The sequence below is a fragment of the Sphingobacterium endophyticum genome, assembly GCF_009733535.1.
Lineage (GTDB): Bacteria > Bacteroidota > Bacteroidia > Sphingobacteriales > Sphingobacteriaceae > Sphingobacterium > Sphingobacterium endophyticum.
In genome coordinates this window covers 1-57,671 of the sequence record NZ_ML771899.1, presented here as the reverse complement: position 1 = coordinate 57,671, position 57,671 = coordinate 1, and the positions used below count along the sequence as shown (strand labels likewise).

Annotated in this window: 55 protein-coding genes (1 of these 55 running past the window's edge); 21 read left to right on the top strand and 34 right to left on the bottom strand. The window is 40.4% G+C overall.

All coding sequences use genetic code 11. The annotated features are described in order from the left end of the window. The 21 genes from nuoL to E0Y80_RS00175 form a co-directional block, all read right to left on the bottom strand. Positions 1-1,302, bottom strand: partial view of an NADH-quinone oxidoreductase subunit L gene (nuoL, locus tag E0Y80_RS00270; RefSeq protein ID WP_156305330.1) — the 5' portion only. 621 nt of this gene lie to the left of the window's left edge; the window shows 1,302 of its 1,923 coding nt (coding positions 1-1,302); its start codon is at positions 1,300-1,302; its stop codon lies off the left edge, out of view. Between the two features lie 28 nt (positions 1,303-1,330). Further along, complete coding sequence (gene nuoK / locus E0Y80_RS00265; protein WP_156305329.1) at positions 1,331-1,660, bottom strand: NADH-quinone oxidoreductase subunit NuoK; 330 nt, start codon at positions 1,658-1,660, stop codon at positions 1,331-1,333. Next, a complete protein-coding gene (locus E0Y80_RS00260; protein WP_156305328.1) occupies positions 1,653-2,159 on the bottom strand; it encodes an NADH-quinone oxidoreductase subunit J family protein in 507 nt (168 codons plus the stop codon). The genes nuoK and E0Y80_RS00260 overlap by 8 nt, the downstream gene beginning before the upstream one ends. A 3-nt stretch (positions 2,160-2,162) precedes the next feature. Continuing rightward, entirely contained in the window at positions 2,163-2,687 is a 525-nt protein-coding gene (locus tag E0Y80_RS00255; protein ID WP_099370478.1) for a NuoI/complex I 23 kDa subunit family protein, read from the bottom strand. 11 nt (positions 2,688-2,698) lie between these two features. Further along, the gene (nuoH, locus tag E0Y80_RS00250) at positions 2,699-3,736 is read right to left on the bottom strand and encodes an NADH-quinone oxidoreductase subunit NuoH (protein ID WP_156305327.1); all 1,038 of its coding nucleotides are present in this window, start codon (positions 3,734-3,736) and stop codon (positions 2,699-2,701) included. Positions 3,737-3,745: 9 nt separating this feature from the next. Continuing rightward, on the bottom strand, positions 3,746-4,762 hold the full coding sequence (locus E0Y80_RS00245; protein ID WP_156305326.1) for an NADH-quinone oxidoreductase subunit G: 1,017 nt from the start codon (positions 4,760-4,762) through the stop codon (positions 3,746-3,748). 25 nt (positions 4,763-4,787) lie between these two features. Further along, complete coding sequence (gene nuoF, locus E0Y80_RS00240; RefSeq protein WP_156305325.1) at positions 4,788-6,143, bottom strand: NADH-quinone oxidoreductase subunit NuoF; 1,356 nt, start codon at positions 6,141-6,143, stop codon at positions 4,788-4,790. A gap of 4 nt (positions 6,144-6,147) precedes the next feature. Next, entirely contained in the window at positions 6,148-6,675 is a 528-nt protein-coding gene (locus E0Y80_RS00235; RefSeq protein WP_156305324.1) for an NADH-quinone oxidoreductase subunit NuoE family protein, read from the bottom strand. Further along, positions 6,668-7,903, bottom strand: a complete 1,236-nt coding sequence (locus E0Y80_RS00230; protein WP_197091419.1) for an NADH-quinone oxidoreductase subunit D — start codon at positions 7,901-7,903, stop codon at positions 6,668-6,670. The genes E0Y80_RS00235 and E0Y80_RS00230 overlap by 8 nt, the downstream gene beginning before the upstream one ends. Positions 7,904-7,914: 11 nt before the next feature. Beyond that, positions 7,915-8,418 carry an NADH-quinone oxidoreductase subunit C gene (locus E0Y80_RS00225; protein WP_156305323.1) on the bottom strand — a complete coding sequence of 168 codons (504 nt, stop codon included), beginning with the start codon at positions 8,416-8,418 and terminating at the stop codon, positions 7,915-7,917. Beyond that, positions 8,411-8,965, bottom strand: coding sequence for an NADH-quinone oxidoreductase subunit B (locus tag E0Y80_RS00220; RefSeq protein WP_156305322.1), 555 nt, complete (start codon positions 8,963-8,965; stop codon positions 8,411-8,413). Before E0Y80_RS00220 ends, E0Y80_RS00225 begins: the two co-directional genes overlap by 8 nt. Before the next feature lie 42 nt (positions 8,966-9,007). Beyond that, the gene (locus tag E0Y80_RS00215; protein ID WP_156305321.1) at positions 9,008-9,388 is read right to left on the bottom strand and encodes an NADH-quinone oxidoreductase subunit A; all 381 of its coding nucleotides are present in this window, start codon (positions 9,386-9,388) and stop codon (positions 9,008-9,010) included. Between the two features lie 573 nt (positions 9,389-9,961). After that, the gene (locus E0Y80_RS00210) at positions 9,962-11,713 is read right to left on the bottom strand and encodes a tetratricopeptide repeat protein (protein WP_156305320.1); all 1,752 of its coding nucleotides are present in this window, start codon (positions 11,711-11,713) and stop codon (positions 9,962-9,964) included. Positions 11,714-11,740: 27 nt separating this feature from the next. Beyond that, complete coding sequence (locus tag E0Y80_RS00205; protein WP_156305319.1) at positions 11,741-12,691, bottom strand: PstS family phosphate ABC transporter substrate-binding protein; 951 nt, start codon at positions 12,689-12,691, stop codon at positions 11,741-11,743. Positions 12,692-12,727: 36 nt separating this feature from the next. Next, a complete protein-coding gene (locus E0Y80_RS20540; protein ID WP_197091418.1) occupies positions 12,728-12,964 on the bottom strand; it encodes a hypothetical protein in 237 nt (78 codons plus the stop codon). A gap of 6 nt (positions 12,965-12,970) precedes the next feature. Next, positions 12,971-13,849, bottom strand: coding sequence for an energy transducer TonB (locus E0Y80_RS00200; protein ID WP_156305318.1), 879 nt, complete (start codon positions 13,847-13,849; stop codon positions 12,971-12,973). A gap of 21 nt (positions 13,850-13,870) precedes the next feature. Beyond that, positions 13,871-14,425: an ExbD/TolR family protein gene (locus E0Y80_RS00195; protein WP_156305317.1), complete on the bottom strand. Its 555-nt coding sequence runs from the start codon at positions 14,423-14,425 to the stop codon at positions 13,871-13,873. Between the two features lie 11 nt (positions 14,426-14,436). Beyond that, entirely contained in the window at positions 14,437-15,093 is a 657-nt protein-coding gene (locus E0Y80_RS00190) for an ExbD/TolR family protein (protein ID WP_156305316.1), read from the bottom strand. Positions 15,094-15,194: 101 nt separating this feature from the next. Next, the gene (locus E0Y80_RS00185) at positions 15,195-16,028 is read right to left on the bottom strand and encodes a MotA/TolQ/ExbB proton channel family protein (RefSeq protein WP_156305315.1); all 834 of its coding nucleotides are present in this window, start codon (positions 16,026-16,028) and stop codon (positions 15,195-15,197) included. Between the two features lie 416 nt (positions 16,029-16,444). Beyond that, complete coding sequence (locus E0Y80_RS00180) at positions 16,445-16,795, bottom strand: translation initiation factor (RefSeq protein WP_156305314.1); 351 nt, start codon at positions 16,793-16,795, stop codon at positions 16,445-16,447. Between the two features lie 2 nt (positions 16,796-16,797). Next, positions 16,798-17,673, bottom strand: coding sequence for a diacylglycerol/lipid kinase family protein (locus tag E0Y80_RS00175; protein ID WP_156305313.1), 876 nt, complete (start codon positions 17,671-17,673; stop codon positions 16,798-16,800). A gap of 225 nt (positions 17,674-17,898) precedes the next feature. On the opposite strand from E0Y80_RS00175, the gene metK reads away from it, so the two are divergent. After that, the gene (metK, locus tag E0Y80_RS00170) at positions 17,899-19,152 is read left to right on the top strand and encodes a methionine adenosyltransferase (protein ID WP_156305312.1); all 1,254 of its coding nucleotides are present in this window, start codon (positions 17,899-17,901) and stop codon (positions 19,150-19,152) included. Positions 19,153-19,433: 281 nt separating this feature from the next. Here metK and fabD read toward each other — a convergent pair whose 3' ends face one another. From fabD to E0Y80_RS00150, 4 genes are all read right to left on the bottom strand, one after another. Continuing rightward, the gene (fabD, locus tag E0Y80_RS00165) at positions 19,434-20,324 is read right to left on the bottom strand and encodes an ACP S-malonyltransferase (RefSeq protein WP_156305311.1); all 891 of its coding nucleotides are present in this window, start codon (positions 20,322-20,324) and stop codon (positions 19,434-19,436) included. A gap of 30 nt (positions 20,325-20,354) precedes the next feature. Beyond that, on the bottom strand, positions 20,355-21,584 hold the full coding sequence (locus E0Y80_RS00160; RefSeq protein WP_156305310.1) for a M16 family metallopeptidase: 1,230 nt from the start codon (positions 21,582-21,584) through the stop codon (positions 20,355-20,357). 135 nt (positions 21,585-21,719) lie between these two features. Then, on the bottom strand, positions 21,720-24,548 hold the full coding sequence (locus E0Y80_RS00155) for an outer membrane beta-barrel protein (RefSeq protein WP_156305309.1): 2,829 nt from the start codon (positions 24,546-24,548) through the stop codon (positions 21,720-21,722). Between the two features lie 18 nt (positions 24,549-24,566). Further along, complete coding sequence (locus E0Y80_RS00150) at positions 24,567-25,298, bottom strand: DOMON domain-containing protein (protein WP_156305308.1); 732 nt, start codon at positions 25,296-25,298, stop codon at positions 24,567-24,569. A 211-nt stretch (positions 25,299-25,509) separates the two neighbouring features. Between E0Y80_RS00150 and E0Y80_RS00145 the strand changes: the two genes are divergently transcribed. From E0Y80_RS00145 to E0Y80_RS00135, 3 genes are all read left to right on the top strand, one after another. Beyond that, on the top strand, positions 25,510-26,118 hold the full coding sequence (locus E0Y80_RS00145) for a ribonuclease HII (protein WP_156305307.1): 609 nt from the start codon (positions 25,510-25,512) through the stop codon (positions 26,116-26,118). Positions 26,119-26,281: 163 nt separating this feature from the next. Continuing rightward, the gene (locus E0Y80_RS00140) at positions 26,282-26,491 is read left to right on the top strand and encodes a hypothetical protein (protein WP_156305306.1); all 210 of its coding nucleotides are present in this window, start codon (positions 26,282-26,284) and stop codon (positions 26,489-26,491) included. A 74-nt stretch (positions 26,492-26,565) separates the two neighbouring features. After that, positions 26,566-27,339 (top strand): DUF4382 domain-containing protein, encoded by a 774-nt coding sequence (locus tag E0Y80_RS00135; protein WP_197091417.1) that lies wholly within the window; start codon positions 26,566-26,568, stop codon positions 27,337-27,339. A gap of 62 nt (positions 27,340-27,401) precedes the next feature. Here the strand turns inward: E0Y80_RS00135 and E0Y80_RS00130 are convergent, their stop codons facing one another. From E0Y80_RS00130 to rsgA, 5 genes are all read right to left on the bottom strand, one after another. Next, positions 27,402-29,891, bottom strand: coding sequence for a YfhO family protein (locus E0Y80_RS00130; RefSeq protein ID WP_156305304.1), 2,490 nt, complete (start codon positions 29,889-29,891; stop codon positions 27,402-27,404). A gap of 362 nt (positions 29,892-30,253) precedes the next feature. After that, positions 30,254-30,940 (bottom strand): potassium channel family protein, encoded by a 687-nt coding sequence (locus E0Y80_RS00125; protein WP_156305303.1) that lies wholly within the window; start codon positions 30,938-30,940, stop codon positions 30,254-30,256. Between the two features lie 3 nt (positions 30,941-30,943). Continuing rightward, positions 30,944-32,728 carry a TrkH family potassium uptake protein gene (locus tag E0Y80_RS00120; RefSeq protein ID WP_156305302.1) on the bottom strand — a complete coding sequence of 595 codons (1,785 nt, stop codon included), beginning with the start codon at positions 32,726-32,728 and terminating at the stop codon, positions 30,944-30,946. 137 nt (positions 32,729-32,865) lie between these two features. Then, on the bottom strand, positions 32,866-34,668 hold the full coding sequence (locus E0Y80_RS00115; RefSeq protein ID WP_156305301.1) for an AsmA family protein: 1,803 nt from the start codon (positions 34,666-34,668) through the stop codon (positions 32,866-32,868). 150 nt (positions 34,669-34,818) lie between these two features. Further along, on the bottom strand, positions 34,819-35,739 hold the full coding sequence (gene rsgA, locus E0Y80_RS00110) for a ribosome small subunit-dependent GTPase A (RefSeq protein ID WP_156305300.1): 921 nt from the start codon (positions 35,737-35,739) through the stop codon (positions 34,819-34,821). 119 nt (positions 35,740-35,858) lie between these two features. On the opposite strand from rsgA, the gene polA reads away from it, so the two are divergent. The 11 genes from polA to E0Y80_RS00055 all read left to right on the top strand — a co-directional run bounded on the left by polA (position 35,859) and on the right by E0Y80_RS00055 (position 49,211). Further along, entirely contained in the window at positions 35,859-38,666 is a 2,808-nt protein-coding gene (gene polA, locus E0Y80_RS00105; RefSeq protein WP_156305299.1) for a DNA polymerase I, read from the top strand. Between the two features lie 2 nt (positions 38,667-38,668). After that, positions 38,669-39,766: a toxin-antitoxin system YwqK family antitoxin gene (locus E0Y80_RS00100; protein WP_156305298.1), complete on the top strand. Its 1,098-nt coding sequence runs from the start codon at positions 38,669-38,671 to the stop codon at positions 39,764-39,766. A gap of 42 nt (positions 39,767-39,808) precedes the next feature. Continuing rightward, on the top strand, positions 39,809-40,462 hold the full coding sequence (locus tag E0Y80_RS00095) for a phosphatidylserine decarboxylase family protein (RefSeq protein WP_156305297.1): 654 nt from the start codon (positions 39,809-39,811) through the stop codon (positions 40,460-40,462). A gap of 39 nt (positions 40,463-40,501) precedes the next feature. Beyond that, positions 40,502-41,527: a sensor histidine kinase gene (locus E0Y80_RS00090; RefSeq protein WP_156305296.1), complete on the top strand. Its 1,026-nt coding sequence runs from the start codon at positions 40,502-40,504 to the stop codon at positions 41,525-41,527. A gap of 75 nt (positions 41,528-41,602) precedes the next feature. After that, the gene (locus tag E0Y80_RS00085) at positions 41,603-42,250 is read left to right on the top strand and encodes a DUF47 domain-containing protein (RefSeq protein WP_156305295.1); all 648 of its coding nucleotides are present in this window, start codon (positions 41,603-41,605) and stop codon (positions 42,248-42,250) included. A gap of 31 nt (positions 42,251-42,281) precedes the next feature. Next, complete coding sequence (locus tag E0Y80_RS00080; protein ID WP_156305294.1) at positions 42,282-43,295, top strand: inorganic phosphate transporter; 1,014 nt, start codon at positions 42,282-42,284, stop codon at positions 43,293-43,295. A 243-nt stretch (positions 43,296-43,538) separates the two neighbouring features. Beyond that, a complete protein-coding gene (locus E0Y80_RS00075) occupies positions 43,539-44,915 on the top strand; it encodes an OmpA family protein (protein WP_156305293.1) in 1,377 nt (458 codons plus the stop codon). 231 nt (positions 44,916-45,146) lie between these two features. Further along, positions 45,147-46,556: a tetratricopeptide repeat protein gene (locus tag E0Y80_RS00070; protein WP_156305292.1), complete on the top strand. Its 1,410-nt coding sequence runs from the start codon at positions 45,147-45,149 to the stop codon at positions 46,554-46,556. Continuing rightward, on the top strand, positions 46,553-47,296 hold the full coding sequence (locus tag E0Y80_RS00065) for a shikimate dehydrogenase family protein (RefSeq protein WP_156305291.1): 744 nt from the start codon (positions 46,553-46,555) through the stop codon (positions 47,294-47,296). Before E0Y80_RS00070 ends, E0Y80_RS00065 begins: the two co-directional genes overlap by 4 nt. Positions 47,297-47,336: 40 nt before the next feature. After that, the gene (locus tag E0Y80_RS00060; protein WP_156305290.1) at positions 47,337-47,978 is read left to right on the top strand and encodes an MBL fold metallo-hydrolase; all 642 of its coding nucleotides are present in this window, start codon (positions 47,337-47,339) and stop codon (positions 47,976-47,978) included. 3 nt (positions 47,979-47,981) lie between these two features. After that, entirely contained in the window at positions 47,982-49,211 is a 1,230-nt protein-coding gene (locus E0Y80_RS00055) for an ABC transporter permease (protein ID WP_156305289.1), read from the top strand. Here E0Y80_RS00055 and E0Y80_RS00050 read toward each other — a convergent pair. Both E0Y80_RS00050 and E0Y80_RS00045 read right to left on the bottom strand, forming a co-directional pair. Then, a complete protein-coding gene (locus E0Y80_RS00050; RefSeq protein ID WP_156305288.1) occupies positions 49,208-49,864 on the bottom strand; it encodes a peptidase associated/transthyretin-like domain-containing protein in 657 nt (218 codons plus the stop codon). The two genes, E0Y80_RS00055 and E0Y80_RS00050, sit on opposite strands and share 4 nt — an antisense overlap. Positions 49,865-49,928: 64 nt before the next feature. Then, positions 49,929-50,204 (bottom strand): NifU family protein, encoded by a 276-nt coding sequence (locus tag E0Y80_RS00045; RefSeq protein ID WP_156305287.1) that lies wholly within the window; start codon positions 50,202-50,204, stop codon positions 49,929-49,931. A 259-nt stretch (positions 50,205-50,463) separates the two neighbouring features. On the opposite strand from E0Y80_RS00045, the gene E0Y80_RS00040 reads away from it, so the two are divergent. The 3 genes from E0Y80_RS00040 to coaBC are packed head-to-tail and all read left to right on the top strand — an operon-like array spanning position 50,464 to position 52,964. Then, the gene (locus E0Y80_RS00040) at positions 50,464-51,387 is read left to right on the top strand and encodes an outer membrane protein assembly factor BamD (RefSeq protein ID WP_156305286.1); all 924 of its coding nucleotides are present in this window, start codon (positions 50,464-50,466) and stop codon (positions 51,385-51,387) included. A 29-nt stretch (positions 51,388-51,416) separates the two neighbouring features. Further along, the gene (locus E0Y80_RS00035) at positions 51,417-51,743 is read left to right on the top strand and encodes a DNA-directed RNA polymerase subunit omega (protein WP_156305285.1); all 327 of its coding nucleotides are present in this window, start codon (positions 51,417-51,419) and stop codon (positions 51,741-51,743) included. Positions 51,744-51,752: 9 nt separating this feature from the next. After that, positions 51,753-52,964: a bifunctional phosphopantothenoylcysteine decarboxylase/phosphopantothenate--cysteine ligase CoaBC gene (coaBC, locus tag E0Y80_RS00030; protein WP_156305284.1), complete on the top strand. Its 1,212-nt coding sequence runs from the start codon at positions 51,753-51,755 to the stop codon at positions 52,962-52,964. On the opposite strand, the gene E0Y80_RS00025 is transcribed toward coaBC, so the two are convergent. Then, positions 52,959-54,326, bottom strand: coding sequence for a methyltransferase RsmF C-terminal domain-like protein (locus E0Y80_RS00025; protein WP_156305283.1), 1,368 nt, complete (start codon positions 54,324-54,326; stop codon positions 52,959-52,961). The genes coaBC and E0Y80_RS00025 overlap by 6 nt on opposite strands. 59 nt (positions 54,327-54,385) lie before the next feature. On the opposite strand from E0Y80_RS00025, the gene E0Y80_RS00020 reads away from it, so the two are divergent. From E0Y80_RS00020 to E0Y80_RS00010, 3 genes are all read left to right on the top strand, one after another. Next, complete coding sequence (locus E0Y80_RS00020; RefSeq protein ID WP_156305282.1) at positions 54,386-54,772, top strand: SRPBCC domain-containing protein; 387 nt, start codon at positions 54,386-54,388, stop codon at positions 54,770-54,772. A 436-nt stretch (positions 54,773-55,208) separates the two neighbouring features. Beyond that, positions 55,209-55,490, top strand: coding sequence for a hypothetical protein (locus tag E0Y80_RS00015; RefSeq protein WP_156305281.1), 282 nt, complete (start codon positions 55,209-55,211; stop codon positions 55,488-55,490). Between the two features lie 41 nt (positions 55,491-55,531). Further along, positions 55,532-55,981, top strand: coding sequence for a tail fiber domain-containing protein (locus E0Y80_RS00010; protein WP_156305280.1), 450 nt, complete (start codon positions 55,532-55,534; stop codon positions 55,979-55,981). Positions 55,982-56,036: 55 nt separating this feature from the next. Here the strand turns inward: E0Y80_RS00010 and E0Y80_RS00005 are convergent, their stop codons facing one another. Continuing rightward, on the bottom strand, positions 56,037-57,074 hold the full coding sequence (locus E0Y80_RS00005) for an outer membrane beta-barrel protein (RefSeq protein WP_156305279.1): 1,038 nt from the start codon (positions 57,072-57,074) through the stop codon (positions 56,037-56,039). Positions 57,075-57,671: the final 597 nt, after the last annotated feature.

The following is a 57,671-nucleotide window of genomic DNA, read 5'->3' as shown; positions in this document are numbered from 1 at the left end:
TAACCTAAACATATAAAATGCGGTACATAATGCACCTAGAAAACCTAATCCCCAAAATAATGGACTTGCAACAAAGGCATGGGCTAAGATCTCATCCTTTGAAAAGAAACCCGAAAATGGCGGAATCCCAGCAATAGCAATCGTTCCGATCAACATCGTGATATAGGTAATTGGTAAATACTTTTTCAATCCACCCATCGAACGCATATCCTGCTCATCACTCATCGCATGGATAACCGAACCCGCCCCTAAGAATAATAATGCCTTGAAAAATGCATGCGTCAAAACATGGAAAAATGCTCCTGTAAATGCTCCAACACCTAAGCCTAAGAACATATACCCTAGTTGGGATACCGTAGAATAGGCCAATACCTTCTTGATATCATTCTGTGTAATAGCAATAAATGCTGCAATTAGTGCTGTTGCTACCCCAATGATGGCAATCAGCTGCATCGTTACAGGTGATAAAGTGAACATAATATTAGAACGTGCTATCATATAGATCCCTGCCGTTACCATCGTAGCAGCATGGATCAACGCCGAAACCGGGGTTGGTCCTGCCATCGCATCCGGAAGCCAGGTAAATAATGGAATCTGTGCCGATTTTCCTGTTGCCGCAACAAATAACAATAAGGTAATTACCAGTAAGGTTGAATCTCCCATAGCTAATTGACCCGCAGCAGGGAAAACCTCCTGGAATTCTAAAGATCCAAAGTTCACGAGGATGAAAAACATCGCAATTAGAAACCCCAAGTCCCCAATACGGTTCATAACAAAGGCCTTCTTCGCCGCCTTCGCATAATTGCTGTTCTTAAACCAAAATCCAATCAAAAGATACGAACATAAGCCGACACCTTCCCAGCCTATAAACATTACTAAATAATTCGACCCAAGGACCAATATCAACATAAAGAAGATAAATAGATTCAGATATGAAAAGTACTTTCCAAATCCCCCATCATGTGCCATATAGCCAACGGAATACAGGTGGATCAAAAAACCAACACCTGTAATAATCAATAACATAATGGAGCTTAATGGATCGACCAAAAAGCTGATATTGAAATTAAAGCTCCCAACTGTAAACCAGTTAAATACCTCCTGATAGATAATTCCTTCTCCCCCCGCCAGGCGAGCATCATATACTTCCTTAAATATTCCGCAGCTTAGTAAAAACGAAATCAAGATGGTTCCACAACCTATGATGGATATCAATGGCTTCGGACTGCTCTTGCGTACAAGTCCGATCATCAAAAATCCTAATAAAGGTATTAAGGGAAGCATCCAAATGAATTCTTTCATATTTAGTTCTCTCTTAAAATTCTAATTTTTACCACCTCAGTTTATTCAGGGATTCGATGTCCACTGATTTGGTATTTCTATAAACCATAATGATTATCGCAAGGCCAACCGCAACTTCTGCCGCGGCCAATGCCATAATAAAAAACACAAATACCTGCCCGCTTGGATCCCCAAGATAAGCCGAAAATGCAGCTAATAATAAGTTCACCGAATTCAACATCAATTCAATGGACATCATAATGATAATAACATTCCTACGGATCAATACCCCTATCACACCGATCACGAATATGATGCTGCAGAATATTAAATAATGGTTCAGGGGAATACCCTGCATATTTTCAAGTAAATTACCCATTTTGATTCGTTCGTGTTTCTTTCTTTGCCAATAATACTGCACCTACCATCGCCGTCAATAATAATATCGATGACAGCTCAAAAGGTAGTAGGAAATCCTTAAATAATACTTTTCCTAAATTCTTTACCAATCCAATATCCGCATGACCCTGTACAAATTCATTGTTCGTCTCCAAGACCCTAAAAGCTCCTAAAAAAGTTACCAAAAGGCACATTCCCGCTATCACTCCCATGAATTTGACCAAATGCGACTTCATCGGTTCGGTATCCTTATTGAGGTTCAGCAACATCAATACAAATAAAAACAGAACCATAATCGCTCCCATGTAAACAATAAAGTTTACAACCGCCAAAAACTGCGCATTCAATAAAATGTAATGAACCGTAAATGTAAAAAAGGTAATAACAAGGTAAAGCACACTATGTACCGGATTCTTTGTGAAGATGGTCATCAACGCAAAAAATATAGATAAAAAGGCTACAAAATAAAATATAGTCATAGGTTATGCTTGCTGGTTTTGTGATAATTTGGTGATATCAAATTTTGGTTCCAACAATTTGTCTTTCCCATAAATAAAATCCTTACGTAAATAATCTGCTGTTACATGCTTACCATCTAAATAAATGGCTTCCTTAGGACATGCTTCTTCACATAGCCCACAAAATATGCATCGCAGCATATTAATTTCATAAACAACGGCGTATTTTTCTTCCCTATATAAATTCTCCTCCCCCTTCTTACGCTCCGCTGCGGTCATCGTAATGGCTTCCGCCGGACAGGACAGCGCACATAGGCCACAGGCCGTACAACGCTCCCTACCCTGCTCATCGCGCTTTAAGGAATGCTGACCCCTAAAATTCTTAGAATATGGTCTAATCTCCTCCGGATACTTAACCGTAGGAATCTTCTTAAAGAAGTGCTTTATGGTAATCGATAAACCCTTCGCTATGGCAGGTAAATAGATACGCTCCCAAAAGCTCATCGGTTTCTGCTCTAATACTTTCTTTCTATTTGATAACGACTGCATTTCCCTCCCTATTAAAAGTAAGTGTCCTTAACTATGGTAATAATTCCTGTTAACACAATATTTGCAATGGCCAATGGAATTAACATCTTCCAACCCAAATTCATCAATTGATCATACCTAAATCTTGGCAACGTCCATCTTACCCACATAAAGAAAAAGATAAAGCCAAAAATCTTCAAAAAGAAGGCAATCACACCAAGGATGGTAATCCAATTCTCGGAAAGTCCGAGATCATACATAAATGGGAAATTATAACCCCCAAAATATAGTGCGGCCATCAACGATGAGGACACAAACATGTTTATATATTCCGAGAACATATACAATCCCAATTTCATCGATGAATATTCGGTATGATATCCCCCAACTAATTCGGTCTCACATTCAGGTAAGTCAAAGGGAACACGGTTACATTCCGCAAAGGCACAGGTCATAAAAATCAGGAAGCCTAAGGGTTGAACCCAGATATTCCAATTTACAAATCCCGATTGCTGGGCAACGATCTCTCCGATCGATAAGGTACCGGTTACCATTAATAATGCTATCAGGGATAATCCCATCGCAATCTCGTAACTGATACTCTGAGAAGCCGCACGGATTGCTCCCATTAATGAAAACTTATTGTTGGATGCCCAACCACCCAGCATAATTCCATACACGCCTAGGGCAATTACACCAAAAATGTAGAGAACACCAATATTCACATCCGCAACCTGCAGTTTAATCGCTTGATCGCCGATGGTCAGGGTCTGACCCCATGGAATTACCGCCGAACTGATACAGGCCGTAATAATGGCAATCGTTGGTCCCAAAATAAATAAGGTCTTATGAGCTCCCGCCGGAATGATCTCCTCCTTGAAGAAGAACTTACCACCATCACATAATGGTTGTAGAAGTCCAAATAAACCCGCACGGTCAGGGCCGTAACGGTCCTGCATAAATCCCGCAATCTTCCGTTCCGCAAGGGTGGAATACATCGCAATTACCAACGTCACAACGAAGATAATCACCACTAAAATTAATTTCTCTAATATAAAGGCCGTTTCCATCTTCCCGCTTTATTTTAATTTTTCAGATCGTGCCAACTGTTCCACATTCGCCTCCTGTAATACCGGGTTGTCCTGAATCACATGTGGTGGATCAAATTGTAAATAATGATTCGAAGCAATCACCGATTGATCGCTGATCTTCGTAGGCTCCTCAAGCTTCCAGTCATCGGTACGCTTTGTCTCAAATCTACAGGTATCGCAGATGAAATCCTCAACCTCATTGTGCTCATCCTTACGACCCGTTACACGGATGACATCTGGCCCCTTGTACCATAAAGTCACTTTTCCTGTACATTTTGGACAGTCACGATGTGCATTTACAGGCTTTGTAAACCAAACCCGGTTCTTAAACCTAAAGGTCTTATCCGTTAAGGCCCCTACCGGACAAACATCAATCACGTTCCCAATGAAATCATGATCCAATGCCTCATGTATATAAGTCGAAATCTCCGCATGGTCCCCACGGAATAAAATACCATGTTCCCGTTTGTTGGTCAGCTGATTCGCAACATATACACAGCGATAGCATAGAATACAACGATTCATATGCAATTGAATCTTATCGCCGATATCGATACGCTCAAAGGTGCGTCGCTCAAATTCATACCTGGTTTTCTCAGCTCCATGCTCATAGCTCAGATCCTGTAACTTACATTCTCCCGCTTGATCACATACCGGACAGTCTAATGGATGGTTGATCAATAACATCTCAACAACCGCCTTGCGCGCATCGACAACCTCAGGGGAGGTAATATTCAGGACCTCCATGCCGTCCATAACCGTCGTACGGCACGAAGCCACTAACTTCGGCATCGGACGAGGATCCTTCTCTGAACCTTTGCTCACCTTAACTAAACACGTACGGCACTTACCGCCAGTGCCCTCCAACTTCGAATAATAACACATTGCAGGCGGAACAATCTCGCCCCCAATCTGTCTCGCAGCGTTTAATATCGTTGTTCCCGGAGCAACTTCTATCGTTATTCCGTCTATTGTAACTTTAAAATTTTGAACTTCTTCTGCCATTGTAGCTCTTTCTTAATTGCTCCACTTATTCCGTAACCGGTACCAATGGATCTGCATAATGTGCCAAACCGTAGTTTCCTTGTAATGACGCCTCTGGATTTAGGATATGCCATTCAAACTCATCCCTGAAATGGCGTATTGCCGCAGCAACAGGCCATGCCGCCGCATCTCCTAATGGACAGATCGTATTTCCCTCAATCTTTTGCTGAACCTGCCATAACAAGTCAATATCCGACATGTCCCCATGTCCATGCTCGATCTTGTAAAGAATCTTTTCCATCCAGCCTGTACCCTCACGGCATGGTGAACATTGTCCACAACTCTCATGCCTGTAAAAACGCGTATAATTATAGGTATTGCGAACAATACACTGATCTTCATCAAACACAATAAATCCGCCAGAACCCATTGCTGTACCACTCACAAAACCTCCATCTGCCAATGATTCATAGGTCATTAACCTAGGTTCGCCTTTCATTGTCTTTAATATCAGGTTAGCCGGCAATATCGGAACTGATGACCCTCCAGCGACTACAGCCTTCAACCGCTTCCCGTTCGCCATTCCTCCACAATATTCATCAGAGAAAATAAACTCCTCAACAGGTAAGCCCATCTCAATCTCATAAACTCCCGGCTTCGCAATATTTCCTGAAGCGGAGATCAATTTTGTACCTGTACTACGCTCAATACCAATCTTCGCATATTCTTCCCCTCCATCATTCACAATTGGAACCGTCGCCGCTATAGACTCAACATTGTTTACAACGGTCGGACAGCCATATAATCCAGCAACTGCTGGAAAAGGAGGTTTTATCCTCGGATTCCCGCGTTTTCCTTCTAAGGATTCTAGTAAGGCAGTCTCTTCTCCACAGATATACGCACCGCCTCCTGGCTGAACGTAGATCTCTAAATCATAGCCCGTACCTAATATATTCTTTCCTAAAAATCCCGCTGCTTTAGCTTCTTCAATGGCCTTCTCCATAATTCGGATCTGTGGCATCATCTCCCCACGGATATAGATATAGGAGGTATGTGCTCCAAGAGCATAGCTTGAAACAATCATTCCCTCAATCAAAGCATGTGGAATATAAGTCATTAAATAACGATCCTTAAAGGTTCCCGGCTCCGATTCATCCCCATTACATACCAAATAACGCGGAACACCTTCGGGCTTCGCCAAAAAACTCCACTTCATCCCCGTAGGAAATCCTGCCCCTCCTCTTCCTCGTAAACCAGACTTCTTAACCTCCTCAACAACATCTTCCGCAGTCATACTCTTCAATGCCTTCTCTACAGCACGGTAGCCCCCCTTCTCACGATAGACAGCAAATGTGTTGATACCCGGCACATTGATATGTTCTAATAATAACTTACGTCCCATATGATTAAGCCTCGCTTTTTGATTTTTCCTTTAAATCACTGATTAATTGATCCACACTTTCAGGAGTCAGCTGCTCATAAAACGTATAACTAGGTCCGATCTGTAATACAGGACCATAGCCACACGCTGCCAAACATTCTACCCCACGCCAGGAAAACAAACCATCATCGGTAACCTCGCCTTCCTTAACCCCTAGCTTATCTTCAATATGTGCCATAATCTTCTCTGCACCTACCAAACAACATGGGCCCGTACGGCATACCTCTAAAGTGTATTTACCATGGGGCTGTAAAAAGTACATGCTATAAAACGTCGCAACCTCAAAAACCTCAATTGGCTCTATACTTAAATAGGTCGCCACTTTCTCCATTGCATCTACACTTAACCATTCATACTCAGCTTGCACCAAATGCAAGATCGGCAATAAGGCTGACTTTTGCTTCCCTTCTGGATAGCGAGATACAACCTCTGAAAATTTATCCAAAAGTGTCGTCGAAAATTCGACAATCATATTTTCTTTAACACTAAGCATCTAATTCACCTGCTATTACGTTCAAACTACTCATATTAATAATCGCATCAGAAATCAACATGCCGCTGCTCATCGGTGCAAACATCTGATAATTGATAAACGATGGCCTTCTAAAGTGAAGTCGGTAAGGTGTCCTGCCTCCGTCACTGATTAAATAGAATCCCAACTCCCCATTTGCTCCCTCAACCGCATGATAAACCTCATTCTTCGGAGCATCCCATTCTCCCATAACAATCTTGAAATGGTAGATTAAGGCCTCCATACTCGTATATACCTGCTCCTTAGGTGGCAGATAGAAATCTGGAACATCCGCATGGAATATTCCCTTCGGTTCTTTATCTATTTTGTCCAATGCCTGCTCAATAATCCGCATCGACTGCCACATCTCCTCATTCCTGACCATGAAACGATCATAAACATCCCCATTCGTACCTACAGGAACCTCAAAATCAAACTCCTCGTAAGAACAATATGGTGAATGCGCACGAACATCATAATCTATACCCGTCGCCCGTAAAATCGGCCCTGACCAACTGTAGTCCAATGCTTCCTCTGGGGTTACCGCAGCAACATTCGAGGTACGCTCAATAAATATTCGGTTTCGGTCAAACAGCTCCTGGAATTCCTTCAATACCGGCGGGAAACGAACTAAAAACTCGCGAATCTTTGCAAAAGCAACATCATTAAAATCACGCTCAAATCCGCCAATACGACCAATATTCGTCGTTAATCTCGCACCACATATTTCCTCGTAAATCTCATAGATAAATTCCCGTTCTTGCATCACATACAAAAACCCAGAAAATGCTCCCGTATCAACTCCAAGAATACCGTTGCAGATAATATGGTCCGCAATACGGGCAAGCTCCATAACGATCACCCGCATATATTGAACCCGCTTGGGAATCTCAATATCCAATAATTTCTCAACCGTCATATGCCAACCCATATTGTTGATCGGCGATGAACAGTAATTCAGACGGTCTGTTAATGGCGTAATTTGATAAAATGGACGGTGTTCCGCAATTTTCTCAAATGCCCTATGGATATAACCTATCGTCGAAACACCACTTACAATGCGCTCCCCATCGATCTGAACAACGTTTTGAAAGACACCATGCGTCGCAGGATGCGTAGGACCTATGTTTAGGGTCACCAGGTCTTCCTGAGGATCATTATCCTCCAATACCGGTGCATTATGTGATATTCTTGTAATTGATTTACTCATGATTGCCTTTCTTATCGCCCAAAATAAAAATCCTTCTTGTCAACACGGTTAGGATCTTCCAATGGATATTCCTTACGCATCGGAAAAACACCCAATTCATCCATATTCAAGATCCTTCTCAAATCTGGGTGACCTTCGAAGATAATCCCAAAGAAATCGTAGGTTTCCCTTTCCATCCAGTTCGCTCCGTTCCATAAAACCGTGGCGCTCGCGATCGTTGGATTCTCCTTCTCTAAAAAAACTTTGATACGGATCCTTACATTATGAACCAAGCTATGCACATGGTAAACCACGGCATAAGGTTTTTCGCGCTCAGGATGATGAACTGCCGTAATATCCGTCAAATAGATAAACTGCATCGAATCATCTTCCTTAATGCTTCTCAGTACTTCTATAATATGATCCTTATGGGTTTCGACCGTAAGTAGTCCTTTAGGTTCTGATATATGGGTTATCCCATCGCCAAATTGTGACTTCAGCTTTTCGATAACCGTTTCATTTGTCAACTTATCCATTATCTGTAACGATTCCGTACTTTTCTAATAATGCTTTATATTCCGGCGTATTTCTCCGGTTCAGCGATTCGTTCTTTACAATATCCTGCAGCCTTAAAACGCCGTCTAAGATCGCTTCCGGGCGTGGCGGACATCCAGGAACATATACGTCTACCGGAATGATCTCATCGATTCCCTGTAGAACGGAATAGGTATCAAAAATACCACCGCTTGACGCACAGGCACCCACGGCGATCACCCAGCGTGGCTCTGCCATCTGCACATACACCTGCTTTAGTACTGGAGCCATCTTCTTAGCAATCGTGCCCATCACAAGCAGCATATCCGCTTGCCTAGGCGAAAAACTAGGCCTCTCAGCACCAAACCTCGCTAAATCATACGTCGATCCCATCGTAGCCATAAACTCAATCCCACAACAGGAAGTTGCAAATGGCAATGGCCATAACGAATTAGCTCGCGCTAATCCTATGGCTTTATCCAATGTTGTCGCAAAAAATCCCGCTCCTTCAACTCCTGGAGGCGCATCTGATAAGGTAATATTACTCATCTTCTAAAATTATTAGCCCCACTGAATCCATTAACCAAACGGTTAATCCCAATCCAATGCCTTCTTTTTAATGATATAAATAAACCCTAAAAGCAATAAGCCCATGAAAACGAACATCTCAAGCAATCCCTGTACACCAAATTCCCTGAAATTAACAGCCCATGGATACATAAAGATGACCTCGATATCGAAAATCACAAACAGGATAGCAACCAAAAAATATTTAATTGAAAACGGCTGTCGCGCATTACCAACAACCTCAATGCCTGACTCGAATGAGCCCAGCTTGTTCTCGGTTCGAACCTTCGGCCCAATCAAATGCGTACCAATAATCGTGGTAACACCAAAACCGACGGCCACAGCCAATTGAATTAATATAGGAATATAATCTATAGGCGCACTTTGCCCAGCTAATCCATCCATATCTCTAGTTTATTGCTATTAGTAGTCTAACAAAAATAACAATTTATGTGAATAAAAAAAGGAAGCTAGATTACTATCCCGCCCCTTTTTGTTATTTTGAATCATTTTAAATTAGGGAAGAGACAGGGAGACATAAGACATTAGACCTAAGAGCCGAGATAGTTTGATTGTAGAATATTGAGATAAGGGTTGGGAGAGTTTAACGTAGAATATTGAAATTGTCTTAAGATATAATAGTGTATGACAAAATCCCATTGGGATGGCGTATCTATAGCCAGATCTTTATGGTCTGGATAAATGATAATTACAAAAACAACTCCATAGGAGTGACATATTTCCCAATAATAACTCATTTACGATCCTAAAAATGGCTTCCTCGACAATCCTTCGGCCCTTCGACAGCCCTTCGACGGTTCGTCGGGACTTCGACAAGCTCAGTCACCGAAGGTGTAAACCCTTCACCAAATTTCACCAAAAAAAGGCTCTGGAAAAATTCCAGAGCCTCTATAAATTATAGACCTAATAAACTAAACAGACTCTAATGTCTAATGTCTATTGTCTAACGTCTATCCTCTACTTAACCGCTTCAATCATTTGCGTAGCAAACGGATCACCCGGTTTCAAGCTTAATGTTTTGTCAAACTCAGCTTTAGCTTTAGCATTGTCACCTTTCAAGTATGCATAGTAACCGATATAGTTATGTGCATCTGCAGCATAAGTTTTGTTTGCTTCATCATCAGCTTTTCCTGAAGCATCAATTGCAGCCAATAATTGCGTAAATGAATCTACGAAAATACCTTTTGCATTCTCAGGAGCATACATAATGTTGTCTAATGCTAATTCTGTCAATCCTTTGTAGTACAAAGCTGGAAGTTTATACTTGTCAACAACTTCTTTTTTCTCCGCAGCGGCAACAAGTCCTAAAGATTTAACAGCAGCTTCCAAATGAGGTTTAGCCTCGTTTAATTTCTCTGCAGCTTGCTCAGGAGTATATTCAGTACCTTCAGGTGCAGTAACGATTTTCGAACCGATACCATACTCAATCTGTCCTAAATAAAAGTTTGAGTCAAAGAAGTAATCGGAGCTATCATTGCTTGCTGGAACTGCGAAGATCTTAGACGCAATTTCGTTCTCTCCATTCTTGAAGTATTCAAATGCTGTTTCTGAGATTTCTTCATCGTAGTTCTCATCTTCAGTTTGTTTAGTTTCAGCTACTTTCAATAATTCAGCACCTTTTGCAGCATCACCTGCCACTAAGTTAGCTAAACCTGCATATAAGTAGTCACGACCAATTAAACGTGAAGTGTCAACCTTGCTGAATAACGTATTCATATATTCCAATGATTTCGCATAATCTTTATCCTGCAAGAATGCAATATAACCTAAGTAACGGTAAACTTTTGCGTCAACCCCTTCGATAGTCGATAATTGTTGAGCAACAGTCTTCAATTCATCATAGTTACCTGAATATACCAAGAAGTCAGCGTAACGAACTTTCGCATCTGTTGATGCATCTCCAGTTAAGGAAAGATATTTTTTATAGTTCTCAACTGCTTTTTGGTTGATCTCACGGTATTTATCTTCTGGTGCTTTGATTGATGACAGGTAATAGGTCTCAGCCAATTCACGGTAGATTGGTCCATAGTTAGGATTCTCTCCTGACAAGGTAGTCAATTGATCAATTACAGCATCATAAGCCTGTGCTCTTCTTGAAATAATTGCCTGTCCAATCTTTGGAGCCAATAAATCAGGATCGATACCCAATGCATCACGGTAGGCTACGAATGCAGGGCTACTTTCACGTAATCCAGCATATGCGTCCCCCAATGCCGTAGGAATCAAAGCGTCCTTAGCATTCATTTCCTTAGCTCTGGTCAAATACTCCACCGCTTTTTTGTAGTCAGGCTTTGGAGCATCGATGTATCCCCTACCGATATAATAAAGAACTTCGTACTCTTTCTTGCCCAATCCTTGGGTAGCTTCTGCAAATTTAGTCTCTGCTGCACTTACATTGCCTTTTTCAAGGTCTACAACACCTAAACCTACAGTATTCAATTTCTCCTTAGGAGCATTAGTAACACCTTCTTGAAAAACGACCTGTGCCGAATCGATCTTGTCGTTGATCAAGTGAATTTGTCCTAAATAAAAATAATTCTCACCATCTTTTGCCTTTTTCTGAACCAAATTCTGCAACATAGCTTTAGCTTTGTCATATTGTTCAGCTTGCATTGCAGCCTTTGCGTCTTTGATACTCTGAGCTTGTGCCGCTCCTGTAGCAACAGCGCCCGCAACTAAAAGGCTTAAAAATAATTTGCTGTTTGTCATAATCTGTTATTTACTCTTTGTTATAAACTAATTTATGTTGTCTTCTCTGATAATAATCTCTCTTCCCGGCATAGTTACCGGCAATAAACCGTATTTAAGAACAATCCGCTGGCCACGATCCCCCGTCATAAAGGCAGAAAATCCAATTCCCAATCCCATATTCGGTTGATAGTTTAGTACATGAAACTCTGTCTTCAACGCGTATTCATCGGTAGCAAAAGTTGTCTGCGACGGCTTAAAATAGCCTAAGCTCTTGCCGTCCTTCAAACTTTGAAGGCTTAAGATACGAATTTTATTTTCTTCTCCAAACTGCTTTACACAATCTAAATATTGCCCATAAGAAATCACTCCTATACTGTTGGCATCCTTCAGAACCTCCTCTAAAACCTCTTTTGAAGATTTCATCCCCCTTACCGATTGGCCCGACACCTTATCCAATTTCGCAAATTCCTTCACTTTACGGAAGGTGCTCGAGTTTACATTGTCGAAAACCAAACGCTTTCCGCCGGTCGAAGTGCCCTTCAATATTGAACTTAACGTATTTAAATCAATTGAAGTATCTGCAGCATTTAAATTACTAAAAAAAACGACCCCATCATAAAATGCTGGAAACGTTCTGGGCGTAATCTTTCTGCCACTAAAGCCAGCATTCTCTTCTTTACTCAACAATCTAGCCAAAACAGCAATATTCGCCTGACCCTGCATTAAGGCATTGATCGCCTCCCGCTCCGGTAGGGGAACCAATTTGATGTTCGCATTGACATACGATGTTTTGAATACATCAGCCTGCTCCAGCATAATGGGCAGTATCGCCTCATCCACGATCACCGTTAACTCTCCTGTTAGGATGTCATCCTTAGAACTGCCTGATCCACTTTTGCTACTATCGGAGCCATCCTGTCCTCTCCGCTGCGAACAAGAAACCCCAATACCCAAAATGAGAACCATAACAATTGTATTCCAAAGTGTACGCTTCATATTACTTATGAATAATAAAATACCGAAAAGGATTAATTAATTCCGAAAATTATTTTGCCATAGCCTGGCAAAACGCATAAATGAATAGATAATTAGGAATGCTCCAAAGATCTTTCTATAGGTAGGATCTATTTCAATCGGAAAACCGCTCCAAAAGATAATCAATAAACCCAATACAAAATAGAATAGGAACATGAATAGTCCTAAAATGGACAGAAATCGCTGTGTGGGCGATTTCTGTCTAAAATTATTTCTTGTTGAACGATCCGACATAGCGAATTACATTTGCGACAAGTCTAAGCGAATTGGCAATGAATAACGAACTGGAACCGGAACACCATTCTGGATAGCTGGTTGCCATTTCTTTGATTTCTTCAATGCAGTAATCGCTGCCTGTCCTGTACCGTATGAAACATCTCTCACCACTTTAATATCAGTAAGGGATCCTGTCTTGTCAATAACGAATGACAACTCAATTGTACCCTTCACACCAGCATCGATTGCTGCCTGTGGATATTGAAGCGTATTCTGAACAAAAGTACGGAACGCATTGATACCACCTGGGTATGATGCTGGAACCTCAACAGCCTCAAAGTCATAGATCTTGTTACTACCGTCTTCTACGCCTTTGGTACTACCTGTAATAGATCCTTCCACTTTCTTAGGTCCGAACTCTCCAGTTGGAACACCTGAAGCACCTGGGGTACCTTTCAAGGTAATACGTGCTGGAGTTGCGTTCTTCTCTTTAATCTCTTCTTGAGAAACAACCTCTTCCTTAACTTGTCTTGCATCTACAACCTTCGGCTCCGGGAAACGGATTAAGTCTTCCTTCGGTGGTTCCTCTGCAATACGTTGAGGTGGCTCTTCTTCTTGAGGAAGTGGTTCTTCTTCTTCTGGTGGCTCAGGAAGCTCTAAGTCTTCCAAAGTTACCGGAGTAACAATCTGCACATCTTCAACTGGTTTCTCAGGGAAAAGCTTTATATCAAAGGCCTTTACAGCCACGAAAGCTAAAACTACTGCCGAAACTGAGAATAAAGCGATATTGGTAGCTCTAGGCGCAAATTTACGCAGAGCATATGCCCCATATTCTTTATTTCTATTCTCAAAAACGACATCTAGCCATTCTTTCTTAAATAAATCTAATTTTGAACCAATCATTTTCTTTCGATTTAGCTAATATTATTCGTTATAGATTCCGTTAGTCTTCAAAACCTCAACTTCTTCAGGTTTGATCTTCGAAATCATAAAACGTTTAACATCAGTGATTTTCATTTCATCTAGTATGTCAACGAGGTTACGTTGTACAGACCTGTCACTTGGACGGATTACGACGATTAAGTCCTTACCTCCTGATACCTTAGGAACCTGCGCTTTTTTCTCTAAAACGATCTTTCTGATTCCTTCTTTGCTATAGTCTACCACAGCAGGTGGAGAGAGAGGGCTTGCCAATTGTCCGTAATACCAAGCAATTTTATTATCCGAACCTAACAATAAGGTGATTGAACGGTTATCCGCAATCTCAATGTCATCGACGATCGACTTATCCTTATTCTTGTCAGGCATGTTAACATCCATAGCTTGTGGCTTACTTAGCGACGTTGTAAGCATGAAGAACGTAATTAGTAGGAACGCTAGATCCACCATCGCGGTTAAATCTACCTTACCACCGTTTTTCTTCGACCTTACCTTACCGCCTTTTTTGCCGCCGCCGGAGTCTTGATTTAATTCTGCCATTTTATATCTTATTAATTCTCATGACGTAAACCTGTCACAAAACTAAATTTGTTCTGCTTTTGGTTACGCAATGTCTCGATAATCAAATTCATTACTGCGTACTTCTCTTCAGCATCTGCTTTGATAGCGACTTTCATCGCTCCCGGATCTTCCCAGCCCTTAACCTTACCTTCTTGGTCCCTATTGAATTCTACAGACGCTAAACGTGCCTGTTGAACCCAGTGGTATAGTTCGTTAGACAGCTCTTCCGTACTGTCAACAGGAATTCCTGGTTGGACGTCCATATTACGCTTATCCTTTTCTAAGGAAATCAATCCGCGCAATTGTTTGATTGGAACTCCAAAGTCATCCATCAGCTTGAACTTCTCATAGTCCTCGTTTGAAAAAGCGATGTTGTATTTTGCAGACATGTTCTTCAAGGTCATAACCCTAACATTTGGATTCTTAACACCGAAGAATATTTTCCCACCGTTACCTACAGTAATCACCGACAAGTTATCATCCGGCAATTTATCTAATGTAGTTGACTGTGGAGTGTCTACAGGCATCGTTTCTGGCTGACGTGCTGTCGCCGTCAAAACGAAGAATGTAAGAAGCAAGAAAGATACGTCGCACATCGCCGTCATATCGATCGACGTGCTGGCTCTTTTTACTTTTGCTTTTCCCATTTCTTTACTTCTTTAATGTGAACACTCTATTTCTTTTGTAATAATGATGCGAAACCGTTGAACATTGCATAAAATAATTCAACTTTTTTTTTCGAATCACCTTATTTGTGGTTTGCAGCGTATGTTTGTACGATTGAGAAACCAGCCTCGTCAATAGAATATGTTAATGTATCGATCTTAGAAGTTAAGATGTTGTAGAATACAATTGCAATTGTTGATGTCGCGATACCTGTTGCCGTGTTGATTAGGGCCTCAGAAATACCGTTCGCTAATTTTGCTTGATCTGGTGCACCACCTGTTGCTAAAGCCGAGAACGCTTTAATCATACCTGTTACTGTACCTAATAGACCTGTTAATGTACCGATAGATACTAATGTTGCAATAACTGTTAAGTTTTTCTCCAACATTGGCATCTCTAATGTAGTAGCTTCTTCAATCTCTTTTTGGATAGCCAATACAGATTTTTCTGTATCTAATCCTGGATGTGCTTCAACATCTTTATATTTTAATAATCCAGCTTTGATTACGTTAGCTACTGACCCTTTTTGTTTATCACATTCTTGGATAGCCGAATCAATGTTACCTGATCTTAATAAACCTTGTACTTTTCTTACAAAGTTTCCTACGTTTCCAGTTCCTGACGCTTTGCTAATTACGATGAAACGCTCGATTGAAAACACCCATACCATTAAGAATAATCCAATTAACACAGGAACGATCGCTCCAGCGTGGTAAACCATTCCTAAATAATTACCTGGTTTTGGTTGGTTCTCTGGATTCTCATCAATAAAGTTCGCCGGATCACCCATTACAAATTTGTAAACCAAGTAACCAATTACTAGACAAATGATAATTGCTAAACTTGCAAATAGATTACCCGCGTTGCCACTCTCTTGTTTAGCAGGGGCTGTTGTAGTTTTTGGTGCGTTTGCCATTTTTTACTAATTTTTAGATTTTTTACTGTTGTTTAATTATTAAGTTAAATTCAATTTAATGCAAGCTAAATGCCGTTATTTTACATTAATTCAAAACAAATATAGCATTTTCTGTTAAAAACAAAATTAATTTGAAGATATCTGATTATTTAACTTTTAGGCTGTGTTACCTACTCATTGACGTTCTTCAGCAGCTCTCAAATCAATGCTCCTTTTGTCGTATCACATAACGGTTGAATATTCCATATATTTTACAATGAAAACCATTTTTTTTATGAATTGCAAATTATCAAATCGTTAAATGTTAAAAATAAGTGAGTATTTACTTACAAAAGTAGTGCGCTACCAACTCCTTTTTCTCCCCCAAATAACCAGTATTTATTTGTTTTTTAAACGTTTACAAAACAATTCTTCAATTAACCCCCAAATGATTTTACCTGATACTTCTCAGAACTAAGATACTGTATAATTTTTTCCTTAAAATCTCCTTGTATCAATATTTCACCATCCTTGGAACTGCCTCCAACTCCACATTTTTGCTTCAAGGTCCGCGCTAAAGCGTCCAAATCAGCATGCGACCCCACAAAACCCGTCACAACCGTCACAACCTTCCCTTTCCGCTGCTTCTTGTCCAATCCTACCTTCAATTTTTGTTGCGCATTCGGAAGCGTCTCATCCGCATCTAATCCGTCCTCCATCGCATATTCAAAGTCATCCGATGTCGAATATACTATACCCTCAAATCGCTGTTTCTTCTGTTTCGCCATATCTAACAAATAATATTTAATGCATTTCCCTCTACCTTAATATTTATCTTATTCCCCAAGTCCATCGGCTCGCCATCTAAATGAACCGGAGCCTTTCCTTCCTGCTCAATACAGATTTTCTTGCCCGGAATAATCTCCACATATTCCGATTGATCTGCAGTCTTGTTGAAAAGATGGAAAATCATCATCGGTAAAGTATATAACGGAAATTTATGAACAATGCATACATCCAACAAACCATCATTTATCGAGGCGTTCGGAGCGATATAGGCATTGTTCCCATATTGTGGAGAATTGGCGACAGAAATCATGAAGGCTTCCCGTTCATAGATTTTGCCATCAATATTTAAGGTATATTTCTTGGGTTTATATTTACTTAATACATTGATTACGGTCCTTAGATAGCCAACTGGTCCCCGGAAAGTCTCAGAAGCAAATTTATCGCTTACCGAAGCATCAAAACCAATCCCGGCAATATTGAAAAAGCTACGGTCTCCAACCTTCCCGCAGTCTATCGAAACGCTCTCGAAACGATTGATCCTACGTAATGCGGCAGATTCGTTCATCGGAATCCCCAGATAAAGTGCCAAACCATTACCTGATCCCTCCGGAACAATCCCTAACGGAACATTGGAGCCAACCAATGCAGAACCAATTTCGTTGATCGTACCATCACCGCCAACTGCTATGACCGCATCATATCCCTCTTCAATGGCAGATTTAGCAAGCTCAAATCCATGATTAGCGTGATCGGTAACCTTAAAGGTGGGATCGAACCTGTTTAAATCGAGTACCTCTAGGACCTGCTTATTAAAAGTTGTCTTCTTCTTCCCCCCTGATACTGGATTGATTACAAACAGTATGCGCTTCTTTCTCATTTACGTCATTTAATTCCGCTAAAGATAATAATTTGAATGAAATACTTTTTAAATATTCCAAAGTATCGTAGATTTGTGCCACACAAAATGTGGACTGATTTGCATTTAGCATTATCATAATGTAAAATGGGAGATTGCAACCACAGTAAAAAAGTGCTAAAACCATTCGGGACAAATGATTTTTCACATACTGCCTGCTATTCCCTTCTAACGTTTATTATTTTTATGGCATATTTATTTACCTCCGAATCTGTTTCTGAAGGACACCCTGACAAAGTCGCAGACCAAATCTCGGACGCTTTAATCGACAACTTCCTCGCTTGGGATGAAGATGCCCGCGTAGCTATCGAAACACTAGTTACTACCGGTCAAGTGGTTTTAGCAGGTGAAGTGAAGTCCAAAATATACCTGGACGTGCAAAAAATCACTCGCCAAGTAATTGAAAAGATCGGGTACACCAAATCCGAGTATATGTTCGAGGCGAACTCCTGTGGAGTACTTTCCGCTATTCACGAACAGTCCGCCGACATCAACCAAGGGGTCGACAGAATCACCAAACAAGAACAGGGTGCCGGTGACCAGGGAATCATGTTTGGTTACGCGAATAACGAAACCGAAAACTTTATGCCCCTCGCTCTTGACCTTTCACATAGGTTATTATACGAACTCGCTGCGCTAAGACGTGAAAACGACCAGATCCCTTACCTACGCCCTGACGCAAAATCGCAGGTAACCTTGGAATACGACGATAACCACAAACCTATCCGTATTGATACCATCGTTATCTCTACCCAGCATGATGACTTCGCTTCTGAAAAAGAAATGCAGGAAAAAATTCAAGCTGATATCGTTAATATTTTGGTTCCTCGTGTAAAAGCACAGTTGAAGCCGGAACTTCAATCCCTATTTACGGATGAAATAAAATATCATATCAACCCAACGGGTAAATTCGTGATCGGAGGACCACATGGAGATACAGGATTAACAGGTAGGAAGATCATTGTTGACACCTATGGTGGTAAAGGTGCACATGGTGGTGGTGCGTTCTCGGGAAAAGACCCTTCAAAAGTTGACCGTTCTGCAGCCTATGCGACACGTCATATCGCTAAAAACTTAGTGGCTGCCGGAGTAGCAGATGAAATCTTGGTCCAAATATCATATGCTATCGGTGTTAAAGACCCTATGGGAATCTATGTCAATACATTCGGAACTAGCAAAGTCAACAAGACAGACGGCCAAATCGCATCCATCATTGCTGAGCTATTTGATATGACTCCGTATGGTATTGAGTCCCGCCTAGGCCTGCGCAACCCTATTTATGCTGAAACTGCTGCCTACGGACATATGGGCAGAACGCCTAAAACCGTAACCAAAACTTTTGAAAACTCAAATGGCGAAACTAAAACAGTCGAAGTGGACCTCTTTACCTGGGAAAAACTTGACTATGTTGACCAAGTAAAAAAAGAGTTTGGGATTTAAGATAGTATTACGTAATTAGTTTAGTATTTAGACTTGAAGGATGATGGAAGATACTAAATCCTTTAGCTGATGCTAATAAGATATAATATTTTTAGAAGCCGTTCCAAATCGTGGGACGGCTTTTTTGATCTCTTCTATTCTTGTTCCATTCTCGGTATATTCTTCTTCCTTATTAGTCCGCTTCAGCTTCGGGTGTAAAAGGAAGAAGAACTAAACGGGAAGGCTAAAAAAATAAAAGCTCCCCACATTGGAAGCTCTTTATGATTTTTGTTATATATTTTTTACGCTGTAACAGATGCCGATGATGTCGGAATTTGGCGATTTACTTTTTTCACCAACCCTTGAAGCACATTTCCTGGGCCAACTTCAACAAAACTTTCTGCAGCATCAGCCATCATTGTTTCAACAGATTGCGTCCAGCGAACAGCTCCTGTTAGCTGTGCAATCAAATTGTCTTTGATGGCCGTAGGATCCTGGTAAGGTAATGCATCATAATTCTGATAGATGGGGCAAACTGGAATTTGAATCTCCACATCCTCAATTGCAGCCTGCAACTCCTGTTTTGCAGCCTCCATCAAAGGCGAGTGAAATGCTCCGCCAACGTTAAGCTTTAATGCACGTTTAGCACCAGCTTCCAACAACTTCTCACAGGCTTTGTCCACTCCACTTACGGTCCCTGAAATCACCAGTTGCCCCGGACAATTGTAATTTGCCGCAACAACAATATCATCGACTTGCTCACACACCTCTTCTACGATAATATCGTCCAACCCTAAGATGGCAGCCATCGTGCCGGGTTCCACTTCTGTAGCCTTCTGCATTGCATTTGCTCGCTTTGCAACTAGACGAAGACCATTCTCAAATGAAAGAGCGCCTGCAGATACTAATGCTGAAAATTCACCTAAGGAATGACCAGCAACCATCGACGGTTGAAACTGCTCCCCTAGCGCTTTAGCCAATATCACAGAATGTAGAAAAATAGCAGGCTGCGTAACCTTAGTCTGTTTTAAATCCTCTTCTGTGCCATTGAACATGATATCAGTGATCCGAAATCCCAAAATCTCATTTGCCTTTTCAAACAATCCTTTGGTTTCTTCATTTAAATCGTATAAATCCTTGCCCATACCCACAAACTGGGCACCTTGACCTGGAAAAATGTATGCTGTTTTCATATGCTATTGTTTAGTTCAACAAAAATATACTTAATCTTCGGGTAGAAAAGAAAGTGATGAAAGATTTTCTTTACAAAAGACATCATTAGCTATCTCCCGTATTTCCTTTGAATTTACCTGATCGATCTTATCGAAGACCTCCTGTAGCCCAACCACACGGTCGTAATCCAAAATATTCTTTGCCTCAGCGATAATCAAGCTCATCCTATTCTCCTCTGCCAAAGCGATCTGCCCCTTAAATTTGTTTTTGCAACGTTCCAGAACTTGCGCACTCAACTCCTGTTCCATTAGTTTCTTAAGTTCCTTCCCAACTAATTTTAAGGTCTTATCAACCTTCTCATCGTCTGTTCCAAAATAGATACTGAACAAACCTGTATCTGAATAAAGGCTATAGTTGGATTCAATGGTATAAGCAATCCCATATTTTTCACGAATATTTAAGTTGAGGATATTGGACATACCATATCCACCCAATAAATTGTTCAGCAACAATAATCCTGTTTTTCTTGGGTCGTGAATTCCATAGGCTGGACCGCCAAGAACAACATGTGCCTGGTTGATTGGCTTTTCTCTTTCAACCAAGGATATCGGTCGCTTGATCAGTTCCTCAGCTACATGGGCCCAGTGAAAGGCATTGGAATCCCCAAAACATTTATTGGCAATGGAAAGCACTTTCTTTTCAGTATAATTCCCAGAGATCGCAATGACGATCTTCGAGGTATCATAATGCTGTTCGATAAATCTTTTTATATCTTTTTGGGAAATGGACTTGAGATCTTCTTCAAGGCCCAATATATTATGACCTAAACCCGAACCCTGGAAAACCAAATCCTCAAAATCATCCATGATGGATTCCTCAGGACTATCCAAATAAGAAGCCATTTCATCGAGGATAACCTCTTTCTCCTTGTCCATTTCATCCTCTGGGAAAATAGAGTGAAACAGAATGTCCTCAAATAAGTCCAATGCCCGACTTAAATATGGATTCAGGAAGGAGGCATGAACACAGGTATATTCCTTCGTCGTGTAGGCGTTTAAATCTCCCCCTACCGATTCAAGTCTATTTAAGATCTGATTGGTACTCCTACGCTCTGTTCGCTTGAAAAGCAGGTGCTCAATAAAATGTGCCGTCCCGAATTTCCCAATCTCTTCATGTCTGGAGCCCGCATCGACAATCAAGCAAACATGTGAAATCGTAGATGGATGGGGTTGAAATAATATCCGTAATCCATTCTCAAGTTGGAAAACCTTATGATCCATAATGAAATTTTGATTGACAAAGGTAAGGATTAAATCGAGATGTGTAATTATTGAATAATTAACTGTAAAAATGAAAGGTGACCACTTGGCCACCTTCCTTTAAAATAAATAGCTGATTTATTTTAGAAACTCTTATTACATGCGAGGCATTCTCATCCCTGGAGGCAAGCCATTGTCTATAGTTGGTGCCATGCCCGAGAACTTCTGCAACTTGAAGGTGAACGTAAGCATAAAATATCTACCCAAACGGTTCGTTCTTGTATCTGATATTAAATTATCCGAAAAAGTTCTATTAAGATTGACCTGTTCGTTTAATAAATCGAATGCCTGGAAGCGAAGGGTTCCCCTTTGATCCTTTAACAGCTTCTGCTCAATGTAAGTGTTAATAATAAAAGGATTGGCATTGGTTAAACTGCCGTATCCTCTATTGAAGGTCTTGGAAACATCAGCTCCAAAAATTGTGGTCGGCGTGAGATTGACCGAGCCGATAAAGGTTGGCGTTAGGCCCGATACAGCGGTATTATTCTGTGAAATTGAATTCTTGACCGTATTGTAGGAATATCTGATGCCTGGATTTAACTCCAGGTTCTCCGATGGATTGTAGCGGAACATTACTCCCTGCATAAACATCCAGTTATTGGCAATATTCTTCATCCCTTCTACTGCCGCCGCATCGGTGGAAGTATAGGCAACGTTTTTATTATAGGTTATCCCCCCCATTAACATCAAGTTATAGGTCTTCTCCTTCATCGATTTGCCAAAATGGTAAAAGGAATTAATCCCATAGACAGGCTCTTCTGTTTCATTGAGATAACGAGTCTCCGTGAGCACCCCAATTGTAGTGGGGACGCGTTTTACAAAGGATACAATTTTATCATTGGTCAAATTACCATTGACAAAGGCAAAGAATGTATTTCCTTTCTGAAAATCCCCTGCCCTAAACCTTAACATCATCTGATGCCTAAATTCTGGATTTAGATTCGGGTTCCCATAGGTCCTACGGAACTCATCCGTACTGACTTCATAGGGTAGAATTTGGTCTACCGTGGGTTCGGTAGTTGAACCTGAATAGTTGATGCTCAGATTTTTCTGACGTGAGAACTTATATTCAAACCTCGCTATCGGCATAATATTGAAGTTGCTTCGGTCAATTGGCGTGGTCTGATCGTCGTTTGCTGCTATACCTTTTAATAAGGAAGGTTGAACGGCAGCACCGATGGAATACTTAACCTTATCATTTTCAAAGGCATAGTTTGCTCCTATCCGATGGGTAGTAAACGAATAATCCTGATCATAATGAAAATTTACCGTACTCGTGTCTGTATTGGGAAAACTACTGCCGTCTTCATTAAATGCATCCTGATAGCGCCTGTTATCATAGCTGTTCTTGTTGAAATCATAGGTAAATTCTAGCTTTCCATTTTTTGAGATGGGTTCGATATATGATAAGCTTGTACCTGCATTCCAGCTCTTATTTTTAATTTCCTGTAATGTCTTTCTATATATTTCCTCATCCGTGGCAGTCGCATTGTTCGGATCTTCTGTTAACCTCCTTAAAATCCTATCGATATCACTATTTGTTGCGGCATTATCATAGTTGAAATTTAAAAACAGGTTCCTCCCTTTATCGTTTAATTTTCTATTGTACAACCCTGAAATACTATACCTTGGTGAATTGGAATTGGTTCCTTGGGTTTCATCCTCTGAGTTAAGAAACTGCTGGCCTATAAAAGATTCTGAAGATGTAACCGAGTTTATCCTATTGTCATTAAAGCCAAATTGCGGCGTTAGTTTAATATAGTCCCTATCGGTAATATTCCATTCGATATTGGCCTCCAATCTGTGCCTTGCCGTAATCGTGTTGACATCTGAATTTGATTTATCCTCTTGAACACCATCATCAAAAGTAAACTGATTGATCCGATCTGTTACCGTTGTATTATCATCCCTTCCGAAGGAGTAGTTCCCATATACTTTCAGCTTCTCGGAGAAATCATGGCGTACATTCAAACCGATCGATCCGACATTGGTCAGTCCGTCTCGATTCCCAGACATTCCGCCTCCACCCGGTCTACCTCCGCCGCCTTGACGTCTTCTTGCTCCTCCACCCATCGTATTGAAATCAAATAAAGGTGCATTGATATTATTGAGATTCCCTAAAACAGAAACCTGGGTTTTGTCGGTCATACCCATCCACATACCGGTAGCCTGATAGCGTTCATCTGAACCGTATCCAGCTCTTAAGGTCGTCATAAAACCCTTGTTATATTTTGGGTCGATCTGTATGTTGATGATTTTTTCAGAATCTCCGGACTTATTGCCGGTTACATTCGCCATGTCGCCATAATCGTCCACCACCTGAATCTTCTCGATAATATTTGCCGGAAGATTTTGTGTCGCAGTCTTTACGTCACCACCGAAAAAATCCTTCCCGTTGATGCGCACTTTCGTAACCGATTCTCCTTGTGCGGTCACATTCCCGTCCTTATCGACTTCCACTCCCTGCAGTTTCTTTAAGGCATCCTCCGCCACAGAGCCTTCGCGTAGCTTAAGGTCTTTTGTAGAATATTCTACCGTATCACCCTTTACCTGTACGGTCAACACGCCCTGAATGACCACTTCCTCAATTTGGTTATCATTAACCGCTAATTCAAAACTTGGAACCTGAATTTCCTTCTGCCCTTGGGGAAAATCAACTTCTTTTTCGTAGGGAGCGAAACCCAAGCTGCTCACACGAATCTTAAATTTTGTCGCACTGACATTTTCAAAGGTATAAAATCCGGCATTTGATGATCGGGTTGCCATCGTATCCGAATTCGTAACCAAATGAACCGTTGCTCCAGAAATCGGCCTTGACTCAGTATCCCGAAGCATCCCCGACACGACCCTGCCCGTCTGTCCGTAGACACTAATTCCAATTGCCAGCATGCATAAACATAGCAGGCCTCTCATAATTCTATCCATATATCGTTTAAACTAATTCTAGTTCAATGTTCCCAAAATCCAAACATCAAGCTTGGTTTTATAGGGACTCTTAACCGTCGGAGTATATCGTCCATACATTGACCCTCTTGGGTCTGGCCTGCTCTTGATAGTTTTCTGCAGTTGGGAAAACCTATTGTTAATCATGATTTGAATCGCTACGGGATCGTTGATTTTCTTGATCCCTATCGCCTGAATCGGAATTTTTGATTCATAAATCAAAACATCATTTTCTGCCAATTTTGCTACCGCTTTCACACCATAGGTGTTCTCAAAAGATAGCCTCCCATCAACAATATGAGCAAAACCCCTCACTCCATAACCCCTGCTTCGCTTGATCAACTCCTCTCGAACATTCATATTCGGTAAGTTATCGTCGTTTACCATCGCCCGAACAGATTCACTGTCAGGAATCGGAAAGACCAACTGTGCCCCGTCTTTCTTCTTTCCGTTGGGATTGATATTCACGATGATACCGTTACGCACAGCTTCCTGCTGAAGTGACAAATCCTTAATCTGAACCGCCGCATATAGAAACTTAGCGTCTTTGGTAAGAGCAAAACTCCAACTGGAATCTTCTCCTACCACCGATAGCTTTTCCCCCCACTCTTTCAAATCTCCATTTACCTCCACCTCGAAACTGGGTAAAAGAGCGAATCCTTCTTTTTTCTTCTGTGCCAATAAGCTTGAACTAGCTAATATGAGAATGGCAATAATGATATTCCTTTTCATATAAATTCTGTATTCTTCTTTTTGACAGCAGTATAAGAAAAATATTCTATTCCCGAATACATTACAAAGAAAAATACAAGAAGTGTAAATTAGTGTAAACGGATATTAATCATAGAAAAGTTACAGAAGTGGGTTTTGGTATTATGGCTATTAAAATTGTAAAATCTAAATACTTTATACTTCCTACTCTCCCAATTCTTACCTTTGTTACATGGAATCTATTTCATTATTATCTACCTATCAATATGATTTTATAGAAGCGGGATGTGATGAGGCGGGGCGCGGTTGCTTGGCGGGACCCGTATTCGCGGCAGCGGTAATCTTTCCTGCAGACTATTGCAACCCGATCCTGAATGATTCCAAGAAGTTGTCGGAGAAAAAGAGGATGGAGCTTAGGCCCATTATTGAAAAGGAAGCTTTGGCATTTGCTGTTGCCAGCGTCTCTGCGATGGAAATTGACAAGATCAATATCCATAAAGCATCATATTTAGCTATGCACAAAGCATTGGATAGCTTAGGAACTATCCCACAATTCCTGATTATTGATGGCAATAAGTTTATTCCATATCGTCAAACACCGCATGCTTGTATCGTTCAGGGCGACGGAAAATACCTTTCCATTGCTGCAGCCTCGATTCTTGCCAAAACCTACCGTGATGAGTATATGGAGGGTATTGCAGCTGATTTTCCGGAATACGACTGGCTTCAGAACAAGGGATATCCCACAATTAAGCATAGACAGGCGGTATTGAAGTTGGGACTGACACCTCACCACCGAAAGACCTTCAGGGTGACGGAGCCGCAATTGAAGTTATTTTAAAATATAAGCCTAGCAGAAAGAGACAGTCCACGTGAAGGGCACTGAAAAAGTCCTCATGATAAATTATAACTTCGAAAATGGTTGAAAACGGAGCGTTAAACCCTTGAAAATTGATTTGGGAAGTTAAGACGGAAGCTTTAATGTAGACAAAGAATATATGCTTATGAACATAAAATTTCATAAAGCCTTTTTCAATGGAAAGTTTTTCAATGCCCCCCTCCAAATGAGGACTGCCTCTTTTTATGAAGTAGTAAATGAAGATGATGGAAGTCAATGGGGGAATTTTCCGCAATCATACAGTCATGTAGGGTTAATGAATGGCGCATCTCGTATTGCTATTAAACTAGATAGGCCCATATCTCTAAATAATTAAGTTGACCTTAAATTTAACTTTGTTTAAAATGGTATATTATTTGTATGGTGAAACATCGAATAACGAGAATTACTATGAAAACATTACTTGGATTATCGGTAGTTGCGACTGCCTTGAGTCTGTCGAGTTGTAGTACAGATGACTCTAAGACCACTGATGGAAAGACACCTGTTACCATTCAGATAACAGATGCACCCGCTTATTATGATGGAATTTTCTTAGATATAGACCACATTGAGGTTATTACCGACGGTGGACGTGAGGTTATTGATGTGGATATCGATCCTTTTGATATTTTAGATTATCGCGAAGGTGAATATAAGTTTTTAGCAGAGCATGATGTTCCTTCTGGAAGATTACAAGAGGTAAGATTAGTTCTTGACGATGACAGCTACATTGTTGTAGACGGTGTCGAACATGGTTTAACCACCCCTAGTGGACAATCCTCAGGTGTTAAAATTAAAGTTCAGGACGATTTAATTCCTAACATTGCTTACACATTGGCATTAGATTTTGATGCTTCTAAATCAATTCACCAAACTGGAAACGGAAAATATATGTTGAAACCAGTTATTCGTGCTATTCCTGTTGCTGTTTCTGGAGCAATTACAGGTCTTATATCACCAATAACTGCAATGCCTCATGTGTTTGCTATTCAAGGGACCGATACTTTAGGCACTTTAGCTAGTCCTACTGGTAAATTCTATTTTCCTGGGGTTACTCAAGGAACTTATGATATCTTGATAGAGCCTACTGATGATGCTTACAAATCCTTAACTATTCAAGATGTAACGGTTACTACGGGTCAAACTAAAGATCTTGGAACTATTGAAGTTTTGACAAAATAGTCTTAAAAAATAATTTAAAAGGGGATACATGTGATGTGTCCCCTTTTTTTAATTGTTTAGACTTAATTTTTCCCCTCAATAGGTTTTTGCCTTTCATCTCTATGCTTGATAGATAACCAAATAGCAAATCCCAATCCTAATACCAATATAATTGACGCTATCAATGAGATCGTTTTGCTTACTTTCATTGACTCAGGTGCAAATATAAACTCAACTTTATGGTTTCCCCCTGGAAGGGAAAGACCCCTTAGCAGGTAATCCGTACGGATAATTGGATACTCCTCCCCATCCACATAAGCCTTCCAGCCCTTGTCATAGAATATCTCAGAGAATACGGCAAAAACATTGTTACCTGCCGAATACTCATATTTCAAGGTGTCAGGATGGTATGATACCAACTTAATTTCTGCATTATTCGGCTGTCCGATTGTCTTATCGCCTAATTGCCCCTTCAAACCCTCATTGATAATTGCCTCTTTTTTAGGGTCAAAATTACTTAAGGCACTCATTTCAGCCTGGTTGCCGTTTACAAATTTAATGTTATTGACAAACCATGCATTCCCCAGTGCCGAACTTCTACGCTGAATACGGTCCGAATTGTTGCTTTGATCCTTTGTGATGATATAACGAACATTCAACATATCCAAAACGTCCTCATTGATGTCGCCGTTGAACTGATTCTCCAATAGTTCCTGAAAACGCATCAATTTGGCAGCATGGTAGCCCCCGATACTTTTATGGAAATAAGAGGCACCAGCATCGTTGAAAGGACTTGTTGTCAAATCAAATACCCGATATGAAAGATCTTTGTCAAGGTGGATCAACTGATCGACCTCACGCTCAGGAATGGGTTTCTCATAAATGCTTTTATCCACAAATGATTCATTGTTCAGATAACGCTTGTCGACAGACCAAAGGTCAACCAAGGTGATCACCGCAATTGCTGCGATTAATACACCGGCAGATAATTTCTTCTTAATAAAGAACCAAACGAAAGCAAAGGTCAGTGCAACGATGAAAAATGATCTCCATGCATCTTTTGAAGCCATGTCTGAACGGTCAGCCAACAAGGAATTGACTAATTCGCTTGCTAAACTAGGATCCGGCATACTCTGCTGCACTGATGTTACGAAGTCCTGATGCGTAGAATTGCGTAGTGACAATAAACTTGGCATCAATGCAATCAATAGACAGATCGCAGCTAATGCTCCGCCCGTATAGAGTACTTTTTTATCTAAATCCTTAATTTCATTACCTCTGCTTATAATTTCATTCAGCCCCATAATTGCCAATAAAGGAATAAGGACAGAAGGAATAACCAAAATCGACTCCACTGCTCTGAACTTATTGTACATAGGGAAATAATCAAAGAATAGGTCGGAGATAAAAGGTAAGTGACGGCCAAATGCTAAGAAAAGGGTTAGAAGAGTAGCTGACAAGATCCACCATTTTAATCTATCCTTTACAACAAATAATGCCAGTACAAATAGGAAGATTACCCCCGCCCCAAAGTACCAAGGCCCTGAGGTAAAGGTCTTCTCTCCCCAATAGGTTGGAAACGCCCTATTGGCATATTGTAGGGCCTCACCTTGCGGCACCCCTAATTTTGTTAATGTTTTTACGGTATTGGACTCAGCATTGAAAGTTCCTCCGGTTTTTCCACCATAGGCATTGGGAATTAGAAATGTAATATTTTCACCAATTCCTTGGCTCCATGCATAGGCATATTCCTTATCTAATCCTGCGGCATCCTTACCGTCTTCCGTCGTCTTGGTCAGATTTGCTTTACCACGAATGGTCTCTTTGCTATATTCATAGGTAGGGAACAAAACCGAAGCATTGACCAGAACAGCAATCACAACACCAATTAATTGCAGGCCTGTAGCTTGCAGGAATTTATTTAATTTTTTATCTCGGATAGCATAGTACAGTTCAAAACCTACCAGGACCAATAGCGCAAGGAATAGATAATACGTCATTTGGATGTGGTTTGCCCTTAATTCCAAGGCCAGGAACAGCGCGAGCAGGCTCGGCCCCCAGAATTTGCTTCCTCTGTAACAAAGGATCACCGAACCGATAATTGGGGCCATATAGGCAATGGCATACGCTTTATTGATATGCCCTGCCTCGACATAGATCATATTGTAGGATGAAAACGCCAATGCAACGGCGCCGATTGCCGCTACCCAGGGCCGGATTTTAAGGACCGAAAACAGGAAATATCCACCTAATAGGAACAGTAGAAGGACATCCGAAGGCGGCGGAAATACCGCACGGATGGCAGGGCCGATATGTGTGGTAATATTACTGGCATGATCGTACCAGATTTGATAGGTTGGCATACCACCGAACATGGAATTTGTCCATAATGGCGTGTTCCCGTCTTTTTCTTTATAGTCAAAAATCTCTTTTTGGCTTCCACGAGCCTGCATAACATCACTCTGCAATAGGGTCTTCCCTTGCCAAACGGGCGTAAAATAAAACACCACTAAAAGCAAAAAGATGCCTATAATGATTAAGTGATTCTGATTTTCCTTAAACCAAGTTTTCATTTAGTATATGAATAGGATTATTAATGATATAGCCCCAAAAATATAGAATTGATGTGAGATTTGACATATGTGTATCAATAAATGTCATTATTTAGGAGTTTGAGGTTGTCCTTTTTGAGGGGAGAACGAACAATCCGGCTTTAATTACCTTAGATATTCCATCCCAGTTGAATTGGGAATTATGTCACGCCAATGGTGTTGAATTATTCGTAGTTCAATAAATTTCCATAGATTTCGTGTCGATGGGATTCATAGGGTAAATCATCCGGCCTTGGAGAGGTCTTGGGCGAACGAAAGTTCGAAGGCCAATTTCCATCGGTGACAGAACCTGTCCAAGCCCTGATGGAAATTGAAGGGATCAACTATCCTTTTTGAATCAGATCTTTGATATTTGATAGTTCTCCAAATAATACCAATAGATCATTCTCCATTAAAACCGTATCGGATTTAGCGATGCCAGAGGCTTGCTTGTTAATTTTGGTGTTCCCCTCTTTGGTCATTTCATTCTCTACATGAACGGTAGTCAGAACGATCACTTTATATCTATTGGTCAGATCAGCTTCCTTCAGCGTCATGCCAACGTATTTACTGGGAACCTTCGTTTCGATGATGCTATACCTGTCGGAAACCTTAAATGAATCTACGATATCGATATTGTCCAAACGCATCGCCAATCGTTCTGCCGCTTCCTCCTCCGGCATAATATGCTCATCAATATTCATCGCTTCAAGAACAGTTTTCTGGAGATCCGACACCACGCGGCCAATGATACGTTTTACCTTCAGCTGCTTTAACAGCGCTACGGTCAAAAGACTTGCTCCCTCCTCCTCTCCAATAGCAACTATCACAGCATGGCTTTCTCTTAAGGGCAGGGAGCTTACCGCATCCTTATCCGTAGTGTCCATACATACCGTATGGGTAATTCGATCCTTGGTCTGCTCCACGATGCTCATGTTCTTATCCGCAGCAATGACCTCATGCCCTAACTCTGTCAGATGGATGGCCAATGACCTTCCAAAATGCCCTAATCCTAATACGATATACTTCATACCTTAATACAATATCTTTTCAGTTGGATAAATATAACTCTTGTTCTTGGTGTTCTTAATAAATGCGACCAATAATGTCAACATACCAACACGTCCGACAAACATGGTAAACATCAAAATAATCTTGCTCGTTGCCGAAAGAGACGGCGTAATTCCCAGCGAAAGTCCACAGGTGGTATAGGCAGAGACCGCTTCAAATAGTAAAGGGATCATTTGTTGGTTGGGATCTGAAAAATTGAGCAGAATAAAACTTAGGGCAATCGTCAAAATCGAAAGCAGTATAATGGCAAAGGCTTTGTTTACAGACTCCGATGCGATGCGTCGCTTATAGATTTCAATAGATTCCTTGCCTTTGGCGAGTGCAACGATGTTCATCAGGGCAATTGCGACCGTCGTTACCTTAACACCGCCACCGGTCGATCCCGGGGATACCCCTACCCACATTAAGGTTACGAACATTATCACCGTGGGAATATTTACAAAATTCAGGTCCACGCTGTTAAAACCTGCAGACCTTGCTGAATTCGCCATAAAGATCGAGGTAACCCATTCTCCATAATTCGTTCTATCCGCCATCAAGCTGTGATTTTGCTCCAATGCAAAAAATGAGATCGTTGCCAGAACAATAAATATGCTGTTGCACAAAACAATAAACCTTGAATTAAACGAAAAAACTTGCGGTTTATGTCGATAATTCACTTTTTTCACCAATCTACATAGGATGGCGTTTATCTTTTCCCTAATCCAGGTATAGAAATTGAAAATGGTACCGAAGCCAAATCCACCCAATATAAACATGGAGGATACGGCCAATTGAAAATTATAGTTGAACCGATAATTATCGTTCATCACCCCATCTTTTATGATCGTAAATCCAGCATTACAAAATCCAGATATGGCATGAAAACAGGAAAAGAATATCATCTCTCCCACGGAGTCGAACAGCGTGGCATCCAATGAGGAAAAAATTAAAATCGCACCAATCAATTCAAAAAGCAGGGTGATAAAGATAATGGTCAACAAGGTCGATATTACGGAGTTTAATTTATTTTCACCCAGGATCTCTCCAAACATCAATTGATTTTTGAAAGAGAAGCCACCGGAGAAAAAATACCCAAAGAATCCGGTAAAGGTCATGATTCCCAGACCGCCGACTTGGATTAGCGCCATAATAACCGATTGTCCGAACAAGGAAAAATTGGTCGAGATATCGGTAGTGGAAAGCCCCGTGATACAGACTGCGCTGGTGGCCATAAAGAAAGCGTCCACAAAACTTAATGGTGCCTCTAGCGTAGTTCTTGGCAGCATCAGTAGAAATGACCCCAACAGAATCAAGCCCAAGAAACTTATCACAAATAAAATCGTGGGGTTAAAGTAGAAATTATCGAAAAACAAGCTGTTCTTTGATAATTCCGAAAGGAACATAATGGCTATTCCCAAGTAAAGCCATTCGTCTTTGGCAAATGCCGACAAAAACCCACCACTGACCCGGGATATGGTAATCAAAAGAAAATAGGCGCTGACCAGAACCCCGGTATAATGGGACATATTGATTCGCCGCGCCACCAAGATGGAAGCGGTTGTCCTGAAGATTTCGATTATGAAAAGGCCGTAATATAGCCCAATGACGATATCCTCGGTTAATCTAGCGACCTTTGGATCGGTAATATAGCCCACATGCATCACCATCACTGCTGCACTAATCAAACTGATATAGAACAGGACCTGATCTACTACTTTTCTCTTGTATCTAAAAATATATTTTAGGAAGCTATATACCGAATCCATCTAATTACAAACATAGTAATATCTATCTTAATGAAGGAAAAGGTAGGGACCTTAGCGAAGTTTTAGCACCGACCAATACCACAAGCCTTTGAAATTCAACCAAGTAATGGAAACTAAAAATAAACTTTCACGTGAAACTAATCTTGCTCCTCTTCTTCTTTATCTTTCTTTTTAAAGAGGCCCTTAAAGAATTTTCCGGTCTTTTTAATCACACCCTTCGCCTCATCTGCCACTTCTTTACCGGTCTCAGCAGCCCCCATTAGCTTGGCCTCGCGCTCCTTACTGATTCCTGTACATTGTTTTATACCATCAAGCATACTTTGCCACATTGTCTTGAAAAAGGTATGCTCAGCTACACGTCTGTAATTCACCTTGCCAATGTGGTATTTCTCGTTCGCATCCGGATTGCTGTCGTTGATCAGGATGTTGTTAACGACAAAGGAAAGGACACCTTTCTTGGTCTTGCTCATGCCGGGATCCACCGCATTAATCAAGTTTAATTTAAGGTGATCGTAGTCAAAACGAAAATCCCCCCAATTCCGGTAATCGTTCGCCTGATAATTAAAGCTGATACCCCTAATATTCCCAGATGCTATTTCTGCATTTAATAATGGGGTCAGAATCTTATTGAATGCGGTTGCTTGCATCCTGCCCAAGGAACCTTTATAGGTGTGATACCCGTCCTTACTCAACATATCGAAGCCAAACTGTATCTTAAGTAGCCCAGCATTCATAATTTTAGCCTGCAAATCTGCGCGCATATATTTGTCCCTTACCAGATGCGTGCTGTCATTGGTAACATTGGTCAAGGTACCTCTAGCATTATTGAAGGTAATAACCCCCTCCTTATTGAACTTCGCTGAATACTCTCCGTACAGCACATCCACGTTCTCAACAAATACGGTATCGATTTTAATCAACTGGTTGACTTTCATCAATTGTTGCTGGGGCGACTTTCCTAACTTTGAACTGCTCTTTTTGGGATAGCGCTTATCATTGTATAAAGAGACTGAGCCATTTTTAATCTGTACGTTCTGAGCAACGGTCTGTTGGTTGTCAATCAATTCTTTGAAATCGAGCCTTTCAAACCGTAGGGTATCGAATTTCATTACCGCCATGGTGATATTCTGATTCCTTGCTTTAAAATAGGCCGACTTGCTCATTTTTGGAGCATACTCAACTTTTGTTAATAGCACATTCTGATCCCTCGTGTTCAAGAGCAAACGGTCAAATTTTGCTCTGTATATCCCATTTGAAAGTTCGTACTCGAATTTCGGAACTTCCACTTCCACCATCTTGGTATAAAAAAGTCTAGTGGTATCGTGGATGGAAGCCTGGTCCACTAGGATATCGTGAACCTTTATTCCAATGCTATCTAATAAAATATCTGATGATTTTCCCGCCTCAATTTTGGAAAACTTAAACTTTACATTATCGATATTGATATCCCTAACATTGACCGAACTAAAAACGTCCTTGATATTGTCATATAGGGTTTTTGACTCTTTAGGCTGAATGGTATCGTTATAGGCGTGCCTTTCGGATATCATATGGATATCCGGGGAATCAAATGCAATTTCCTTAATATAGAGTTTCCTATTTTTAATGACATCCCAGATATTAAACCGTCGAACCTTTAGAGCCGCCAATTTTATATGGTAACGGCTGTTCGGAGCTTCCTTTGATAGGACCATGTTACGGTAAACGTTAGAATCCGGAATCAGTTCCGCATTGACCAAGGTTGCATTTCCTAAGGTAATATTCAAGTCCAAATCATCATATTTCAAGGAATACAATCCATTCGTCGACTTGGAGACGGTCTCCTTCAGTTTGGCCTCAACAAGAGGCTTCCAATTTCGGCTATAGTACCAGCCGACAATAAATACAGCCGCAATTAATACGGCAACTATTCCAATAATCCATTTCCAAATAGGTTTCATAAGTTTCTATAAACGGTTTATCCCCTCATTATGTTAACTTTTAACAATAATTTAGCCAATATGTTTAAAGTCACGATAAATAAATTTCTATTGAAATTAAAACCAATCTTTTAAGTATAGCTTTTTGTCGAATAAAGAACTTAAGGAGCCTTAGTTCCGATTGTTTTCATTGTGATAGATGCTCAGATAGCTTTCATACCTTGAGGGTTCAATACCTCCATTTTCCAAGGCCTGAAGCACTGCGCATCCGGGTTCATTGATGTGGCGGCAATTATGGAACCTACACTGATTGAGCAATTTTCTCATTTCAGGAAAGTAATGGGAAAGCTCCTGAGGTTCAATATCAACGATGCCCAATTCGCGGATCCCTGGAGTGTCGATCAATTTACCACCGAAAGGCAAATCAATCATTTCGGCAAAAGTCGTGGTATGCTTCCCTTTATCGGACCAATCCGATATCATCCCTGTTTTTAAATCCAAACCAGGTACAATCGCATTGATTAATGTCGATTTGCCCACGCCAGAATGCCCCGAGACTAATGTTATTCTATCCTGAAGTACCCCATTTAGGGTTTCTATGTTTTCTTTTTCCAACGCAGAAACCGTGTAGCATACATACCCTAGGTTTTCATAGATGGCAACATAGTCAGCCAGAATTTCAAGGCCTTCATCCGAAAAAAGATCGAGCTTATTGAACACCAGGCCGGCCGGAATGCCATAGGCTTCTGCTGTCACTAAAAAACGGTCAATAAATCCCAATGAGGTTGCCGGTGAGGCTAGGGTCACCACTAAAAGTGCCAGATCAAGGTTGGCGCCTATAATCTGGGTTTGCTTGGACAGATTCACCGATCGCCGGATGATATAATTCTTCCTGGGTTCAAGCCCGCTGATTACCCCGCTCTGCTGACCGTCCTCCAACTCAAACTCTACCCTATCGCCTACAGCGATCGGATTGGTCGTTTTAATACCCTGTGTCCTGAACTTACCCTTGATCCTACACTCATACCGCTTTCCTGAATCATCCAAAACTTGATACCAACTACCTGTTGATTTAGTTACTAGTCCTCGCATAGCTGTTCTCCATATATTTTTAAAAATACAAGCAATTCCCCGCAAAAATGAAAAAAATAATTAATCTTTAGGTCTATTTGATTTTGTTAACTTTGTTTTACAGGTAAAAAACAAAGAATTTGAAAAAGTTATTTCTTTTGGACGGGATGGCATTGATTTATCGTGCTTACTTTGCATTAAGTAAAACACCCCGCATCACATCATACGGTTTGAATACAGGAGCGATCATGGGATTTACCAATACCCTGCTTGAAGTATTGAACAATCAAAGACCTACCCATATTGCTGTTGTATTCGACACCGAAGCCCCTACAAATAGACATATTGAATTTGAAGCCTATAAAGCTCAAAGGCAGAAAATGCCTGAGGATCTGGCCGCTTCAATCCCCTATATCTTTAGGCTTATCGAAGGATTCAATATCCCCATCATTACCAAGGACGGCTATGAAGCCGATGATATTATTGGAACCCTAGCCAAGGAAGGTGAAAAAAAAGATTTCACCGTCTATTGTATGACTCCGGATAAGGATTTTGGTCAATTGGTTTCCGATAACATCTTTATTTACAAACCTGCCCGCATGGGCAATGGTGCTGAAATCCTAGGTGTCCCGGAAATCTTGGAGAAATGGGAGATCAATCAGGTCCATGAGGTCATCGATATCCTGGGCTTATGGGGAGATGCCGTTGATAATATCCCGGGCATACCGGGAATCGGCGAAAAGACCGCTAAGAAATTAATCCAGGAATTTGGTTCTATTGAAAACCTGATCTCTAATACCGACAAACTAAAGGGCAAGCTGAAGGAGAATGTTGAAAACCATGCCGAGCAAGGGTTGATTTCCAAGAAACTCGCCACCATCTTATTGGATGTTCCGGTGGAATTCGATGAAAAATCGTTGGAATTGGAAAAACCCAACAAGGATCTTTTAGAGCCCCTTTTCGTGGAACTTGAATTTAGGACCTTAGGAAAGAGAGTATTTGGCGATGAATTCAGTATTGTGGAAGGGAGTGCTCCAAAAGCTGGTCAGATGGACCTATTCTCAGTTCATCAGGACGGTAATTTGGATGGGGCAAAATCTCTCGGCGCTGAAGCTCCGCATGAACCCGCCAACTTTACCAATATCCACAATACCAAACATCAGTACAGTTTACTGGACACAGCAGAAAAGCAGATTGAACTTGTGAAGCGATTAAGCCGGGAGGCAGCTTTCTGTTTTGACACAGAGACTACCGGACTGGATGCCCTCCAGGCGGAATTGGTAGGTTTTTCATTCAGCATAGATCCATTTGAGGCCTATTATATCCCGGTCTCTGCCGACCAGGCCGAAGCTCAAAAAACGGCAGAAATTTTTAAACCTGTCTTGGAGGATGAGAAGATCCTTAAAATAGGTCAGAACTTAAAATATGACATCCTGCTTCTTTCCAGGTATGGAATCGATGTGAAAGGAGAGTTTTTCGACACCATGTTAGCGCATTATCTAATTGATCCGGATACCCGGCACAATATGGATTACCTTGCGGAAACCTACCTCAACTACACCCCTGTTTCCATAACGGAACTGATCGGTGGCAAAGGCAAGAACCAAGGGAATATGCGCGACGTTGATGTTGAATTGGTGAAAGAATATGCGGCGGAGGATGCCGACATTACCTTACAGCTGAAGAACAAGCTTGCCCCGCTACTAGAAGAAACGCTAACCAGTGATTTAGCGAGAAAAGTAGAGTTCCCTCTATTGAAGGTATTAGCAGCGGTGGAGCGGAATGGTGTCAAAATCGATGAAGAAACACTTTTCCAATTCTCTAAGGAAATAGAAAAAGATGTTAAGCAGCTCGAACATCAGATCTATGAAAAAGCCGGCGTCAATTTCAATATTGCCTCGCCAAAGCAATTGGGTGAAGTGCTGTTCGATAAATTACAGCTTGACCCTAAAGCCAAAAAGACCAAAACGGGTCAATACAAAACAGGCGAGGATGTATTGCTCGCACTGTCCAATAAATCCGACATCGTCAAGGACATTTTGGAATTCAGGCAGTTACAAAAGTTGAAATCCACCTACGTGGACTCCCTGCCTACCCTGGTCAACCCAAACACGGGATTGATCCACACCTCCTATAACCAGGCCGTAGCAGCAACGGGTCGGCTGAGCTCAACCAATCCAAATCTGCAGAATATCCCGATCCGCACCGAGCGTGGCAGAGAGGTTCGCAAGGCCTTTATCAGCAGGGATAAGGATTGGACGTTGTTATCCGCGGATTATTCGCAGATCGAGCTGCGCATTATGGCCGAATTAAGTCAGGACGTAAATATGCTGGAGGCATTTAAGCAGGGTCTGGACATTCACCGGGCAACCGCAGCGAGGGTTTACGGCGTCGAGTTGGATGAAGTAAATGCAGATATGCGAAGAAATGCCAAGGCAGTAAACTTTGGAATCATCTATGGGCAGTCTGCCTTTGGACTTTCGCAGAACTTAGGAATCAGCCGAAAGGAGGCTGCAGAAATCATCGACCAATATTTTGCTCAGTACACGGGCATCAGAAAATACATGGCTGAGGTGATTGAATTTGCAAAGGAAAACGGATATGTGGAAACGATTTTAAAACGTAGGAGATATTTAAGGGATATCAATTCTGCAAATATGACCGTTAGGGGATTTGCAGAACGAAATGCGATCAATGCCCCTATTCAAGGTTCTGCAGCTGACCTGATTAAAATCGCCATGATCCATATCCAGCAGGATATCCAAGAAAAAGGGTTGCGGGGAAAAATGATTATGCAGGTGCATGACGAACTTGTATTTGATGTACCGAATGAGGAAATCGATACGTTCAGGGAAATTATAGCAAATAGAATGAAGAATGCCATTGAACTTCAGGTTCCGATTGAGATAGAAATCGGTGCGGGAAGAAACTGGCTTGAAGCGCATTAGAGATGAAGAGTATTGCCTTAGGTATCCTATTGTTATTACTTGGTCTGCTGGGAAATGCACAGGACAAACGTCCGGTATATTTTGAAACCTCAGGAGATAAGTTGGTTCGTTTCTATTTTGACAGCAACTATTATCTGGTAGACAAGGAATGTGAATTCAAGAGTATCGAACGGCTCGCTAGTTTTGATGCCGGAAGCAGTAAATTCATAGGCTCCTTTACTGATTTTGATGCAGCGGGCAAGCCCATCTTAGAAGGGGCATATCTTGATGGAAAAAAAACGGGGCTATTCAAAGCTTACCATCCAAATAGGTCCATCAAATGGGAAGTCTTCTTTGAGAATGACAAACCACATGGGGACTGGAAATACTATTATCCTGACGGACATCTAATGATGCGGGTGAATTTTGGGGAAGACTATGTGAAGATCATTGAATTCCTGGATACTCGCGGAAAAAAAATGGTCGAAGATGGAGATGGACGTTTTGAATTTAAAGTTCCTTTCCAGGGTTACAATCCCTATGGATACCCTTTTGTAAAACAGAAAGGCCGCTTAAAGGAAGGTGTTCCGGACGGTATATGGCAGATATTTTATGAAGCCGATAAAGCCGCAGACCTGGTCGCCGAGGAGGTATATTATAGAGGCGTGTTCAAATCGGGCTACGATCTAATAAACGAAACGGAATATGACGCTCCGGTATTTTCCGTCCTTCCCTATGAAGCGTTCTTTAGGGCGGAAAAATTTATTTCCAAAGGGTGTAATTATGATGAAATTGCGGGATATAACAGCTACCTCACTAATTTTTTCAATGAACCATTTAAATCCTTTGAAATTGGCAGGCCTTTGGACGATGAATTTGAGTACACGGTTCAGGTAAATAAAGATGGAAACCCTTCAAAGGTGGAAATGATACGGGACGTACCTGTAGAGATCAGCAAGCCATTCAAATTGGTCCTTAATTCAGTAGAGCGTTATATACCATCATTTGTGAATGGTGAATATATTCCGGATGAACTAACCGTTAAGGGAAGAGTATCTTTAAATGAAGAGGGTAGAATCAACTTTCACAGTTTAAAAATCGCGAGGAAAAACGAGCAATAATACATTTATTAAGAATATATATATTTGCAGAAATATTTAATTATGAAATTTCACAAAGAAGGTTATACCAGTTTAGCGATCGTCGTGCTCTTTATTTTTATAATAAATGCTTTGGCACATTATTATGATGCCGGATCGGTTGTTAAATGGATCATCTATATCGTATCGGCGTTCTTATTTATAACCATTGTACAATTTTTCAGAAGTCCTAAAAAATTAATTGATTTGGATGAAGGCGTAATCCTTTGTCCGGCGGATGGAAAGGTGGTTGTTATTGAGGAAACCGAGGAGACGGAATATCTAAAGGATCGTCGCATTCAGGTTTCCATCTTTATGTCACCGATCAATGTGCACGTGAACAGAAATCCCATTTCCGGTGTCGTTTCATACTTCAAATATCACCCGGGCAAGTTTTTGGTCGCTTGGCACCCCAAATCGTCAACGGACAATGAACGTACAACGGTGGTGGTAAAGAACCAGAACGGTGTTGAAATTTTATTCCGACAGATTGCCGGAGCGATGGCAAGGAGGATCGTATGGTATGTGAATGAGGGGCAGCAGGTAAAGCAAGGAGAGGAATTTGGATTTATAAAATTCGGATCCCGCGTAGATCTTTTCCTGCCCTTAGATGCTAAAGTCAATGTCAATATAGGGGATAAAGTTACGGGCGGAAAGACGATTATTGCCCGTTTTTGAATTAACCAGTTGGTAGTACCCGCTTATTAAAGTCTAAAAATGAACTTCCGCACTCTTATTCTCGTGATCAGCTTCGTTTTTTCCCTTACACTTTCGGGAATGAACTACTATTATGAGAGGGACCTACCCACCTTTACCTTTATCCTGACCTTAAGTTTTGTACTATCCTTTAGTCTGCTGAATTACGTCTTTCAAAAGTTTGTCTATGAAAGAATAAAATCGGTGTATAAGCTTATTCACAATCTGAAGCTAGGCAAGGAACTCAAGGATGCTCTGGGAGATCATAAATCCGAAGATCCTATTGGCGATGCGGAAAAGGAGGTTCGGGACTGGGCCAAACAAAAAACGACGGAGATCAATCAGCTCAAGGCGCAGGAAAAATTCCGAAAGGAATTTCTCTCCAATATATCCCACGAATTCAAGACCCCCTTATTTGCCATACAAGGATATATCGAGACCCTGCGGGACGGTATGCTGGAAGAAAATCCAGAAATGGCAGTCAACTTCCTGAATAAAGCTTCGCGAAATCTGGACCGATTAAGCTATTTGATCCATGACTTGGATGAAATAGCAAAATTGGAATCCGGCGAAATATCCATCGTTAAAGAAAAATTCGACCTGCTGGCCCTGGTAAAGGAAACGATTGATGATTTGGAATATAAGGCCAAAGAGAATAAGATCACCCTTCTATTCAATACAAAAGGCAGCAATCCAATCTATGTGGTGGCCGACCGCAAAAAAATACAGCAGGTTTTAGTAAACTTAATAGACAATTCTATTAAATATGGCAACAAGGGCGGTCAGACAAGTATCAAGGTTCACCAATTAATAGATCAGGTTCTGCTGGAAATTACGGACAATGGCCAGGGGATTGAAGAAAAGAATCTTTCACGTGTTTTTGAGCGTTTTTTCAGAGCCGATAAGAGTAGATCAAGAGATATCGGAGGTTCTGGATTGGGCCTGGCGATTGTAAAGCATATCATTGAAGCGCACCATCAAAATGTACATGTTCGGAGTACCGAAGGAATAGGCACGACCTTTTCTTTTACTTTGGAAAAGTCATAATTTGTGTGTTTTTATAAAAACTTAACATTAACTTAACATTAAGTGCATAATTTTGCGCTACTTAAAACACATGTTATGTCTTTGAACAGCATTTTTTCGTACTTCGTCCCTAAGGACAAGAAATTCTTCCCCCTATTTGAACAGGCCGGATCAAATTTGATCGACATGGCAAAGCTTTTAAAGGAAAGCGTTCATACAACAGACCTTCAACTTCGAAAAGATAACTCCAAGCTTTTGGAAGATCTTGAACATAAAGGTGACAACCTGACACATCAGATTCATTTAGAATTAGGCAAGAACTTTATTACTCCTTTCGACCGCGAGGATATCCATGCTCTGGCGAGTTCATTGGATGATGTTGCAGATTTTATCCACGGAGCATCAAACCGAATGGAACTTTATAAGGTAACCGAACCTAGCGAGGCGATGAAAGAAATTTCAAGCTTGATTTTGGAGGCTACCGAACATGTTGCTAAGGCATTATTTGAATTAAAGGACCTAAAGAACATCCGGAACATTACGGATTCGTGTGTCCGTATCAATAGCGTGGAGAATAAAGCTGATTATATTTTTGATAAAGCGGTGGCAGAATTATTCGAATATGAAAAAGACGCCATCAATTTGATCAAAAACAAGGAGGTGTTATCGGCAATGGAAGATGCAACGGATAAATGTGAGGATGTTGCCAATGTATTAGAAAGTATTCTTGTGAAGAACGCTTAGTTTTTTAGAGGATTCACAACAATATTATATTATGGGTATAACCACATTATTAATTGTCGTTATTGTACTGGCAATCGCCTTTGACTATATCAATGGATTCCACGACGCGGCCAATTCCATCGCGACCATCGTATCGACCAAAGTCTTGACGCCATTCATGGCGGTGCTTTGGGCAGCTCTCTTCAACTTCGTAGCCTATTTCGTTTTCACGGACCATAAAGTAGCAAATACCATAGCAAAGACCGTCATTGAGGAATATATAACCCTTGAGGTAATCTTTGCAGGACTGGTTGCCGCAATCGCCTGGAACCTGTTCACCTGGTACTACGGGATTCCCTCAAGTTCAAGCCATACGCTAATCGGTGGTTTTGCAGGCTCCGGAATGGCCTATGCTTTATTTATGGGAGCAAATCCGATTGATGCCATTAATCTAAGCGCTACACTAAAGATCGTGTCGTTTATCGTGCTTGCACCTTTAGTGGGCATGACGATTTCCATCATCATCACCTTAATCATTATCAACATCTGTAAGAAGGCGAGACCTGCCGTGGCGGAAAAATGGTTTAAGATCCTGCAATTGGTGTCATCGGGGGCCTTGAGTTTTGCCCACGGTGGTAACGATGCGCAGAAGGTAATGGGTATTATTGCGACCGCTTTAATTGCCCAGGGCGTGATCGGTACATTTGAGGAGATGCCCGAATGGGTACCCCTGGCCTGTTATGCGGCCATTGCTGCGGGAACGATGAGTGGCGGCTGGAAGATCGTAAAGACCATGGGTACCAAGATCACCAAGGTGACACCCCTGGAGGGTGTGAGTGCTGAAACCGCCGGGGCCATAACCCTGGGTATCACCGAACATTTCGGTATTCCGGTTTCCACGACACATACCATTACAGGTTCCATCATCGGAGTTGGATTGGTAAAAAGGGTATCAGCGGTAAGATGGGGCGTGACCATTAGTTTACTATGGGCCTGGATACTAACCATTCCTGTGAGTGCAGTATTGGGCGGATTAACTCTGGCAATAATCCACTATATCTTGTAGTAAAAATCATACATGTAAACTACAGTTTGCTTGCATATATTGAATTATAATAAAGTTTTGATAAAAAATTTGTGTTATTTAATGTTAATAACTATTTTTACGCGGCAAAAGCATTTGAACATGAATTAAAATATATGCTTTTATGAATTTAACATTTTTTGGCACTGTGTTTGTTAAGTTATGTTAAATTGATTTGAACAACTAGAAACAATTAAAAATTTTAATAACCTTAAAAAAAAGAGTATGAACTATTCTACAATTAAAAAAACAGCTGTTGCAGCTTCTTTAGTAGCCGCTTTAGGTTTCGCAGAGACTGCACAAGCTCAAACCCCAACTGTATTTGGTGGTAGATCACAATACAGAACTTGGTCAATCGGCGTTCAAGGTGGTATCACTACTCCTAACACGATCTTAGGTGGCCAAAATGCATTCGGACAACGTGTTGGATATTTCCAAAACAAAGTAGGTGAATATTATGGATTAACTATCCGTAAACAATTCTCTCACCTATTCGGTTTAGAGTTAGAAGGTAACCGTGGTCGTATCAAAACTTACAACCATGACCTAGTAACTACTCCTGAGAACAATTTAGGCGCTAGATCTGCAGAAACTGCAGTTAACTGGGCAGCAAGCTTAAACGGTGTGTTCCAATTGGGTACTATCGACTTCATGAGAAGAGAGAACGCTGTTAACTTCTACGCTAAAGTAGGTTTAGGTGTTATGGCTCACAACCCTGTTCAATTCTCAGGTAATGATTTCACAGGTACTGAAGTTTACAACAACGAAGGTAAATGGGGTCAAGAAGTTTTCGGTGACCGTGAGGCAACTGGAGACCGTGACAACCGTTTAACTGGATATGTACCAGTTGGTGTTGGTGTTAAATTCAAATTATCTGAAGTTGTTGCCTTGAACTTAGGTTACACAATGAACTTCACTGATGACAACTTATTGTACGGACCAGCTCGTTACGACGGAAAACAAAAATTCTCTAACGTATACGGTGGTTTAGAATTCACTTTAGGTTCTCGTGATAAAGAAAGCTTAACATTCACTAACCCAGTTGCTACGTTATATGATGAGTTGAAAGACCCTTCATTACGTAACGAGGTGGAAGCATTGAAACAACGCGTGTCTACACTAGAAGGTACTGTTGATCAATTAAGCAAAGATTCTGATGGTGACGGTGTTTCTGATAAATTCGACAAATGTCCTGGAACTCCTGCTGGTACAGTGGTTGATGGATCTGGATGTCCAATCAAATTCCCTGAGCCACAGCAATTAACTGAAGGTTCTTCAGCTTACTTTGCTCCGATTCAATTCGAATTCGACAGCTCTGTATTGAAAACTGAATCTTACTCTACTTTAGATAAATTAGCTAAAGAATTGAAAGATAGCAACGGTTCTGTGTCATTAGATGGTTATGCATCTGCAGAAGGTACTGAAGCTTACAACATGAACTTATCTAAAGACCGTGCTAATGCAGTAAAACAATACCTAGTTAACGCTGGTGTATCTGCATCAAGCATCAACGCTACAGGATACGGTGAAGCTAACCCAGTTGCTTCTAACGATACTGAAGAAGGTCGCGTTCAAAACCGTCGTGTTGAGATCAAAAAATAATTGTTGATAAATTAACAATTTGAAATAACAGAAAGCCAGCTCTTGTAGCTGGCTTTTTTTTGCCTATCAGCCAAGTAATTACATTCCAATTACTTTATAAACTTTACATTTGCAGACTCTCGAAGTCTAAAAATGTGAATATGTTGAAAACAATTGCATATTCAAATGTTCAAAAAATAGTATTTTCATTAGAGAATTGAGAGTGCGTATAATATTTAAAACAGGAGTATAATGGAAGAAGATTTTGAGTTTGGAACACCTGAAGAACAAAAATTCTCAGTGGACCGTTATGAGGAAATGCTTCGCAATGAAGACCAGTACTTTTTTGATGCTAAGGCCTTTGAAAGTATCATCGACTATTATATCAACAAAAACGATCCGATCAAAGCGTTACAGGTTATCGAGTTTGCCTCGGCCCAGCACCCCTTTGAAACCATGTTCCTGATCAAAAAGGCACAGTTGCTTGCCAGCACGATGCAATTCGAAACCGCATTGGACGCGTTGAGCAAGGCCGAAATGCTGGAACCTTCTGAAGGGGACATATATCTGATAAAAGGCACGATCCTCTCCTCCCTACAGGAACATGCCCTAGCGGAGGAAAACTTCTTTCGAGCACTTGAACTGAGCGATGCAAAGGATGAAGTCTACTACCAGATTGCATCCTTATATCAAATGCAGGGGTCTTATCAAAAGGCTATAAACTACCTTAAAAAATGCCTGAAGGAGAACAAGGACAATCAGGAAGCATTGTATGAAATTGCCTTCTGCTATGATGTATTGGACCAACAAGAGGAAAGTATCCAATTTTATCTACAGTACATCGATACAGACCCTTACTCCTATGCCGCGTGGTATAATTTAGGGAATGCCTACCATAAATTGGCGGACTTTGGCGCTGCCATCGATGCATATGATTATGCGATCTTGATCAACGAAGACTTCTCTTCTGCCTATTTTAACAAAGGGAATGCCCTTGTGAACCTAGATCGTTATTCGGAGGCAATCGAAGTCTATAAGCAGACTTTCGAACATGAAACTCCAAATGCAGATACCTATTGTGCTATCGGCGAATGCTACGAAAAACTGGAACTTATGGACCAGGCCAGGCAATATTATAAGAAGGCCGTAAAACTCGATGGCAACCAGAGCGATGCATGGTTTGGAATCGGTGTAACGCTGGATTTTGAGGAACGTTATTTTGAATCCCTCCATTTCTATAAGAAGGCGCTGGAAATCGACGATGAGAATCCGGATTATTGGTTCGCTATCGCCGATGCACGTTATAAATTAAAACAATTCGAACAATCCATAGAAGCATATGCTAAGGTCGTTGAGCTCAATCCTACCGATGCGGAAGCCTGGCTGGATTATTCATCGTTGCTATTCGAACAGACAAGGTTGGAGGAGGCCATCGAAGTGATTACGGAAGCGATCAAATGCAATCCGGATGAGGCTACTTTGTATTATAGGATGGTTGCCTATATGTTTGCGGCTGGCAAATATACCGAAGCCTTAAGTTTCTTGGAACTGGCGTTAAATGTAGACTCCGAGAAACATTATATCTTGTTTGAATACCTGCCCCAATTGCAGGGCAACCAAATCATCGTGGATATTATTAGGAAATATACAGAAGGAAGATGAGAAAATTAGGATTGATTGGATTTCCGCTCGGACATTCCTTCTCCAAAAAATACTACTTAGATAAATTTAAAAATGAGGGTATAGATCATATAGATTATGATTTATACCCCATTCCCACAATCGCTGACTTTCCGGAATTATACAGGGAAGACAAGGAATTCTATGGCGTCAATGTCACCATCCCCTATAAACAGGATGTCATGCCTTTCCTAAATGAATTATCGCAGGAGGCCCAAGAAATCGGGGCGGTAAATTGTATTCAGATTCGAAATAACGAAAATGGAACTTATCTGAAGGGCTTCAATACCGATGCCTATGGTTTTGAGATGTCATTAAAGCCTTTGTTGAAGGAAAGCCATATGGAAGCCCTGATTTTTGGAAATGGCGGAGCCACAAAAGCTGTTGCCTATGTCCTAAAGAAACTGGGCATTAATTTTCATGTCGTCAGCAGGACAAAAACAGCATCTAATCTTGACTATGAAGACCTAAGCGAAGAATTGATCGCAAAATCAACCCTATTGATCAACTGTACCCCACTCGGGACCTTTCCCAATACAGATATATGTCCGGATATTCCTTATCAAGGAATTTCCTCGGAACATCTATTGTATGACCTGATCTATAATCCGGAGGAAACCCTTTTTCTAAAAAAGGGTAAGGCCAGGGGAGCGACCATCAAGAATGGATATGAGATGCTGGTCCTTCAGGCAGAGAAAAACTGGGAAATCTGGAATCAATAGCATAATCCTATTTGCTGGAAATATTTCCTATTTTTGAACTATGCTACATATTAAAACTTTTGTTTTCAATCCCTACCAGGAAAACACCTACATCATCTATGGCGATAATAAAAATTGTATTATTGTCGATCCTGGCATGCACAATTATCAGGAGGAGAATTACCTAAAAGACTATATCGATTCAAATGGATTGGAACCGATACATCTAATCAATACACATGGACATATCGATCATGTTCTGGGCAATAAATTTGTAGCCGACAGCTATGGTCTGATCCCTCAATTTCATGAAGGCGAACTGCCTTTGGTTGTTCAGGTTCAAAACTATGCCCCTCAAATGGGTATTCGATATGAACCTTCTCCCATTCCGGAAACCTTCCTTTCGGAAAATGACACGATAAAAATCGATGATGAAGAACTCAAGTTAATATTGGCCCCAGGACATTCGCCCGCCCATTTGTGTATCTATAGTGAAAAGTATGGCTTCTTGATCGGGGGTGATGTCTTATTCAAGAACAGCATTGGCCGTACGGATTTGCCTGGGGGAAACCATCAGCAATTATTGGACAGTATTGCAACCAAGATCTATACCCTTCCTGAAGGAACTATAGTTTACCCGGGCCACGGACCTAGCACTACCGTTGGAGAGGAAAAAAGAACAAATCCATTTATAAGAGCCTAAATCATGAAGCTCCCTTTATTCTTTGCTAAACGCTATCTATTTTCTAAAAAGTCTGTTAATGCCATTAACATTATATCATCCATTAGTATGATCGGTGTCTTGGTGAGTACAACAGCATTGGTGATCGTACTTTCGTTCTATAATGGTTTAGAGCGGTTTATCCTTTCTCAATACAGCACGTTCTCCCCGGAATTTAGGATTGAACCTGCATCTGGCAAAGTATTTTCAACTAAGAGTGAGTCATTTAAGAAATTAAGGGCCTTGCCTGAAATCAGCTCCTATAGCGAGGTGTTGGAGGACAAAATCCTTGCAGAATATAATCAGCAACAATTCATCGGCAGACTAAAAGGCATTGAACCCAATAGCCTGCACCATGTTGCCAATGAGGATATGTTATTGGAAGGGGAACTTGAAGTGGAGCTAGACAGCACAGACTATGCAATTCTTGGGCCTACCGTCCAGGCGAACCTACAGGTGCCCCTGCAAGGAGATGGCAACCAAATCATTCTCCATATTCCTGACAAAAAGGCTCCAGCAAATAGCATCAATCCATTGGATGACATCAGGACAAGGGTGATTAAACCAGGTGCCGTTCTTGGCTACCAGCCAGGGTTTGAAGACCTTATTATCGTGCCAATTAACTTTGCCAAGGACCTATTGAACGAATATGAACAAGTTTCAGCGATCGAACTCTACGGCAAGAACGATAACTCAACGGCCCTTCAGAGAGAAATCCAAAGATTGTTGGGCAAAGATTATCTCGTGAAAAATAGGGAACAGCAAAATCCTACGCTCTATAAGACGGTAAGGTCCGAAAAATGGATCGTTTTCTTTATCGTCACTATCATTGGGATCATTGCCATATTCAATATTATCGGGTCGCTGACCATGTTGGTTATAGACAAAAAGCAAGATATGGTGGTCCTAGACAGCTTGGGAGCAAACAACAGTCTTATCCAGAACATTTTCTTCTATCAGGGTATATTGATAGCATTGATAGGAAGTGCCATTGGAATTTTAGTAGGCTTGACCTTTTGCATATTGCAGGAAAAGTTTGGTTTTGTGACCACCAGCGAAGGTTCCTTATTTGATGCCTATCCTGTAGACATCCGATATATGGACTTGATTCTGATATTTATGACGGTAATGATTGTTTCAACCTTAGTTTCCTACATGGCCTCAAGATTGAATATTCGTGGAATAAATAGAAGAGGAGCCTTGGAAGCGAATTAGTATTTCAGACGCTCCCTACTAAAATCGCCCCTTTTTATCTGATTGATCAGTTGACCCCAGGCAAATGGGTTCAATAAAGGATTGGCCATATTTTGGTTGATGGCCTTATTCGACATATTGATATGTCTTTGGAAATTATTATAGGTCTGGATCTCTTCAGCACTTCTCGGAACCAGTTTGGATAATGATGCTAATGCTTGGGGAGAAAGATTTCTCTTAGCTGTCAATACGTCATCTCCACCAATATTCAAGGCCAAGAATTCCATATTAAACTCTTCGATACTTGCCCAAGGCAATGGCGGGCCCACAGTAATTACGGGCAGTTCCTCTACCGTAGGGCTCATTTCGATCCGAGCGGTATATTTATCGCCCGACACATTCGGAATGCTGATCTTTACCGTTCGATAACCGATCGATGAAAAAACAATCTGGTCACCTTTGTGGGCAACAAAAGAAAAATACCCCTCATGATTAGCTGTATAAACCTCATTACCATAGCTTTCGTTACGAATTGTAACATAAGGCACGGAAATTTCTGTTCCTTCCGCTAATATATAGCCAGACACCTGCACGATATTTTGGTTTTGCCCTTTCGCACAAAAGCCAACTGTGATCAGTACAGCAAGAATAGTATATGTAAGTAGAAGTTTCATCTTGCAACAAAACTAGGGAAAATCAGACGTAAGATGCTGTTAAATAGTGTTAACGGCAAAATTATTACAATTGGTTGGGGGTAATCGCGTTTGGATCATTCATATCAGTGAGATTAATTGCTTCAACAGCGACAATCTCCGGAACTGCCTTTTTAATGGCCTGTTCCAAACCAGCCTTAAAGGTCATGATACTCATAGAACAATTGGCACAAGTCCCCAACAGTTTAAGCTTCACAATGTTGTCCGGTGTAATTTCTTCAATAGAAACATTACCACCATCAGTCTGCAGATACGGTCTGATAGAATCCAATGCTTGTTCAACTCTTTCTAATAAGGTCATTATTTCTTGATAAAATATTTAAACGTAAATATAATATAATTTTAACTAAATGCGGCAAAAACAACCGTAATTCAACATTAAACTGACTTTTGAATGCCTGTGGTCCGCCTGATATCATGCTCCCACCAGCCAATAAACCCATCTTTAAGTTAAAGATTGTTAAAAGCTTTCGGAATAGCGAGTTGAATTATTGAAATCAAGTATTTTCGCGTAATATTAAATAATTGAAAATTAGTTTTAATTCACGTATCTTTGTGGGATGTTTTTAAAGAATCATGTATTTAGCCTAATTGTCGGCTTGTTTCTTTTATTGGGACTGGGTAGTTGCAAGAGTAAATTCGAAAAACTGCGCGCGAGTAACAATGTGCAAATGAAGTATCAGGAAGCTGTAAAGTACTACGAAAAAGAAAAGTACGGTAAGGCTTTAACTTTATTTCAGGATCTATTAACCAAATACCGTGGCACAGCAGATGCTGAGGACTTGAACTACTATACGGCATTTTCAGCATATAAATTAAAGGATTATATATCGGCAAGATTTCACTTTAAGAACTTTGCGGACAACTATCCAAACAGCGAACGAGCAGAGGAGTGTAGATTTATGTCCGCCTACTGTTATTATCTGGATTCCCCAAGGTCAAATCTTGATCAAGACAATACCCGCAAGGCGATTGATCAGCTTCAGTTATTTGTCAACTTATATCCTGATTCGGAAAGAGCAAAAGAAGCAGGCGATCTAATACAGAACTTACGCGACAAGTTAGAGAAAAAGGCCTTTGATAATGCCAAACTATATTATAACATGGGCCTTCCCGATGATTACCGCGCTGCAGTAATCGCCTTGGAGAATGTATTAAAGGTTTATCCCGATACAAGACACGCCGAAGATATTGAATACCTATTGGTAAAATCACAATATCTTTTCGCTGACAACTCCTATCCTCACCGTCAGGAGGAAAGATTCAATCAGATGATTGATTTTTATGACAGCTTTATCGAACACTTTCCGGAAAGCAAATATTCAAATGAGCTGAATGGACTGCGCAGCAGTGCTGATCGTAAAATTGCAACCGCTTTAAAAATCATTGCCAATGATGAAAAGGCAAGAAAGCAACGTGAGGAAGACCTAGGGATTTCAACGCCTAACGGCATTCCTTTAGAAAACAATACAAGCAATCAATAGTTAAATAGTATATCCATTTTTATTTATATATGAATCAGAATAAAAATACGGCTCCTAACTCAACTGTAACCAGGGATTTAAGAGAGTTGGACAAAACAACAGACAATCTTTATGAGTCTATCGTGGTTATTAGCAAACGCGCTAATCAAATCTCAGTAGATGTTAAAGAAGAATTAAGCCAAAAGTTATCAGAATTTGCTAGCAGCAACGATAACTTGGAGGAAGTATTTGAAAACCGTGAGCAAATTGAAATCTCAAAGCATTACGAGAGGTTGCCAAAACCTACATTGATTGCTATTGATGAGTTTTTACATGACCAGGTTTACTACAGAAACCCTACAAAAGAACAAGAGTAAGATATTACCATGTCTTTAAGAGACAAACATATTGTAATCGGTATAAGCGGCAGCATCGCCGCTTATAAGATTGCAACATTGGTGAGATTACTAAGAAAAGCGGATGCTTCTGTTCAGGTTATCATGACCCAAGAAGCAACACAATTTATTACTCCACTTACTCTTTCCACCCTATCCAATAACCCCGTATTTGTTGATTACTATGATCAAAAAACTGGGGAATGGAACAACCATGTCCATGTTGCCGAGTCTGCTGATTTAATATTAATTGCACCGGCGACGGCAAATACCATCGCAAAATGCGCACAGGGAATATGTGACAACCTTTTACAAGCCGTTTATCTTTCTGCAAAAAGTAGGGTACTGATTGCTCCAGCCATGGATCTTGATATGTGGATACATCCTTCTGTCAACAATAACATAGAGCTTCTGAAATCGTATGGCAACGTAATTATTCCACCGGGAAAAGGAGAGCTTGCCAGTGGATTGGTTGGAGAGGGCAGACTTGCAGAACCGGAGGAAATCTTTGCGTATATCCTTGACTTTTTCGAGAAAGGAATGCCCCTAAAGGGGAAGAAAGCTCTGGTATCAGCGGGACCAACTTATGAAGCAATTGATCCGGTCCGTTTTATCGGAAATCATTCCAGTGGGAAGATGGGTTATGCGATTGCCAATAGGTTGCATGAGCTAGGTGCTGAGGTTACGCTCGTCAGTGGACCGACGGTATTAAGCCCTGCTGTGGGAATAAACAGGATTGCCGTTCAATCAGCTGCCGAGATGCTAGATGCATGTTCAAAATTCTTTGACCAGGCTGATATCACGGTGATGAGTGCAGCGGTCGCAGATTATACCCCTACCGAGGTCGCAGATCAGAAAATCAAGAAAAAAGCTGAGGATTTTACGATTTCCCTGAAAAAGACAACGGATATCCTCGCAACTTTAGGCACTAGGAAACATGAAAATCAAACGCTTGTTGGATTTGCACTGGAAACAAATAATGAATTGGAAAATGCAATCGGTAAGCTTCGTCGAAAAAACCTGGATTTTATTGTACTCAACTCCATGCAGGATAAAGGAGCTGGCTTTGCTCACGACACCAACAAAATAACCGTAATCGATAAAAATGCTGAAATCCTAACCTTTGATTTAAAGTCAAAAACGGAGGTCGCCAAAGATATATGCCGCCTGATCATCAAGCATCAAGAGAGTTTGGGCCTATAGGTTGGCAATCCTTACTTCCTTAGGGTAATAATTATTGATGCGGTTGCCCAATACCTTGACCCAACCCAAGGCAACTTCATTATAAGTTATAAGACACCAGCCTATCTTTACCGAACTAAACAATTCGATATCCAATTGCTCCTTTCTTAAAAAGTCCTGGGCATCTTCCAGTTTTAATTCCAAAGATTCAATATTTTTAGGATGATGTATACTCATTGCAAGATCATGCGATGGGACCAATTCCTTTCCTAACCATTTTCCAATCATTGTGCCGGCATTCTTTAGGTAGAGTACCTGCTGAATGGCCTTAATACTACTTTCTAAATTTTTCGGAAAGATATGTACATTTTCATTATGGACTAATGTTGAAAAGTTATCAATCTGATTGACCCAGGGTGACAACCCTTCTTTTGGAACCGGAGATTTCTCGACCTTGATTTTCTTGAGCGGAAAGCTAGGCTGAATGCCCTTCAGCTTCAAAACCGAAATAAAGAAACCTTCCCCCTGAGTTCTATGAGGGTAGAACCTATAACCAAAAGCTTTATTCCGTTCTGAAATAGTCTCTTCAATACCCCAGTCCTTCTTGAAAGGAATTTGAACACTTTCAAATCCATATTCTTCAATCAACCAATCTAAAATGTCCTCATTTTCTTCCCTGGAGTAGGAACATGTTGAATAGAGTAAGGTACCGTTTGTACTGATGGACCCGACCACTTCAGACAGAATCCGCTGCTGTCTTTCCCTACACAACTTAACATTAGCCTCGGACCATTCATCAATGCTATCCTCATCCTTTCTGAACATCCCTGAGCCTGAACAGGGAGCATCAACGACCGCCAAATCAAAGAAACCTGGCAGCCTTTTGAATGCTGAAGGATCATTATTGGAAACAACGACATTTGCACTCCCCCAACGCATCAGGTTTTCTTGAAGGATCACAGATCTGCTCTTTATTATTTCATTGGCAACGAGCAAACTATTGGGCGTTAAAATAGAATTCAATAGCGTAGACTTACCTCCGGGTGCAGCACATAAATCCAAAGCTCTGATATCCTCATTTGCAATATTTAGGAATTCAAGAATATGGGCTATAAACATTGATGAGGCTTCCTGAACATAGTAACAACCAGCATGGAACAAAGGATCTAGGGTAAACCTTGGCCTTTCATCCAAATAGTACCCTTCTCTACACCATGGCACCTGCCGTTCAAGTTTAAATGCTAAGTTTGTCTTTTTATTGGGGTTTATGCGGATAGAGGTTAGTTTTTCTCCATTTTCGTGTGCGGCTATAAAAGCTTCTTGATCAAAGAAAGGGTTTGACCCCAAACGTTCGATTAAAGAATTCGGAAGAATATTACTCATATTATGCTAATAAATCTATGTAAATTTACAGGAATTATTTTTTTCCCTTTACTATAAGAATGAAAGATTTTAAAAAATATTATACAATTCCAGCTACGCCGGAGGAATTATACCGAGCATTGACGACCGAGATCACCATTCGTCTATGGACCGGTGACCTTGTTACGATTGACCCTGTACCTGGAGGTGAATTCTCCATGTGGGACGGTGCAATAGAGGGTAAATTCGTAGAATTGGAGCCATTTAGCAAAATTGTTCAAGAATGGTATTTTGGAGAACAGGAGGAACCTTCAATCGTAACGCTAAAACTTCATGAGCATAAAAAAGGTACATCCCTGGAAGTTAGGCAGACCAATATTCCTGATGAAGCCTATTCGGATATTGCCGAAGGATGGGATGACCCTTATATTTCATCGTTACAGGAATTTTACGAAGAGGAAGATTAATATTGATCTTCCTATTTTTGTTTTATAAATAGCTTTGGAAGGCTTTTTTTGATAAATAACGGCATTTCCTAAAAGCAAAATTCCATGTATTTTAAAAATTACCTTTTGATTTCCCTAAATGAGCCGTAAAAATTCATTAAAATATTCATTCCATAAGCATCCTCGATGAATTGAAAGCTAAAATGCTTCTAAATCCACTTAACAATTCAATGTGCTGAAATTTCTAGGTTAGATTTAAAGAAATAAATACTTCTTTTGATAAAAGATGAAAAAAAACAAAATTAAAAAAGGAAGAATCATCAAAATCATAAACTGTTAACTATCAATTAGTAACGAATTATTTTCCTATTAAAAGATTAAATTTTTTCTTATTTTTGTGGACATAATACTTGCTTAACATTTGATGAAAAACAGGTTTGCGGTCCAAATATGCTCAGTGATAATTTTAATTTTCGTAGTGTTGCTAGGAAGGCATATGCATTTGGAGTCCAATCCAATAATTGATCAAATGGAGTTTGCGGATCAGTCCTCTGATGAAGAAGAACTTTTAAAAAAATCATTAGAAGATGAATTCCTGAATTTTATTGATATCAGCTGTAGTTTACCCATTCAAGTTTGCAAGGTATTGTTCTCGAATCAGAAAATGAAATTACCATCGACCATTCATTTTCGACATTATCCTCCTCCAAATTTTGCGGCTTACCCACAAACCGTATAGACATCGGTAAACGTGTCAAATTTTTAAAATAAAATTATATCATGAAAACATTATATCTGATCGTATTCAGCGTATTGCTGTCTACATTAATTTCAACAAATACATTATTTGCTCAACAAATAAACGCGGACGATTTAAAAACCAATATCAGTAAGGTTAAGGATGGGATATCCACAATCAAGTTGTTGGAACCAATTACATTTCAGTATGACAGTAAAAAATCTAAAGAGTTGGGGAATCAATTGCCAGCAGGCAACCAACTTGGATTTCTTCAATCCGAAGTTTCTAAAAACTATCCTGATTTGATCAAAACCAATTCCTTTTTAACAAGTGCAGGTAAAAACTCAACGAAAGTCAATAAGGTTGCTGAAGTGGATAAAACTGAATTAATCCCAGTTCTTGTAGCAGCGATCCAGGAACAACAGGAACAAATTGAGTCATTGAGAAAAGAAATAACTGAATTGAAGTCACAAAAAGAAAACACTGATTAATGATGAGAAAGGGTTCGGTACAGCGATTGCTGACTGAACCCTTTTCATTTAAAAGTTAAAATGCATATACCAATGCTATTGAAGCCTGGGCTGCTTGTTTTGTGGGCGAGACCCCATCAGTTTTAAGGAATGCTTCACTATCGTCATGATCTAATCTAAGTTCGGGAATAACTGTTAAGCCTTTATGTTTCAGCTGTGCCGATAAAGTAAATGAAGCAACTGAATTAGCAGAGGTTGTTTCAGTATCCTTAGTTCGAAAATACTCGCCCCTAATTCCTAATCCAATATGTTCACTTAGGTTATATTTTGGATATAAAGCTACCCCCTGATACCCCCCTCCTGCTTTGAATTCATAATCTGCGGCGTTTAACGCAAGATCGAAATGCTCGGAGAATGAATATGTTGCCACTAAATCAAAAAGAGTTCCTGAACTATAATTTTCCTCTCCACCTGCTGAACTACCGGTTAGAAAGTTTAAATAGGTAGTTAGCCCTTCAACCGGATTAATACTAACTTGAGCTCCAATATGTGAGACGCCATTCAGGTCACGATATACATTCCAATCATTAAATAGCCCAACCATGGCTGATACCTTTTCCGAAAATATATAATTTGCCTTTATTCCAGCATTCTGAAAAGGCCCTGCACCGAAAAGGTAGGATGTAGAATAGTGAAAATTTGAAGCTGGAGAAATAACTTCATATCCAACGAAAGTACCCATATATCCAGCCGTCATGCTGAACTTGTCTGTAAAGCTATAACTAGCATATAAATTTTGAATATGAAAGGAATTTGAAGAATTAGCTTCTTGTCCATCCCCATTTGGTATACTCAAATATTGTCCACGCGGCCCAAATGCAAGCTCGCCTACAAATGAAGCTTTACCCAACGCTTTCTTTAAGCCAATCCCTAACATTCCTAAGGAAATGGAATTCTGGTCGTTGGCAAAATAGGTTTTGATATTTTCCTGTTTAGAAAAATCATATTTCCAATAAGCATCCGCATATCCGCTTATCTGTAATGCATCATTTTCCTGAGAAAATGCAAAGTTCACTGTTAAAAAACCTACAATTGTTAGGATTAATCTAGTCATAATTTGTTTTTTTAGGATTTAAGTCTGTTTTAATAGAAAAAAACATAAAAAATCAAATAAAATGACAACAATAAAGATATTCTACTATTAATACTCATAAAAACTGAAAACAAAACAACTAAATAATATCATTTTAATTGTTTTTAATGATTTTAATAATCAATGTTACAAATAAATTGTTTATTTATTAAATAAATTTAAAATAAAATATGTTTTTAATGGATTTACGTATTAATAAATAAGATTTTAATCAATTTACACGCAATTATTTATTAAGAATCGTAACATTTTTTGGATTTTATGATAATATTTTAAATATTTACATCGAAAACAAAATAAATACAATTAAATAACTACAATAAAGATCAAATTTTTAAGAATTACCGAGTTAAAATTTATAAATCAGAACTTATTTTTATAAAATGACAGGAATTTTCATTAAATATTTTCATAAAAACACAAAAAGCCACGCTTTCGCGTAGTCATGGTCGGAAGAAATTCCGACCATTTTTTATGTTTTAAAAACTTTACCTGGGTCGCCTCCTGCAAATATGATTAGAATAGCAGTTATCATATCCCGGAGCTCCATGGCTATTC

What these genes read in the sequence shown, in the direction of transcription:
- E0Y80_RS00215 (WP_156305321.1), bottom strand. Translation starts at nt 9,388, where the DNA reads ATGGATGGATTAGCTGGGCAAAGTGCGCCTATAGATTATATTCCTATA.
- E0Y80_RS00180 (WP_156305314.1), bottom strand. Translation starts at nt 16,795, where the DNA reads ATGGCGAAACAGAAGAAACAGCGATTTGAGGGTATAGTATATTCGACA.
- E0Y80_RS00150 (WP_156305308.1), bottom strand. Translation starts at nt 25,298, where the DNA reads ATGAAAAGGAATATCATTATTGCCATTCTCATATTAGCTAGTTCAAGC.
- E0Y80_RS00040 (WP_156305286.1), top strand. Translation starts at nt 50,464, where the DNA reads ATGTTTTTAAAGAATCATGTATTTAGCCTAATTGTCGGCTTGTTTCTT.
- E0Y80_RS00020 (WP_156305282.1), top strand. Translation starts at nt 54,386, where the DNA reads ATGAAAGATTTTAAAAAATATTATACAATTCCAGCTACGCCGGAGGAA.
- E0Y80_RS00195 (WP_156305317.1), bottom strand. Translation starts at nt 14,425, where the DNA reads ATGGCAGAATTAAATCAAGACTCCGGCGGCGGCAAAAAAGGCGGTAAG.
- E0Y80_RS00045 (WP_156305287.1), bottom strand. Translation starts at nt 50,204, where the DNA reads ATGACCTTATTAGAAAGAGTTGAACAAGCATTGGATTCTATCAGACCG.
- E0Y80_RS00090 (WP_156305296.1), top strand. Translation starts at nt 40,502, where the DNA reads ATGAACTTCCGCACTCTTATTCTCGTGATCAGCTTCGTTTTTTCCCTT.
- metK (WP_156305312.1), top strand. Translation starts at nt 17,899, where the DNA reads ATGGCATATTTATTTACCTCCGAATCTGTTTCTGAAGGACACCCTGAC.
- E0Y80_RS00055 (WP_156305289.1), top strand. Translation starts at nt 47,982, where the DNA reads ATGAAGCTCCCTTTATTCTTTGCTAAACGCTATCTATTTTCTAAAAAG.
- E0Y80_RS00245 (WP_156305326.1), bottom strand. Translation starts at nt 4,762, where the DNA reads ATGGCAGAAGAAGTTCAAAATTTTAAAGTTACAATAGACGGAATAACG.
- rsgA (WP_156305300.1), bottom strand. Translation starts at nt 35,739, where the DNA reads ATGCGAGGACTAGTAACTAAATCAACAGGTAGTTGGTATCAAGTTTTG.
- E0Y80_RS00080 (WP_156305294.1), top strand. Translation starts at nt 42,282, where the DNA reads ATGGGTATAACCACATTATTAATTGTCGTTATTGTACTGGCAATCGCC.
- coaBC (WP_156305284.1), top strand. Translation starts at nt 51,753, where the DNA reads ATGTCTTTAAGAGACAAACATATTGTAATCGGTATAAGCGGCAGCATC.
- E0Y80_RS00145 (WP_156305307.1), top strand. Translation starts at nt 25,510, where the DNA reads ATGGAATCTATTTCATTATTATCTACCTATCAATATGATTTTATAGAA.
- nuoH (WP_156305327.1), bottom strand. Translation starts at nt 3,736, where the DNA reads ATGGAAACGGCCTTTATATTAGAGAAATTAATTTTAGTGGTGATTATC.
- E0Y80_RS00125 (WP_156305303.1), bottom strand. Translation starts at nt 30,940, where the DNA reads ATGAAGTATATCGTATTAGGATTAGGGCATTTTGGAAGGTCATTGGCC.
- E0Y80_RS00100 (WP_156305298.1), top strand. Translation starts at nt 38,669, where the DNA reads ATGAAGAGTATTGCCTTAGGTATCCTATTGTTATTACTTGGTCTGCTG.
- E0Y80_RS00065 (WP_156305291.1), top strand. Translation starts at nt 46,553, where the DNA reads ATGAGAAAATTAGGATTGATTGGATTTCCGCTCGGACATTCCTTCTCC.
- E0Y80_RS00005 (WP_156305279.1), bottom strand. Translation starts at nt 57,074, where the DNA reads ATGACTAGATTAATCCTAACAATTGTAGGTTTTTTAACAGTGAACTTT.
- E0Y80_RS00140 (WP_156305306.1), top strand. Translation starts at nt 26,282, where the DNA reads ATGAACATAAAATTTCATAAAGCCTTTTTCAATGGAAAGTTTTTCAAT.
- E0Y80_RS00160 (WP_156305310.1), bottom strand. Translation starts at nt 21,584, where the DNA reads ATGGATCATAAGGTTTTCCAACTTGAGAATGGATTACGGATATTATTT.
- E0Y80_RS00095 (WP_156305297.1), top strand. Translation starts at nt 39,809, where the DNA reads ATGAAATTTCACAAAGAAGGTTATACCAGTTTAGCGATCGTCGTGCTC.
- E0Y80_RS00060 (WP_156305290.1), top strand. Translation starts at nt 47,337, where the DNA reads ATGCTACATATTAAAACTTTTGTTTTCAATCCCTACCAGGAAAACACC.
- E0Y80_RS00200 (WP_156305318.1), bottom strand. Translation starts at nt 13,849, where the DNA reads ATGATTGGTTCAAAATTAGATTTATTTAAGAAAGAATGGCTAGATGTC.
- nuoF (WP_156305325.1), bottom strand. Translation starts at nt 6,143, where the DNA reads ATGGGACGTAAGTTATTATTAGAACATATCAATGTGCCGGGTATCAAC.
- E0Y80_RS00220 (WP_156305322.1), bottom strand. Translation starts at nt 8,965, where the DNA reads ATGAGTAATATTACCTTATCAGATGCGCCTCCAGGAGTTGAAGGAGCG.
- fabD (WP_156305311.1), bottom strand. Translation starts at nt 20,324, where the DNA reads ATGAAAACAGCATACATTTTTCCAGGTCAAGGTGCCCAGTTTGTGGGT.
- nuoK (WP_156305329.1), bottom strand. Translation starts at nt 1,660, where the DNA reads ATGGGTAATTTACTTGAAAATATGCAGGGTATTCCCCTGAACCATTAT.
- E0Y80_RS00230 (WP_197091419.1), bottom strand. Translation starts at nt 7,903, where the DNA reads ATGAGTAAATCAATTACAAGAATATCACATAATGCACCGGTATTGGAG.
- E0Y80_RS00025 (WP_156305283.1), bottom strand. Translation starts at nt 54,326, where the DNA reads ATGAGTAATATTCTTCCGAATTCTTTAATCGAACGTTTGGGGTCAAAC.
- E0Y80_RS00085 (WP_156305295.1), top strand. Translation starts at nt 41,603, where the DNA reads ATGTCTTTGAACAGCATTTTTTCGTACTTCGTCCCTAAGGACAAGAAA.
- E0Y80_RS00210 (WP_156305320.1), bottom strand. Translation starts at nt 11,713, where the DNA reads ATGACAAACAGCAAATTATTTTTAAGCCTTTTAGTTGCGGGCGCTGTT.
- E0Y80_RS00155 (WP_156305309.1), bottom strand. Translation starts at nt 24,548, where the DNA reads ATGGATAGAATTATGAGAGGCCTGCTATGTTTATGCATGCTGGCAATT.
- E0Y80_RS00225 (WP_156305323.1), bottom strand. Translation starts at nt 8,418, where the DNA reads ATGGATAAGTTGACAAATGAAACGGTTATCGAAAAGCTGAAGTCACAA.
- E0Y80_RS00205 (WP_156305319.1), bottom strand. Translation starts at nt 12,691, where the DNA reads ATGAAGCGTACACTTTGGAATACAATTGTTATGGTTCTCATTTTGGGT.
- E0Y80_RS00075 (WP_156305293.1), top strand. Translation starts at nt 43,539, where the DNA reads ATGAACTATTCTACAATTAAAAAAACAGCTGTTGCAGCTTCTTTAGTA.
- E0Y80_RS00120 (WP_156305302.1), bottom strand. Translation starts at nt 32,728, where the DNA reads ATGGATTCGGTATATAGCTTCCTAAAATATATTTTTAGATACAAGAGA.
- E0Y80_RS00255 (WP_099370478.1), bottom strand. Translation starts at nt 2,687, where the DNA reads ATGCAGTCGTTATCAAATAGAAAGAAAGTATTAGAGCAGAAACCGATG.
- E0Y80_RS00190 (WP_156305316.1), bottom strand. Translation starts at nt 15,093, where the DNA reads ATGGGAAAAGCAAAAGTAAAAAGAGCCAGCACGTCGATCGATATGACG.
- E0Y80_RS00185 (WP_156305315.1), bottom strand. Translation starts at nt 16,028, where the DNA reads ATGGCAAACGCACCAAAAACTACAACAGCCCCTGCTAAACAAGAGAGT.
- E0Y80_RS20540 (WP_197091418.1), bottom strand. Translation starts at nt 12,964, where the DNA reads ATGTCGGATCGTTCAACAAGAAATAATTTTAGACAGAAATCGCCCACA.
- E0Y80_RS00010 (WP_156305280.1), top strand. Translation starts at nt 55,532, where the DNA reads ATGAAAACATTATATCTGATCGTATTCAGCGTATTGCTGTCTACATTA.
- E0Y80_RS00175 (WP_156305313.1), bottom strand. Translation starts at nt 17,673, where the DNA reads ATGAGAAAGAAGCGCATACTGTTTGTAATCAATCCAGTATCAGGGGGG.
- E0Y80_RS00115 (WP_156305301.1), bottom strand. Translation starts at nt 34,668, where the DNA reads ATGAAACCTATTTGGAAATGGATTATTGGAATAGTTGCCGTATTAATT.
- E0Y80_RS00135 (WP_197091417.1), top strand. Translation starts at nt 26,566, where the DNA reads ATGAAAACATTACTTGGATTATCGGTAGTTGCGACTGCCTTGAGTCTG.
- E0Y80_RS00260 (WP_156305328.1), bottom strand. Translation starts at nt 2,159, where the DNA reads ATGACTATATTTTATTTTGTAGCCTTTTTATCTATATTTTTTGCGTTG.
- E0Y80_RS00235 (WP_156305324.1), bottom strand. Translation starts at nt 6,675, where the DNA reads ATGCTTAGTGTTAAAGAAAATATGATTGTCGAATTTTCGACGACACTT.
- E0Y80_RS00050 (WP_156305288.1), bottom strand. Translation starts at nt 49,864, where the DNA reads ATGAAACTTCTACTTACATATACTATTCTTGCTGTACTGATCACAGTT.
- E0Y80_RS00070 (WP_156305292.1), top strand. Translation starts at nt 45,147, where the DNA reads ATGGAAGAAGATTTTGAGTTTGGAACACCTGAAGAACAAAAATTCTCA.
- E0Y80_RS00130 (WP_156305304.1), bottom strand. Translation starts at nt 29,891, where the DNA reads ATGAAAACTTGGTTTAAGGAAAATCAGAATCACTTAATCATTATAGGC.
- E0Y80_RS00035 (WP_156305285.1), top strand. Translation starts at nt 51,417, where the DNA reads ATGAATCAGAATAAAAATACGGCTCCTAACTCAACTGTAACCAGGGAT.